This is a genomic window from Mucilaginibacter sp. HD30 (assembly GCF_054061755.1).
The window spans coordinates 3,742,346-3,800,016 of the sequence record NZ_JBSSEO010000001.1 but is presented as its reverse complement, the minus strand read 5'-3'; the positions used below and the strand labels follow the sequence as shown (position 1 = coordinate 3,800,016).

Here is a 57,671-nt window from a genome sequence, read left to right as displayed (position 1 = left end):
ATAGATACCGCCGGTCGTTTGTCTATAGACGAGGCGCTGATGGTGGAGATAGAACAGGTTAAAGCCGCTGTAAACCCGCAGGAAATACTGTTTGTGGTTGACTCCATGACCGGTCAGGATGCTGTGAATACCGCTAAGGTATTTAACGACAGACTTGATTTTACCGGCGTTGTACTTACCAAATTAGATGGCGATACCCGCGGAGGAGCTGCCCTGTCGATTAAATCGGTTGTAAATAAACCCATTAAGTTTATTGGTACCGGCGAGAAGATGGATGCGATTGACGTTTTCCACCCGGACAGGATGGCTTCGCGTATTTTGGGCATGGGCGACGTTGTATCGTTAGTAGAACGCGCACAGCAGCAATTTGACGAGAAGGAAGCTGCCGAACTACAGAAGAAGATCCGCAAAAACAAATTTGACTTTAACGATTTTTACAGCCAGATACAGCAGATCAAAAAAATGGGTAACATGAAAGATCTGATGGGCATGATACCCGGCGTAGGCAAAATGATGAAGGATGTGGAGATTGGCGATGATGCCTTTAAAAACGTAGAGGCCATCATTCAATCAATGACCCCGCAAGAAAAAGCTAACCCCGATACCATTAACCAAAGCCGCCGTAACCGCATAGCAAACGGTTCTGGAACCAAGCTTGAAGAGGTTAACCGCCTGATAAAGCAATTTGAAGATATGCGCAAGGTTATGAAGCAAATGAGCAATCCTGCTGCTATGGCCAGCATGATGAAAAGGATGCCGAAGATGTAATTATCAGATAATTATAAGTTCCAGGTCTGGTATAGTTTTGAAACCTTTATCAGAAGTAATTAATGGTATTTGAAGGTATTTTGATGTTGCTGCGATTATAGCATCGGGCGTTTTAATTTTTATACTTTGTCTGAGCTCTATCGCAATCTTACGAACTTCCGTTGTAAGATCAAAAAGAATGCAGTCATCAAGTAACGCCCGTAGTTCATCTTTTTCTGACGACGAAATCGAGTGCCATCCAAGCAACTCCACTTCAGAAATTACGGAAATTATAACAGTACTAAAAAAGGCTCTACTTTATCGTGCCCCTCATGAACAGCTATTAAAAAATTAGTATCAGCAACAAATCTAAGCCCACTCATCCCTTACCTGTTTTTGGTATCCTAACCCGTCTAAACCCCGTTTTAATTTCCCAAAATGTTTTCTAAGCGTTTTTTTATTGCCTTCTTTTGAAAGCTGCTCAACAGCCTGCTGCACTTTTTCTTTTGTTACCGGATCTTTTATTTCGATCGTCATAATAACAAATATAACAAATTACTTTTGCCATAAAGGCAAGGCATTCGGGAAAGTTTGTATCTTGATGTTTCAATAACTCGGCGTAAATTAAATGGGAAAAAGCACCTTAAATCTCGTTTTATTATTAATAATTATTTACAACACAGCATCTGCCCAAGTCCCCGGCTCTGCCATTGATGTGCAACACTACACCTTCAACATCAACCTTAACGACAACGATAATAACATCAACTGCAAGGCAGATGTAACGCTTAAGTTCACAAAAAACGCCACCTCTTTTAACCTCGATCTGGTAAGAAAGAACAACACCGGCAAGGGCATGCTGGTAAGCTCGGTAACAGAAAACGGAAAAGCTTTAAGCTTTACCCAAAGCGCGGATAAGCTCACTATCAATTCAACAAGCGCAGCAGGCAGCACACATACTTACAGTATTACCTACAGCGGTGTTCCTGCTGATGGGTTAATCATATCTACCAATAAATATGGTAAGCGTACTTTTTTTGGCGATAACTGGCCAAACAGGGCGCATAACTGGCTGGTTAGTGTGGATCACCCGGCAGACAAGGCATCGGTTGATTTTGTGGTATTGGCGCCGGCCCATTATAATGTTATTGCCAATGGCTTGAAGGTAAGCGAAACCACTCTCCCTCAAAACAAAAAACAAACGCACTGGCGCGAAACGGCGCAGCTTTCCACCAAAATTATGGTAATAGGTGCGGCGGATTTTGCTATTCAGCATGTTGCGGATGTAAGTGGTATACCCGTTTACAGTTACCTTTTTCCGCAGGATTCTGTCAGGGGATTTAAAAGCTATGCTTACGCCAAGGAGATCCTGTCATTTTTTATCAATAGAATTGGTCCATTTGCTTACAAAAAGCTGGCTAATGTGCAATCAAAAACCATATTTGGCGGCATGGAAAACGCCGGGGCGATTTTCTATTTTGAGAATTCGCCAGGTGATAAGGGGATAGAATCATTAATGGCGCACGAAATTGCCCACCAGTGGTTTGGCGACGCTGCCAGCGAGAAAAACTTTTATAACCTATGGCTAAGCGAGGGCTTCGCTACGTATTTAACCCACTACTACCTGGAAAATAAATACGGTGTCGACACATTAAAAAAGCGCCTTATTGCCGACCGTACCAAGGTCATCTCGTTTGAAAAAAGCCGGTTAACCCCGGTTGTAGATTCGTCGGTAAAAGAGAACTACATGCCACTGCTTAACGCCAACAGTTACGAAAAAAGCAGTTGGGTGCTCCACATGCTGCGTCGCAAGCTGGGCGATGATGTTTTCTGGAAAGGCATTCGCCAATATTTTACAAAATACAACGGCAGCAATGCCAATACGGACGATTTCCGCAAGGTAATGGAACTGGTCAGTAGGAAAGATCTTAGCGTGTTTTTTAAGCAATGGTTGAAAATGGCAGGGCATCCGGTACTGAAAGTGTCTTTTGATACATCAACCGAGAAAGGAAAAATAGTGGTTAAGGTTGAGCAGCAGCAGGCGTTTTTATATGACATGCCCTTAGAATATGTGGTAAACAAACAGGCCTTTACCGTTAATTTAAAAGGCAGGCTTACCACTTTTAAAGTGCAGCTACCCATTAACGATATAGTATTTGATCCGAATATAAACAGCCTGGCAGAAATTAACATAACAGACACGGCCTATCGCCAAAAGAAATAGAGCTTAGCTTGATGTTATAATTGGTTCACTAAAATGTCTATCTTTCGCTGTAAATAAACTTTATTACACGTGTTAGTTAAAACCTTTGGCAGCGCCGTTTACGGCATCGAAGCCATCACCATAACAGTTGAGGTAAATATTGCAGCGGGCACCAAATACTTTATAGTTGGCCTGCCGGATATTGCCGTTAAAGAAAGCTACTTCCGCATAGAATCAGCGTTAAAAAACTGCGGGTTCCGCATGCCACGGCAGCAGGTGGTGGTCAACATGGCCCCGGCCGATATTAAAAAGGAGGGTTCATCATACGATCTTACCATTGCTACGGCCGTGCTTGCTGCTTCTGGCCAGGTAGAGGCGGAAGAACTGGATAAGTACCTTATAATGGGCGAGCTATCCTTAGACGGCGGTCTTCAACCCATTAAAGGCGCATTGCCTATCGCCATACAGGCCCGCAAAGATGGCTTTAAAGGATTTATCCTGCCCAAACAAAACGCCCGCGAGGCAGCAATAGTCAGTAACCTCGAAGTATATGGCGTTGAAAGCATCCGCGAAGTAGCAGGCTTTTTTAACGGCGAGGTGCAGTTAACGCCAGAAGTAGTAAACACCCGCGAGGAATTCTATAACAGCCTTTGCAATTACGACAGCGACTTTAGCGAAGTTAAAGGCCAGGAAAACATTAAACGCGCTTTAGAAATTGCCGCTGCAGGCGGCCACAATGTGATATTGATCGGTCCGCCGGGGGCTGGTAAAACTATGCTGGCCCGCCGGCTGCCATCTATACTGCCGCCTTTAAGTTTGCACGAAGCCCTGGAGACCACCAAGATCCATTCTGTAGCAGGCAAACTGGCCGCGGCAGATGCATTGGTGACCATAAGGCCATTTCGGTCGCCACACCATACCATAAGCGATGTTGCCCTTGTTGGCGGTGGCGGCAACCCCCAGCCCGGCGAGATCTCGCTGGCGCATAACGGCGTTTTGTTTTTAGATGAGCTGCCGGAATTTAAGCGGTCGGCATTGGAAGTAATGCGCCAGCCACTGGAAGAACGGAGGGTAACTATATCCCGTGCTAAGTTTACGGTTGATTACCCCAGCAGCTTTATGTTGGTGGCAAGTATGAACCCATGTGGTGGCGTGAAATATCCTTCGCATTTAAGGAATTGATTGGCGCGTACGCAAGCGTGATGGTTATGTCTTCCCTGTTGATTTCTATCCGCTTGGTGATGGTTTCTACCGTCAGTCGCTGCTGGTCGAACGGCATGTCGGCCCACCGATCATATAGTGCCTTGGTTTCCTGAATCACGGTGTCGGTGGAATACAGCTGAACGGAAAGGAAGTCGATTTCCGCTTCAAGCTCTGGCATGCTTCCATCCAGTTGCGTTATTCGCTCTTCCAGCGGCCTGTACTGCTCCGCGAACTGCGCCTTGTTAAGCTCGCCGTCGGTGCGCATGGCAACGAGTTCGGTAATGCGCTTTGCCAGCTTTTGCCGGTCCTTCTGAAGCGTCGCGAGCAGCGCGGTCTTTTCCTGCAACTGCTCGTTAAACCTAGCAATGTACTGGGCGCTGTCAAACGAGTTGAGGTACTCCTTGAGGTATTCCTGGTAGATGCCGTCCATGTCCTCTACTGAGATCCTGACGTTGCAGGCCTTGCATGCGTATTTCTTGGAATGGTGGTGGATCAGCATCTTATTACCGCAGGAGCAGTGAACGAAACCGGTAAGTAGATAAACGGCCTTTGGGCCTGTATTGGTGCGCTTTTTCGTTTGAGTGTCCAGAATCTGGTTGCAGCTGGTCCACACCTCTTCCGACACGACGGCTTTACAGGGCATGGTTATCCATTCCTCCTGCGGCTTTACCTGCCATTGGCCGTTCTTGCTTACGCTCTTGGTGTAGTTGGCTATGCGCACGCCCTTGGCGGTTGTGTCGCGCAGCAGGCGCAGGACGGTGGTCGCGGTGAACTTGGAGCCGTTGCGCGTGCGAAGCCCCCGGTTGTTCAGTTCCTGCGCGACGCGATGCTGGCGCTGGTGCTCGAGAAACAGCTCGTATATGAGCCTTCGGATCGTGCCTTCCTTCTCGTCTATGACGAAATCGTGCCCGACCCACTTGTATCCGTATACGGACTGCCCGCCCAGGGACTTGCCGAGCTTTGCCCTGATTGGAACGGAGGCGGAAACGCGTTCCGCTATCTCCTGGCGTTCCCAATCTGCCATCGCGGCGATCATGGTATAGAACAGGCGGCCCGCCGAACTGCTGGTGTCGATGCTTTCTGAAAGCGATATCAGGTCCGCGTTGCTCGCCCTGAACAACTCGGAGAACTCCAGCAGCTCGCGGGTGTTACGGGCAAGCCTTGCAAGCTTCGAGAACACCAGGGCGGTTATGTGCCCGCGCTTTATGTCCGCAAGCATCCTTTTGGTTTCGGGGTGCGCCATGACCGTCTTTCCGCTTACCGCCTCGAGGCGGTACACTTCGGCGACGTCCCACTCCTTGTGTTCGGCGTACAGGCGCGCCCGCTTTTCGTGGTGCTCGGGACTCTCTTCCCGAACCTGCATATCGGTACTTACGCGTATCCATATGCCGACTTGCTTTTTCTCTGGCATTGGTTCAAGTTTTTTGTTGTGAAAGGAATAGTTTACCATAAAGATACCGAATGTTTGGCAATCGCGACACCCGTGCAAAACGGTCCCGAAGGACTATTTTTGCGAATGTATGTATGCTACCGCCACGGCCTCGAACAGCCTCACGTAGTAGCCCTTCTTGCTGGCAAGCTCCGTTGTATGCTCGTGGCAGAGTTCGGGAAACCGCTCCGCGACGAATGCCATTAGGTCCGGCTTGTTGGAGACTGACGGGATGTGCCTCTTGATATGCTCCATGTCCTTGTATTCGACCATGCAGCCGTGGTAGCGGAGCGCGTCCTTCAGGTGGGAGAGAACTGCGCCCAGCGTCTTCGTGATATGAGTAGAGGGCGGCATCTTAATCACCACGGTGACAACCCCGAACTGCCTGACATAATGCAGAACGGACTTTGCCTGGCTGTCTGGCCTGGACGCATTGAGCGTTCCGTATTCCGCCAGCTCGCCGCCCACGATTACGGCTATGCCGCTGCTGCGGCTGCCGACGCTAATACCGAGAACCGCCACTTCTCCGGTAGTTCTTCATCCTGTTAACGAAAATGGCCGCGCGGGACCTGTACACCTCGCTGTCCGGAACCGAGCAGGCAACCTCCAGCGAGTGGCGTAGCACGTCGTGCGAGAACTCCTTCGTGAAGTTGAGGAACTGCGTGAGCGCTCCAGGGTCCTGGAGCCTGTCCGCGATCTCGTGGGCAAGCTGGATTTCTTCCTGGGTATACGCGTTTTGGGAGTAGTCTCCGATGTGTTTCATGTTTGTTTTTGTTGACCGTTCGGTCGGTCGATTTTTTTTATAATGTTCGATTGAACGTTCGGTATTTATACCGATAGTGCAAGCAAGTCCCGTCCTATGGGACACCGCAAAAACGCCATGTCCTTTACGGGCACTACTCTCCGGCAAACAGGCGAAGCTCAAGCGCTTTGAGCTCGTCGCGGTATTGCGTGAAAAGTTCGGGGTACAGCTCGTTGGCGTAGGTCCGGTATATGACGCAGAGCCTGATAAGGTTTGCTGCGCCCGGCATCGCCAATCCCTTTTCCCATTCGTATATCGGGCGGGTATCGTAGAGCCCAAGCAGGGTCGCCACCTGGCGCTGCCTGTACCGCATCCGCTTGCGGTGCACTTTCAATCTATTTGGAATGGGCCGAAATCCTTGTTCCACAATCATACGATAGCGTTAACGCCAGTATATCGTAAGGGTGTTAAAAAGGTTTTAAAGGACTAACTAGCAGCAAAATCTAAAATTTTTTCAACAAGAAAGTCTTATGGACGGCACTACGCTAAACGTCAAGTTTATAAGCTATATTGCAAGATAACCAAACCCAAAGCAAAATTATGTTTGATGAAATCAAAGATTTCTTTAAAGGCGTTATAGAACGTTTTTCCAGCCCCCTCTTAGGGTCATTTGTGGTTGCCTGGCTTTTAATAAATTACGAGATTCCTGTAACGTTAATTTTTTACAAGCAAGAAGACCTTCTTCGGTATGGTTACCTTTCTTATATAGATGTAATTTGGAGTCACAGCTCTTGGTATAATTTTTTTTGGAAGCCTTTGCTGCCAACGTCTATTTACGTTTTCGTATTTCCATGGATTAAAGCTGGCATTGCAATTTTTGACGCTTGGACTAAAAAATATCAAAGCATTTGGGTGCAAAATGTTGCTCAGGGCCAAGTAGTAGAAATATCTAAATTTATGGAGTTGCGTGATGAGTGGAAAAAGGAAAGGGAGCGATTGGAAAAATTGTATAAGGAAGAAACCGCTAACATGAATGAAATTGCGAGATTAAATGGTGATCTTGATGAAGAAAGGACTAAAAATCAGACACTTATATCTTACCAAGAAAGATTACTTAAGCCTTTTAGCGACACCTTTTTTAATGGCTCTTGGGTGCTTTCATTCACAACAGGTGACGACGGCTTTTTATGCGATGTGGTAATTATGTCTAATACATGGTCTATCACTCGTCGCGAAGTTGAAAATTCGACTGTAAAACTGAGAGTAATAAGTAGATCGATATCTCTATTGCCTGAACAAAGGATAATTCTCTTTTTTGATGGTAACCAGGCAATTAGAGGCAGTAACTCTACCGTGCTTTCTAAATTCATCTCGTTCAATACGTCTGATTTTCAAGCAAACCTCGAATTTAATGGAAGTACAGACGGAGCCGTAGTTACATTAAGCAGGTAAAAGCCAATCAGATGACGGCATCTTTTAACCTAGTGGATTGCAATATTTCTTAGTTACTTGCTTCGTAACTTTATCGGGTTTGCTATTCTCCTAAATCTACTTCACTATCCGAAACCGCCGATTTAGGGCGTGATATTTCGTGGAGCTTGAGCAAATCGCCGCGCACAAGGCTCCAAAACTCCCTTGTTTTCAAGGGCGAAACGCCGGAGGGTGGCAAATTAGTCCCCGAGGCGGTGTTTTTTCCTCGTTCCTCTAAGTCCGCCTTAGTTCCGAAGGACGTTTTTGTGGGGCTATGCAGGAAAAACGTTGCAAATTATAACTCGTTTGGAAAAATCAACTTCCTGTTTGCAGGAAGTCGGGTTCTCGCTTTTAATCCGTTTTCGAACCCTTTTGGAAAAAGTACGCGCCCAGTATCATTTTTGCCAGCGCGTCGATTAGTTCCGCCTACGTCATCTCTTCCTGCTCCTTCCCGAAGCGGCGAAAGAACTCGCTTGTTTCGGCCTCGATATCCCGCTTCGGCGCGGACTGCTTCCTCGGCTTCCTCCGATATCCGTTGACCGGCTTTTCCAGCGGCACCCGGTAGAGCTTGGACAAGGTAAGCAGATGTTTGGAAGAGGGAACGGCCTGCCCGTTTTCCCACGCGGAAAGCCTGCTCGGGCTCGAGTGCCGGAGCGCGTCCAGCACTTCCTGCTGGGTGAGTTTTCTCTTAACGCGGTACTTGCGGAGGCTGTTGTCATTTTTCATATGCTGCTTATTTAATTAAATTAATAAGCAGCATGTTACCCCAAAAGACAGGCATGCTTTGTCAGCAGTCCTCCCGAATGTCCGAAACGGCCGGCTTGGGGCGGGATATCTCGCGGAGCTTGAGCAGGTCGCCGCGCACGAGGCTCCAAAACTCTTTGTTTTCAATGGCGAAATGCCGCAGGGTGGCGAACCGGTCCCGCAGACGGTGTTTTTCCTCGTTTCACTAAGTCCGCTTTAGAATTATTTTAGCTTTTTTAATTTCCGTACTACTGGGCTCCGCCACCAGCGGAAGGCAAGGTGCCGCTCCGTACAGGCTTTCGGGAAATAACCGAGCCCTGCGTCGGTATGGCAGGAACAGAAAACGAAATGGTATCATAGATTGGCTGCTTGCCGCTAACAGTAATTGTATAAGTACCGCCGCCGGACCACCCCTTGCCTTGATAGTTATATAATACCCAATAACTACCCTTCTTAAGCCCCTCAAAAAAGCACCGTCCTCGGCTGTCAGTCCTGTCAAAAACCCGCAGGCTGCTATCCGACCTGTTCTGAACTGTAACCTCTGCATCGCCACTAGCTGGTTTATTGTTAACGTAGAAGTGAAGATAGAGGTCCTGGGTCTGGCTGGACTGGAAGTGTTCGTAGGCTCCCCAGAGAGTTATTATCGGAAGTAGTATGCCGCATGCGATGAGATATATTCCCTCGAGCTTCTTCATTGCATTTTTTTATCTAATATAAAATAAAAAGCCCCAAAAGGGACTTTTTCTTACTTTTTCATTCGGTAGTATATCGCGGCATTCAAAAGGAACATGAGTGCGCATCCCGCGTGTACGATCCTTAGAGCCGTGTCGCACCCTTCACAGAATGCAGCGGCTGAAATGTTATAGGCGAAGCAGGCGAGATTGACTGCTAACAGCATATTTAGCCAAGGCGATTTTTTTGTGGAACTCATTTTACGTTGATTGGTTAGCCGGACACTCCAGGGATGCCTCGGGTTCCCGGCTAACCAATCAACGTTTTGTACATAATACACCTTTTATAGTATTTGTCAATAGTCATCTTCATTCAACAGCTATGTTCCAGTTCGAGCAGCAGGCTCAATAACGTCAAGGGGTGCGTGTTCGCGCTGCACGAGGGCACCAACACCATAGGCAATTCTAAAGATCGCTCCGTCACCACGAGGACGGCCTCAAGTGGATGCGGGACCACATCGGCCGGCACGTGTCGGCGCTGGCAGAGGAGACGGGCATCGAAACTGCGATGCGCGACAACACATTCCTTACGACAGAGGAGGCGGTGGCCTTCGGGCTGACGGGTGCCGTAGTTAAGTCGCTTCCTGTAGAAATGGTTTTCCGCGACTAGGCCTCTTCGGGACCCTCGCCTTTGGAGGCGTTGCGATTTCTCCTGGAAATTGAGCTCAATCTTACCAGATCAAATAACCTCTATCAGTCTCGAGGAACTCGGCAACCTAGTAGAGGGAATGCACGAGACTATCCTGTCTCTGGCAAGGTCAAACCAAATCGCGGCCAGGAGGGAGCTGTTTTTTATATATTATCCGGTTTAAATTTACCAAATCTTCGCGCACAAGGCCCCAAAACTCCTTTGTTTCCAACGGCGAAATACCGGAGGGTGGCGAATCGGTTCCGAAGGCGGTGTTTTTTCCTCGTTCCTCTAAGTCCGCTTTAGGGAACTTGTTCTCGTCAATTAGCTGTTTTAGCTTGAAAAGACTACATACTTTAGCGGTTCGAAATTTATGTCCGTCAAAAACAACACCCATAGGAAAATCGAACACCTGCACCTGCTTCTGAACTTGTATAGGGCTCTTTTGCCACAGCAGGTCAGGACTTTTTAGCAGCTTGGCAGCAAGTCTCAAAAGCTCTGGAAGATTTGCCTTCTCCTCCGTTGAGGTCCTTGCTAGCCGCTTCAAGTCGTCCAATTCGGCCTCTAAAGGCTGCACCCTTTCCGTAAAGACGGCCAGACCAATGCGTTCCTGCGAGTGGAGCCTAATAAGGAGATCGATTTGGCGGTTCACCTCTTCAATCCGGTTTTGAACCTTTTCTTTAATACCCCCTTGACAGGCAGAATGCACGTCAAAGTGCCTTGAAAGGGAGGCCTTCATTATGTTTAGATGTTGCGTGTCAAACGCATATTGTCCAAGGAAGTCCATAAACTTTTGCTCCAGAACCTCCTTTCGGATTGTCGTCCCGGGCGCGGAAAACGAATAAAAGGGGTATTTTTTACGCCTGCCCTTCGCCCAGTAACCAGTGAGCTGTTTGCCGTGCTCGTCCGTGACGAAGCGCCGAAGCGGAAAGTCAGGATTGTCCCTGACGTAGTGCTTAACCTTGTTCATCCTGCCACTCAGGGCTAGCTGTACGTCGTCGAACAAATCTTCCGGCACAATCGGGTCAAACTTGCCTTTTACCGTCTGCCTGAACTTCTTTATCGTGCCCTTGTATACCGGATTGCGAATGAGCCTGAAAAAGTTGCTCTTGGTGACCGGCTTGCCATAGTTTGTCACGAGTCCTTTCTGGAGTATCTTAAGGCGAATAGCTTCCGTCGAGTGCGTGCGCTGTGATATCAGCTCGAACACCTCCCTTACCAGCGGCGCCCGTTCATTCTGGACTATCGTCGATTGCCCGTTCACTTTCGCGTTGCTGTATCCTGTCGGCGCGCGCCACACGTAACGTCCCTCCAGCATCGCCTCCTCCATCCCGCCTACGCAGCGCTCAGCGCGCACGTCGTTGTCGAACTGACCGACGTTCGCGATGATGTTTTCCATGAATCTCCCAGCGGGAGTGTCCTCGAAGAACTCGGTGACGGACTTTATCTCCACGCCGCATTTCTTCAGCCGCACCTTAATGGTGTTGTAGTCGATGAGGTTGCGGCTGATGCGGTCAACCTTGTATGCTATCATCGCGTGGACTCCCCCCTTGTCTTTCGAACAAAAGTCCATTAGCCGTTGCAGTTCTTTTCTTTTCGCCGTTTTTGCGCTCTTGCCGCTCTCGACGTATACCTCGGCAATCTCGTAGCCTTCTTTTGCGGCATATTCGCGGCACAGCCGCTCCTGCGACACAAGGCTGTTGCCCTCGTCTGCCTGCTCCCGACTTGAAACTCGGCAATAGATGACCGCTCTCCTCTGCGACCTATTAGGTATTTCGTTTTCCATGAAAATATATCTTGACTATTAATTCTGCCAATTGATCAATGAGCACCCCTACAGGAGGCTCCTTGATATCTATAAAGCCCGAAGCGGAGCAATCACCAACATCTATGTTGCTACACAATAGACTGGATTGCTCCGCTTCGGGGACGTTGATTTGTCTATTGTGTAGCGGTTCCATCATATCATAAATTTTAGGCGGGTATATACAAAGTATTACAAGTACAAGCAGAGGAGTGCAGATGGGCAAAACAGGTGTGGACAACAGGTAAGCCAACCTGCCAAGCATTCGCATTCAGAGATACCATAAGAGAGCACATGACTTCTTACGACCGATCAAAACCGTTCACCCCCATTGGCATCACAAACTGGCGCAATGCCAACAAGGCGTTTGGCATAAAGGCGACGGACCGGCTACAGCACTTATACTGCATTGGAAAGACGGGGGTAGGAAAAAGCTCCTTGCTATACAACATGGCAATTGACGATATCCAGAAAGGAAGTGGAATAGCAGTACTTGATCCGCACGGCGACGTCGCAGAGCGCCTTAAAGCATCTATGCCGGAATTTCGAAAGGAAGACCTAATTTATTTCGATGCTCCTAACCCCGCCCTCCGCACGGGCTTTAACCCGCTGCAAGGCGTGCCAAGGGAACAGCGCCACCTTGTCGCATCGGAAGTGCTGCTAATGTTCAAAAAGATCTGGGGAGACATCGGCTGGGGGGCGCGCATGGAATACATACTGCGATACTGTATCTTGACCCTGCTGGAATACCCTACTGCAACCCTGCTCGATATACAGCCGCTTCTTCTCGACAATGTTTTTAGAAACCTGGTGCTCCATTATACAGACGAGGCCGCCATCCTTTCATTTTGGCACAACGAGTTCACGAATTACACCTCAAGCATGAGGGCGGAAGCAATCTCACCGATTTTGAACAAGGCGGGGGTATTCAACGCTAACCCAACCTTGCGCCGCATTGTTGGCGTACAGGAAGGCATCAATATGGATGCGGTCATCAATACAGGGAAGATTCTTGTTTGCAACCTTTCCAAGGGGCTTATAGGAGAGGACATCTCGCAGATACTCGGCAGCCTTATAGCCACCAGCCTGCAAATGGCTGCAATGCGACGTGCCTCGCTCCCGCTGCACGAGCGCACCCATTTTTATATTTTCATTGACGAAATGCACTCCTTCGTGTCCGGTTCCTTCGTCAGCATGCTTTCAGAAGTACGAAAATACGGCGTAGGACTGTTTTTGGCGCACCAATACATGGAACAGCTGCCCGAGCCGCTCCAGAAGGCCGTTTTGGGCAATATAGGCACTATTGTAGCGTTCCGCCTGAGCGCCCGGGACGCGAAAGTCATGGCGGAGGAGTTTTATCCCGTATTCACCCAGGGCGACTTCGTCAGCCTGCCGAGATTCCACTTTTACATCCGACTCTTAATTGACGGCATGGCTGGCAAGGCCTTCAGCGCCCAGCTTCATTAGAAACGGTTCTTTGGAACCGTTTTGCCATACTGTTATGCATGTAAGCTGAAAAGTACAATTGAGGAAACAAACAAATTCCTTAAACAACTTAACAGCAACCATCATGACAGCGACAGCAGAACCAAAGCAGGCGGCGGACGTGTACGGCATCGTAACGGACCGCATCATCGAGCAACTCGAGAGAAACGTAATCCCGTGGAGGAAGCCCTGGGCGCACGACCCGCCGCGCAACTTCCTGACCATGGCCGCGTACCGGGGCATCAACCTCCTGCTTCTTGCGGGGCAGGACTACTCAACGAACTACTATCTTACTTTCGACCAACTCAAGGCGGCGGGCGGAAGCGTGCTGAAGGACGAGAAGGCGCACCTTGTGGTGTTCTACAAGCGCACTGAGAAGGAGAAGGAAAACCCAGATGACAAGCAGGAGTACCTTTCGGTACTCCGCTACTACCGCGTCTTCAACGTGGCGCAGTGCAGGGACATACCGGAGCGACTTTTCCCCTCGGATTCGAGACACAGGATTCCCGCATTGTCGGCATGCGAGGAGATCGTGGAAAGGATGCCCAACTGCCCGCAGATACGGCACGGCAGGCAGGGGGCCTGGTACGATCCGCAAAAAGACTGCGTCACCATGCCCAAGCAGGGCAGCTTCGCGTCTCCCGAAGGCTACTACCATACCCTTTTCCATGAGCTTATTCACAGCACCGGCCACCAGAGCCGCCTGAGCCGCAAGGAGGTGACGGACAACGTCAAGTACGGCTCGGAGCCGTATTCAATTGAGGAATTGACGGCGGAAGTGGGGGCGTGCTTTCTCGGATCCGTTTCGGGCGTTGGGATAGCAGACCTGGAAAACAGCGCGGCCTACATCGGCGGCTGGCTCGAGAAGTTGCGCGGCGACGGGAAACTAATCCTCTATGCCGCAAGCAGGGCGCAGAAGGCCGTAGACTTTATTCTAAGCGCCCCGGCCGTTCCGGAATAATCCTACAAGACCCGCAAGGGTCTTTTTCTTATTTGCATGATTCATTGCGGGGGGCTTTAAAAAATGCGTATTCAAGCAAAACAACGTTGTTGATCTGCCGTGTTGACTTTTATAAAAGATTAATCAACTAAATAGTGGAGTGCGGTGAGACTGTCTGCTTCTAAAAAATTAAGTATTCAAAAACTTCCTCAGACCAAATATTTTTTTTTGAAAAAATGAATCTCGTTAATTCAGCTATAAATGAATCCGATGTTACTTTCAACTCAGCATAATGTGGGTTTTTATATCTATCGTCATACTCGACCTGAAGTTGCTTCCGTATTTCGCTACTGTTAAGCTTACTTAAAAAAATGTCGTAGGCGGCTATCAAGCGCCTAAAATTAAAGTCGTTGTTGTCAAGATAAACACTCACAATCTTTTCAAACGGAGTAAGCTTTATATGGTTTTTGATATAATCAAACTTGTTATCCCGTAATTTGCTCGCATTGAGAATGAGAAGCAGAGTCCCAGCATACATCAAAATGCGGCTGTGCCTTAACTTTACGTTTCGAATCGTCCATTTTTCGTTATTCTTCCAAAAATTATATTGATAGTTTACGGCGATACTCCTAAAATATCGAATCAAATCATTCATCAAAAAAGTAGCTTCTTTCGTGGGTTCTTTTATGACGTATTCCAGATATTTTGATAGAATCTCTTCGATTATATTATCAAAGAGCTCCTCATTATAAATTGGCTTTGACTCCATGATTATTAAGAGCCTTTGAGCCAATTTGTTAAGGTCGTCATCTTCATTGCCGATTTTTTCAATTAAATCGGATTTACTATATGATTTTGCGAATACGCCTGTTTCGTTTGGTAAAGGAATTTCCAGACTTTGAGCTATCTGTCTCACCCGTTTAACGATATCTTCAATAGGGATATCTGTTGTTTCATTGTTTAATATAACATAGTCCAAATCAGACTGGTCAGATGCCTCCATTCGCCCATAGGATCCGGCTGTTACAATGCTAAATGTTTTATTTTCACCGAATTCAGCAATACATCCTTCGTTTAGGCGGGTTAACTTATCGTAAGAATAATCCCAATTACTTTTAAAATTTACATACTTATCAAATCTATTTGTAAAGTTGGGTTGTTTGGGATATTCGATTTTCATGGATTTAGGATTTTAACAATGAAGTTCTGATTTTTTCCCTTAAAATCCAAACCTCTTTTTCATCTAAACTTTTAGAATTATTTGGCCAAGGCGCTTCTCCCCATCTTTCGTCGCTTTTATATCTAGGTATCAGGTGCCAGTGCACATGTTTTACTTTATTGGCCAACATTGCGTAGTTCACTAGTTCTGCCTTCATTTCGTCCTGAAGAACGGAACCAAGAATTCTCAATTCAATACAGTATTCCACATATTGGTCAACGGGAATCTCCTGTATCGTAGAATAATGATTAAAAGGCACATAAAGAAGCCTGCCATAAAAGCTTTGGTTATAGTTCAGAAATATCGAACCATATTCCATATCCGTGACCCACGTCTCATTTGATTCATTTTTCACAATCGTACAAAAAGCACACCTCGTATCAACTACAGGATACAATAATTCTTTGGGTTTTGATGCTGAAGCTCGTTGGTTAGACATAATGATATATACTTTACTGAAAATTATCAATAATATTATAAAGCGTAAATTTTATTTATTAACACTTCAACATATAGTATTTAAGCAAATTTCGGCCCAAATGGGAAATAAGGTATTCACTCGGCCTTACCCGCACACATATACCGCCAAAGTTTCATCAATGGTGCAATAAGCTTTTCAAGCACATTGCGCCATTGATCTGCTGTTTCTGCTCCCGCAGGCAGACTTTGTCATTATTTGTGTGGCGGGAGCAGCCTCGTTCATTAAAGCTTTCCCTGTCTTTTATAGACCCTCCCGGTTGCTCGGGACAATAAAAGCCAGCCGCTTATGTCGTTTGGCTCGCCTGCGCCATCGCAACGGCTTCACAAAGAAATCGCATTTGCTATTCCATACAGTGCCCATTTCTCCTATAACAAATCCTGAATTCTTTGTTCGTGTAAGACATTCTATGCAGCCGCTTTGCTCCCTCTGCATAGACCGTTGCTCAACTCGCGACCACCTGCGTTGCTCTCCGGTGGTCCGAACGGCTCGCTAGACTTAAATGAAGCCGATAGAACTACCTGGTAAGGGGTTTTTCAATACTCGACGGTGTGAGCGGCGCACAGAGCTTAATAAGCGTTAAGGGCTATTAAGGAATTTAAAATTTACATAAACGGGCCCAAACCCGCATGGTTGCTTTATTTCTACTCCTGCTCTTAGTCAATTCTATATAAAGACTCTTAAACTTTAATTTATTATTTCTTTATTCGAATAGCATAAATGGACGTTACTGGCTCGTTCGCATCATTAAGGGCCGAAACCTTTACATATAATGGTAAAGTCTTGTCTATATCACCAGTATCGGCGTTAACGTTAAAACTTATCTTGCCCGTTGTGTCTACCACACCCTTGCCAATTAAATCGCTCACCCGTCCTACGCTGGTAGATTTTCCGCTGATATCTAGCTGGTATAGCTCAACTTTAGCTGTTACCCCTTTAGAGACATACCCGCGTTTCTTAAGCAGATAAATATTAAATACATTAGGGGTCGTAACATCAATAGTGCTGGCGGCTGATTCTATCACAATATTATCAGGGTTTGACGGTTTAATTATAAAAGGTTCGGTTTGCGTGAAAGTTTGAGTACCCTTGGTTATACTAACAGTTACATAATTCGTGCCCGATACCATTCCCATCAATAATAGTGCATTAGCCGCACCCGTACTGTCGATCCGTAACTTAGAATTCGCTAAATTCTGGTAGGTACCAAGTGATGTACCTGAAAACGTCACGGTTCTAAACTCTTCCGTTATATTTGCGGGCAAAACAACTTTTACGCGCGTAAGCGATAATCCGTCTGCCCTTAGGGTATCGTTACCCGGGATTTTCACGTCGATAACCACGGCATCAATACGACTGTCTGCTTTTTGACAGGCCGTATTAAAGCAAAGTACCGCGACCAACAATAATATCAAGTATTTCATAACTGTACGGGTTAAATTGCCTTGAACGCAAACGTAGTGTAATACGGGCTCATAAGACTTCCGTGTTCCTTAGTCACGAAGTTAAAGTGCACGACGTTTGGAGCACCGTGCATCGCCTTGCTTATCTGAAAGGGTATTCTGTAGGACTGGTCGGGGTCAAGGGTATAAATTTCCCGTTCGGTTGAAAACTTGTAAGCCCAGGGGTCAAGATTGGCAATATGCAGGTCTACCTTCTGCATTCCAGATGGAATGGTGTGAAAATAAGGAATGAGATAATAAGTTCCGCTTTGGCCATGAGCGTCAAGAGCGATTGCGGAGACATTATTGCCATGGGCATCTTGAAGACCCACATTGATTGTTTGTACAAGTGACATATGCTGAGGTTTTAAGTTACAACGGTTAATTTATTCCAAGCAGGGTCGCTACCTTGCCAAAGCCCTTTGCCACATTAACATCAATAGTTGTTGAAATTGTTAGCGAGTGCTTCAGCTCTTTGGTGTCTATTAAAGGATTGCTATTCTTTAAAAAATAAAACTGGTCGCCTATATTGATCCGTATGGCCCGGTTAAGACGCAGGCCCGCGCCGAGCAGCAAATTGTTCGACCCGCCGAGCGAAGTGACGTACCGTGTGGTGTTTATGTCACCAAAAAAGTTCTTAGTTATGCCGACATACAAACTCAGGCGCTTCAGCAAGATGTCCCAACCCTTGTATTTCCTAAGCGGCGTATCTTTGTTTATCGGTTTTAGATAAACGTTCGCGCCATAATACAAAAAGAAATTGCTTAAGGCCCAGCTATAGCCCACGCCTACGTCGGCACCTATGTAAGGGCTATTTTCAGTCTCCATTGATACTTCTGTGGTTTCGTGCACTAAATAAGTTTGCGCTATCACCCATTGCAATATAATTGGAGTAAAGCGTGCGGCGAATTCTTGCTGCAACTTGGGCGCGTCAACCATCAGGGATATTAGGTCCTTTTCAAAAGAACTTACAAAAGGTTCCGCGCCGCTGAAACATTTTTGAATAAATTCACTTTCTGCCACAGTAGGCCCATTCTGGCTATGCTTCGCAAAAAAATCAAGGAAAGCTATTGTCACTTTTACCGTCTTATCATCCGCAAGTGTATCTGGGCTATAAACAAAGTCACTGCCTTGAAATTTCACAGAACCGGCAAATATTTTGTCAAACGCATCCGCGTCAATTAATTTGGAAAAAGCTGTCAAAGCTGTTTTTACACTTATGTTTTCCTGAGAACCGTAAGCATCAATACTGCTATCTAAGAAAGTTGCCGGCGCGTGCAGTAAAATATATTTCAGAGTCGTTACAATGCGCGTCTTGTTTCTTGTAATCTTTTCGTCAATATTTTCCAAATAAACCTGTTTGTTTTTCCCCAGGTCCGCTTGTTTATACGCAAGTTGCCAAAAGGCATCGCGAACAGTCGCGAACGGCTCATCGTTTGAATCGATTGTAACTTCCTTACCATCTTTATTTAAGATACTATCTTTTACGTTTGGCTTTTGTTGTAACAGCATATTATTTAAGCTGGCTTGCAATCCAAGGTATGATTCGCCGGTAATTGTAGGGTGCTGCGCAAAGAAGCTCTGAATGGCATTGAAGACATCATCGGAAAGCTTTTTAGCAGTGGCGGGCGTTGCGCCGAATTTCGATTTAACGATAAATTTATAAACGTATGGAACGTTGGGGTGTATTTCGCCACTTCCAACCAGAAAGCTTTTTTGAGCGCTGTTGCTACGGCTCCATGGCTGTGGCGGGTTTTTCAGATACTGGGTTCCCGGGTCAATTGCCGCAAAGCTGGGAAAATAATAACCATCATTCCTTGTTCGGGTTTTATCAATTTTATAGTTAAACCCTACTTCAAAAACGTCATCGCCTATCGCGCCGGTAATATTAAATGGAACATCAAAGGGAGGCACCTCCTGAAATGTTGATTTTAAGTCAACCGTAACAACTGGAACCTTTTTGATGTCAGATTGAGCTTGCGCTCTTAATGCGGTAATTGTCAATAACAATAAAAGCGACGACAAAAGTGATAAGTTTCGCATGTGGTAATAGTTAAGGTTTTGCTAACTTACTAGTAATAAGGCAATAATCCAAGACAAATCGTAAAAAAAATCAAATAATTCCACGCACTTTTTACAATGTCATTTGCTAACCTATAAAGATCTTGAGAACGAGATGTACGGGTGATTTTACAAAGGCTTTATTTATAAACATGGCTGACGCTGCGACGACCAACTTGAGGCCAATTGGGGATGTTATTCATTAACTGACTCTTTTTTTACGATAAGCAAAAAAGACCCATTTTATTGGGTCTCATAAGCAATAGGTTGCGCTACAGCGTCTGTATCGGGTTGATGCTTTTGATTTAGGATATTATCAACCACTTTTGGGACATATGAGCGTGCATACAGAATCATCCGGAGTATCATCCAACCGTTGATACGACAAGCCGTTGTTGAAGACAGTAGTTTCAATCCCTGTTGTTGAGGCACGATAATCTGCCCCAGTTTCTGCACCTACTCCTCAAGGATAGACCTCTGATCTAAAGTTTGAATTATATGCCGCCGCCTTACGATTGAGCCTGTTTTGGCATCCTATGAAAGCGCTGTCTACGCCTTGGGGTCCTGCCCGTAATCGCGTATCATCTCCCATTCGATGCTGTCCTTGATGATCTGGGAGATAGGCGCCTCGTCGACGCCCTGCCTCTTGGCCATCAGCTCAAGGAGCTTGATCTGCGCCCTTTGGTAGCGAAGGAAGCGAGGAATGCTGAAGATCAGGCGGGTTACTACGATGCCGGCGATGAAGGCAATAAACATGTAAAGTGCGAGTGAGGAAAAATAGCTTTGCTCGTTCATGATATGTTGGTTTAGTTGCACTAAGATAAAGGAATTTTCAAAAAAGCAAAAATATTTGTCTAATAGACAGGGGCTTAGCATTAGATCGCAGCCGGTCGCTCAGCATTGAAATGATTTTCCGCGTTTCATTCCTTCCATGACTTGGCCGCACGCCTTATTTATACGGCGGTGTCATTGGCGCCAATGAATTTCTGCGCTGTTGTGGGATAATTCCTTCCGACCGTGTTCCTCCTCGTTGCCGCCGCGCCCCGCAAATGTATGCCCCCCGGCCGCGCAAGGCCGTGCAAGTTGCCCGGACAAAAATCTCCACTTCTGCAAGTAGTATTTTTGTCCGGCAAGCCTTGCCGCCGCCTTCGCGCGCATTGTTGTTGCTTAACGCGGCAGCAATAGCTTGGTGCGCGCCAGCAATACCGCCATTTGGATTATTCAGGAAAGGTCATTAGCTTTACGTAACCGCTTGCCAGCAAGCGGAATGCGAACCTTTTAACCTTGTCATCATGAACATCGAGAAACACCGTCACCACTATTTTGACGACCTCCAGATCTCCTCCCAGGCCTTCTACCAGCATGTCCAGGACACCATCGCCGGCCGCAGGTATCCCGAAGTGAAGTGCTCGCGCAGGAACATGTCCGAGGACGGCATCTTTTCGGACCGGAGGGAGTACCTGGTCGTGAGCCGCAAGCGCCACCAGTACCTCATCTGCGCCGCGCCCTTCGGCACGAGCTTCTTCATATCCTACTGGCTGAGGGAAACCGAAAGCATCGGCGCGCAGGTCGCCGCCAGGCTTCCCCTTGTCGGCAGCGCGATAGCGAAGAGGGCGGAAACGAAGACGCTGTTCCAGTGGGACACCGAGATCCTGTTCAAGGAAAGCATAACCAACGTGATTGAGGACACCGTAAAACAGCTGGCAGGCACCAGGGCATACCGCCAAATGCAGGATGCCGCTGGAAACTGACATGTCCCTGACGCCGGCGCAGAAGCGCACCGCGGAGTTTTACGCCTGGGAACAGCGCGGCAGGGGGTGGTTCCTGGCTCCCGAACCGGTGGAGCTCGAGCCGCCCTTCGTGCCGTTCTACGCCTACCAGACGCCAACTGTGCATGTTGACGACGGGAAGAAAACGACCTGGCTAAGCAGCATAGCCGCCGCCTTCAGGGAGCCGCGAGAACAGGCATTGCCAGAATACGACCATACTGCCTTCGAACCCATTCCGTTTGCCGAGGAGGGCGAGCTCTGCATAATTCGCGTTCACGTACCCCGCCAGTCCAGAAGCACCACGGATGCCATGGAGCGGGCGCTTTCGTTATTGGCGGCCTGCCTGCCTCCCATGAGCGTGGAAGTCGTGGCAGACAGCGGACGGATCGTTATGCAGCTTGCCGTCAGGGATCAGGTATCGGCCTTTGTCCGCAGGCAGCTCTCCGCGCACCTGCCGGAGTGCGTCTTCGAAGAAACGGCGGAGGACGCCCTGTTTGAGCTCATTCGGTCTGAGCAGTCGCTGTATGTAACCGACTTTGGTCTCGCGGAAGAATGCATGCGGCCGCTTGCTACACATAGGGGCGGAGGCGAGCCGCTGCTGAGCCTGTACGCCGTGCTTGAGCACCTTGCCGGGGAACAGCAGGCGGCTGTACAGATACTGTTTTCGGGAACGGTCAACCAATGGAAGGAAACGCTGGTCGAAAGCGTAAGCGACAACGGCGGCTCCTTCTTCTGGGATGCCCCGGGAATGCCCAGGCTTGCGGCGGAAAAGGCGGCCAGGCCCCTTTTTGCAGCTACCGTCCGCCTGATAGCGCAGGATGGGCTTTTGGAAGAAGCTGAAGTCTTGTTCCGTCAGCTGGCGGTACCGCTCATGCACGCTGCCGAATCGCCGTTCAACTCGCTCATCTCGCTTCCTGACGAGACCTACACGGTGCCGCAGCGTCTGTACGACATGCTGATGCGCACCTCCCGCCGCCTGGGAATGCTGCTCAACAGCGCTGAGCTGGCTACGCTAGCGCACGTCCCGAGCGGTTCAGTTTCGAGAAAGCTCTCGGGCGGCTTTTCAAAGACCGCGCCCGTGCCTGCTTCACTGTTGGGACATGCGTATCACTTGGGCACCAACACGCATTTCGGCAGCCAAAATGTTGCAACCCTTGACGCGGCGCAACGCAGCCGTCACATGCACGTTTTGGGCAGCAGCGGGACCGGCAAGTCGACGCTGCTTCACTCGCTCCTCATGCAGGATATCAATAACGGAGAGGGCTGCATGCTGCTGGATCCTCATGGGGACTTATACGAGGCCGTATTGCACGATATTTCCGAGGAACATATACACCGTGTCGTTTTGATAGACCCGAGCGACGGCGAATTTCCCATCGGCTTCAACATCCTGGCCGCGCACAGCGACCTGGAAAAGGAACTGCTGGCTTCCGACCTTGTCGCGCTGTTCAGGCGCTTCAGCACCTCTTGGGGCGACCAAATGAACAGCGTGTTTGCCAACGCCATATGCGCCTTCGTGTATAACAGGAAGGCAGGCACCATAGCCGACCTGCGCAAATTCCTTATCGAGCCGCTGTATCGCACTGAAGTGTTAAAAACCTGCACCGACCCGGACATCGCATACTATTGGCACAAGGAATACCCCTTGCTTAAAAGCACGTCAATTGGGCCAATCTTGACGAGACTTGATAGTTTCCTTCGGCCGAGGGTCATCCGCAATATGGTCGGCCAAACAAAGGGTTTGGACTTTCGGGAATTGATGGACGGCCGGAAGGTGGTACTGGTCAAGCTCTCTCAAGGGCTGTTGGGCGCGGAAAACAGCTATCTTTTGGGAGCCTTGCTGGTTTCAAAGCTGCAACAGACTGCCATGGCACGACAGATACAGGAAGCGGCAGAGCGCGTTCCGTTCTATTGCTACATAGATGAATTCCACCACTTCGTAAGCCCTACTCTAAATGAGCTTTTAGCGGGCAGTAGAAAATACGCTCTATCCCTTATCCTCGCCCACCAGCAGCTCGCGCAAATCTCCGACCACGACATCGCCGCAAGCCTCATGGCCAACGCGGGCACCCGAATCGTCTTCAAGGCGAGCGACGCCGACGCCAAAAGGCTGCAGGACTCCCTTGCCCACTTCGCCGCGGAGGACCTGCTGAACCTTGGCACCGGAGAGGCGATTGCGCGCGTCAATACCAATGAAGGGAGCTTCAACATTGCCGTTGACCGTTACCTAGGCGAAAATTCAAGAAGTTTTAAAGAAGAAATAACGGAACGTTCAAGGCGGCGGTACGGCATGCCGCCAAAGGATCAAGCTCTGCCTTACGCGGAGCCGGCAACGCAGGAGCCGCCAGTGTCGCCAAAGCCGCCTCCCGCTCCTGTGCAGCAAGAGGGGGAAGATACCGCTGCGGCTGCGAAGAGGCACGAGCAGCGCGAGCACGTGGCGCATCCAGCACGGCATCAGGAAGCTTGCGCAGGAATACGGCTATCGCGCCCAGGTGGAAGCCACAACGCCAGACGGAACAGGGCTGGTCGACGTGCTGCTTGAAAAGGGCAGTACGCGCCTGGCTATAGAAGTGTCGGTATCCACCGGCGCCGAGTGGGAGCTGCACAACGTCAGAAAATGCATGGCTGCCGGATACAATCAAGTTATAGTCTGCTGTCCGGCGAGTACCCGCATAGCGGCCATGAAGCACAAAGGATGGCCAACCATTCCCCGTATACGATGAGACCGCTCGCATGTTCCATAACCATGTTCGAACTACATGGGTTTTAAGATGAATTCTAACCGCTCCGCGCAGGTTGTTTGACCGGCTTTAAAAGGGCACTTGGACTATGTTTTTCACAAAATGCGTGCTTTTATTCGGAAAACATCATTGTTCAAAGCGGGCATTTGAGGGGAGTTTTTTTTGGTGACCTAAAACTATGAACCGCCGGCAAAGACAAAGAAGTTTGCTTTATCTGAAGCGTTTATCATCGCTTAAGAACGACAGAAGGGAAACTATTTGCCGACGTCTATGCGGAGATATTGGAATATTAGTTTGATTATTGTATTCAAGCGAAAAACACTATATTCTTTTTGGTGAGCGCCTACAACAACGTACGATTGACGCGAACAGAAAGGAAGGGCTTCAGCGCGGTGACCGTGAAGGGTTTCGGTAAATGTTGACATTGCGCACTTAAAACATTTTGCATTGTCAAAAAATGTTTTTACATTAGTTCATCTCTATTGCTAGAGCCATTGCCTTATCACGATAGCCGAGACCGAGTCTTTGCTGCCAATCCTCGCGTCCTGATAGGAAAGCTACCTGCGAGTAAGAAATCGCCCGCAGCACGTTGTTTGATAACGAACTTGATCATATCACAATGAAAAAAACCGCCCTAATTCTGATTGCGATTTTCGTCGCGCTTCAATTTTCCTATGCCCAAACCAATACGTTTCCTTCAAGTGGCAACGTAGGTATTGGTACGACAGCGCCGTCATCCAAACTTTCAGTCGGAACTTCAGTTGCCAACCCAACCACAGCCGCCTTACTTCTTTCGACCAACGGAGGGCAGTTCATTATGGAAAACACTGCTGCGGCTACCGACACAAAGCTCTGGGACTGGGTTAATACAGGATCAAACTTTTCTGGACGTGTCGTAAATGACATTAACGGCAGCGCGAACGCGTGGATCAACGTAAACCGAACTTCAATGGCAGTCAATAGCGTATCGTTTCCGAACGGTATCGTTGGTATTGGCACCTCCAGCCCTACCCACACCCTTACTCTAGGCTCTACTTCAACTGGTCTTGCCGCCTACAACACCGCAGACCAGACCACCAACTATGAACGCGTCAGACAGTACTGGAACAGCAACGTGTTCACTATCGCTTCCGAAGCTGGGGGAACCGGAACAAGAAGGTCAGTAGCCATCCTTCAGGGAGTCGCACAGAACAGGGGAATTACCATTTCGGGAGGAGGTACCACAGGCTCGACGACCGTTGACGACAACAACATAACCGGCGGCTCCGCACTCGGAACAATCGGGACGTTCAAAAATACATCAGGTTTTTCCAACGGGATTGCAATCATTCCAACGGTCAACGAAACGAGCACTGCGGGGTATCGCGGACTGTGGATTTCTCCATACGAGCAGGCTACCGGTTCCGGCAGCAAGTACCTGATCGACGCGGGGATCGGTAGCGCTGCTGGAGGACTGGGCGGGCATACGTCGAAGTTCACCGTAACCAACACGGGAATAGGCTACTTTGCGGGCAATGTTGGCGTCGGAACAGCATCCCCCGCAGCATCTTTAGATATAAACTCTACGAACGCGCAGATAAGACTTCAGGGTACCGGCGCGTCGTGGCAGGGTGCAGACATCTCGATTACCAGAACGAACTCTGGGGATCAATTAGGGAGAAGCCCCACCATTGGCTTGGGCGATGCCGCAACCGGCACAACGTCTTACATCCAGTCCTACCAAGGTAACCTTCAGTTTTGGCCTGCGGGCAATAAGACCGTAACCATGACTTCAGATGGTCTAGTTGGCGTCAATACCGCCACCCCTTTTTCTACTTTTCAGGTAAACACCAACGGCACGAAACTGAGCATAGGAAGCGCTAATTCGACGACGCTGCAGGGGACCAGTTACCTCGGCTTCAACGCGGCCCGCATGACAGACGACACATGGCGGTTTGACGGCAATCTTAACGGCAGTGCTGTTGGCGACGGCGGAGCGGTTATGTATAGTGACATTCAGGGAAACCTTAACTTTGCAGCAGTCCCGACCCTTAACCAGGCGGCATATTTTACACTAAACGATACGCAGTTAAAATCATACATCTCTTTACAACTCACTTCGGCGGGAGTCTTAAGGGCTAAGCGGGTAAAGGTGGAAACCGGCGGTTGGCCGGACTTCGTGTTTACCAGGAGCTACAAGTTGCCGTCCCTTGCGTCCGTCAGAGCCTTTATCCAAAAGAACCATCGCTTGCCGGACATGCCTGCGGCAAAGGAGGTTCGAGCCGACGGCCAGGACCTTGGAGAAATGAACAGGCTGCTGCTGAAGAAGGTGGAGGAGCTGACGCTTTATTTAATGGATGAGCATAATAAAAACTCCAAGCAGGAAAGCCGTATCAAGGCTTTGGAAACAGCCTTGAAAACCAAAAACGACAAGGCTTTATAAGCAAATCTATCACAATGAAAAAAACCTATTCAACCGTTATTGCGCTTTTTGCAGCATTGCATTTTCCTATTCCCAATGGGTCAACGGAACTTGCCAAATACCCCAAGTTCGCAAATGCCGACGATCAGCATCAAAGGTTATACTTCTGTACCTGTGACATAATCGATCTTATGCTCGTTTATTATATCTAATAACTTTTTAAAACGCATTAATTTTTATGCAAAATATGAAACAATATGTAAATCTAGTTGCACTTACAATAGCAAGTTTATTCGTCGTTAGCGACGGAAACGCACAATTCACGCAAGGACCGCAATTTCCTTCTCCCAATGCTGCGGCCTTCACTACTTATGATAAATACCCTCAGTCAAATAACACAGGCTCTCCCGCTATACAAATACCGCTTTATAATATATCCGTACAGGGATTCAATCTACCAATAGATTTGACCTATAGTACAAACAGTGTGAAGCCAAACACGTATGCCAGTTGGGTAGGACTAGGCTGGAACCTAAATGCGGGTGGATCTATTGTTCGTAAAATTAACGAAAAGCCAGACGATATGAATTATTCCATAGATGGAGTAGAGGCTATCACAGGCGATGCAGCACAAGGCTATTTTTATAGCCATAATTATTTGGCGGACACGAACTGGATTTCTGCTGCTCGGATTGAAGCTGCCGTGACGGACGTTAATAGTTACTCATTTAATAGGAACGACTATCAGCTATACGTTACAATAAAGGATTACGCTCCGGACGAATTCAGCTTTAATGTGGGTAACATTTCCGGTTCATTTTATATGGATCACCACGGGCAATGGAAGGTAAGAAGTGATAACAAAGTACAGGTAGTGATCGGCCCTACTGATTTTATTGATATACCTGTTGCTAATTGGAAGTTATTCCCGGACATGCCGGGCTGGCCCCCCTCTCCAGGCCCTGGTATCACCATGCCAAATAAAAAAAAACTCGTTCGTATTACACTAATCGACAACAAAGGCATAAAATATATCTTCGGCGGATCAACAAACTCTTATGAAATGTCATATATGGGCGTAAAGAGTTGGAATTTATCGCAAATCCTTCTGCCAAATGGTAAGTCAATCGACTTCACGTACGAAACCGGAAACAAGGTTGTTATATCAAAGCTCCAAGGGCGGTTTGGCTCTTCTTATTGGGGATCATATGACCAGCAAACGGACATTCGTTATCTTTCATCTATTAAGACTGACCAATTAGACATCCAGTTTTTTAGGTCTTCGAACTCAGGCGAGCTTTCTAAGTTAGACGCTATCGTTGTCAACGACCTCGAAAGCTCAAACCAAATTAAAAAGTATGTTTTTGGTTATCAAAACACTCCCATGGACCGTTTAAAACTTCAACAGATAACCGAAGTTGACTTGCATGGCTCAGAAATTTCAAAACATATGATGGGCTACAATGCACTCTCATTTTCCGGAAAGCCATCGTCAACGAAGTCACTTTACAAAACCGACCACTGGGAGTATTTCAGTGCTATACCGTATGGCACAACCGCTGCTGCGTTCTACGCGTCCAGAGATGCTGACACTACTAATTGCAGGGCAGAATTGCTTGACAAAATAGTCTATCCAACAGGCGGTTATGTTCAATATACATGGGAGCCACACGACTATTCAAAACAGGTACTTTCCAATCGCGCCAGTTTGTCTGCTTACACTACGAATCGATACGCAGGGGGCGTGAGGATAAAGCAGATAAACAGTTATGATAAAAACAACGTCCGTGTCGGATTTAAGCGTTATTCGTATGCGGGTAACTATCCATCAAGTGGTGGAACGGCATCGCTTTCGTCCGGTGTTCTGTCATATCAACCGAGTGAACGGTTCGAAAGTGAGTATTACTTTTGGTTGTATGATTTGAGGGAGTCTGAATTAGATCAAATTGATGGGCCTCATATAAGTTACAGTGAGGTCACTGAAATTGACGCGGATGGCGCTTACATAAATACAGTTTTTTCCAACTTCGATAACGGACAAAGCGGGGAATACATGGACCAGTCACCAGCTGGTTCGGCATCGTTTGGCTGGTCCCCAGTCCCCGGTTTTTGTTACAATGCGCACGAGAGAGGGAAACCGCTTGTGCAGACGACCTTTACCAGTAGTTCGCAAATCGTCAAGCAGACTAGCATCGCGTATGAAAGGGTTAACAAGAGCAACGATTATGTGAGGGCATATAAAACGTTCAAGGACTTGGACTATCCCAAATACGATATTTACGGTAACTATGTCCCAATTGCCCAATTTTGGTACGGATTCGCCTATAAAATATATACTAACGCTTATTTGGCGTCTACAGTAACAGAAAAGACTTTTATAGACTATGATCTTCAGAAATATATAACAACGAATACATCGTACACATACGACCCCACTACGCTGAATGTTTTAAATGTAACAACCACGAACAGTAAGGGAGAGACGATTGTTATCGAGAACCATTATCCTAAAAACATGGTTGCTTTGCTGCTTGATCCAAGTGGTGTTTATAGCGCAATGGTTGCCAAGAATAATGTATCGACGCTTATCGAAACTATAACCAGCAAAGGGGCAACACAAATCGCAAAGCAAGGTGCCAACTATATCGAATCCTTTACAGGACAATTCAAACCCAGTTTAGAAACGGTGCAATACGGAACAGGCCCGGTTAGAAACATTAACCAGTTTAACGCATATGACAACGCGGGTAATTTACTAAGCATGAATAAAGAAGCGGGTCCTAAAAGCTCTTACATTTATGATTCAAATAAGAGTAATGGAATTGCACAAGTGACAAACGCGAGTCATTTAGAAAGTTACTTTGAAGGGTTCGAAGACGCTGGGGCCTATGGATACGCTCATACAGGTACCAGATATAACGAGGGGCCTTATTACTGTGGATTTTCTCTTCCAAATGGGCGCCTTTATAATATAAGCTATTGGTATAGGACTAGTCCTACAGGGCTATGGGTGTTTGCCACAGAACCGTATACCGGCCCTAAAACCCTACGCTCCGGAACAAGTGACGATGTGGACGACGTAAGGATAATACCGGTTGACGCGCAGATGACAACCTATACATATGATCGTGACCAAGTTTCAAGTGTAACGGACCAGAGAAACCAGACCATTTATTATGAATACGATAATGCGGGGCGCTTGAGGTATGTGAAAGACAATGAGGGTAATATCACTAAAAGCATATGTTATAACTATGCCGGTCAGGCAACAGGCTGTGCACTCAACACGACTGTGTACATCAGCGCCGCTCAAACGAAGAGGTTTAAGAAATTAACATGCGGGCCAGGATACATTGTGCCAACGCTGGTGTATTCCGTTCCTGCTGGCAAATATCAATCCACCATTTCACAAGAAGATGCCGATCGGAAAGCCCTGTCCGATTTACGAATAACTGGCCAAGTGAAGGCTAACGCGTTAGCAACATGTACGCCAGGGGCAATATATGCTCGTGTGGAGATGGACAATTTTCGAACAGACGTATATCCGGACTTTGTACATGCTGACTTGTATCTGAAGTTTTATTCCGATATAAATTGCAGCATTCCGTTGGCAGTACCTTATGAGATGGATGTCAACGTTATCATGCATTACCGGCAATTAGCCGGTAATAGTGAGGCTGACTGGCCTGCTCACTATGTCGTGGATGCGAACGTTTCCGCAGTGCCAATGGGACAGATGGCTGTAAGACAATTGATAAACGAGCAATTTCGATTTGAATTTTCAGTAGCTACAGATCCGCTGCAACTTTACACAGCCGCGCCTACTTATGGCTCGTATTATCTTTACTAAAAACCATTAACATATTTGAACGATGTATATAATAAAACTTAAATTGGCAATGGTAGCGGTAATGGTTTTGCTCTTACCTAAACTTAGCCACGCGCAAACGCGAGACACCAGCAACAGACAACGGCGAATCAATCTCGCATTCGCCAAAATGCGTCAGCAATCAAAATTTGTTACTAATGACAGCATTATACTTACGGAAGCCCCAATACGAAGGAAAACTGACAGCTTAATTCAGCTTAACCTGTACCGTTTAGCGCATCCGGTACGGGGAGCAAGATTAAAGGCCGCTGACACTCTTTTTAAGCGTCGAGTACAACAATGATGCCACGGGGCCTAAATCACAAAAAGCCATCACCCTAACCTTTATAAACGTGATAAGAAAAATAAAATACATTGGCAAGACAAGCAAAGTACTGCTTGTAGGGCTGTTAGTCATATTCGCCGCGTTCAGGTCATACGCTCAAACCTATGTCAGTGGTCCTGTAACAGGTAGCTATACGAACGGCAGGTACTATCATTCCTCTGAAATAACCATTTCGCCAAACACCGATATTATACCGGGCATAGGTCAAAGTGTGGAATTCTATATAGGGACGGAATGCCAACCGCTTAGTACGGGCTTCACCAATAGCCAGAATTACGTGCTGACCACGATTCCGAGGATAGCCAATTACATTCCGGGGCAAGCCAATGGGACTGGGGCTTCGGGTGCCTATACCAATTGCGACGTAATGCAGTCCATTCAGTATTACGACGGCCTCGGCCGACCTTCGCAAAGCATTCAGTCAAAAGCAAGTCCCTTCGGAAACGATATTGTGCAGCCCTTTGAGTACGATGAAAATGGACGGGAAGTAAAAAAATACCTGCCTTACGTGCTGACAACAAATAATGGTAATGGCAGTTATAGGCCATCCGCAATAACCGAGCAAAGCAGTTTCTATGCGGCGCCGCCCGTAGGAATCGCGCCAATTCCCGGTTTCGCATTCTCCAAAACCGTATTCGAGATATCACCGTTGAATAGGATATTGGAGCAAGGAGCGCCCGGGGGCACATGGCAACCATCGGCTAGCAGAACAAATAGCGCTGGAAGAACAGTAGTAGTAAATTATTCAGCTAACAACAGTATCGATTGGGGCACCGATAATACAATCAGCAGGAAAGTAGTTTTATATAACGCAACAGTAAATGCTAACTTCAGCAGAACGTTGGCTACGTACGGCACATACGGCGATTATCAGTTGTCTGTATCGGTAACAAAGGATGAAAACTGGACGCCGGACCTCGGCCGCGCGGGGACTACCGAGGAATATAAGGATAAAGACGGTAGGGTTGTGTTAAAAAGGGCCTATTTAACGGTAGATGGGCAACTCGTTAAACAAAGCACTTATTACGTATACGATGACTACGGTAATCTTGTTTTTGTATTACCCCCGAAAGCCAACCCGGATAATGGGTTAACTACAACTTCAAATCAGACTGTTCTTGATAATTTATGTTATCAATACCAGTACGATGAGTATAACCGTTTAATTAATAAACGAGTTCCTGGTAATGGGTGGGAAGAAACCATATACAATAAGTTAGATCAAGTTGTCTTTACCCAAGACGCCGTGCAGCGGGCAAACCAAGAACGCAGTTTTATAAAATACGATGCGTTAGGAAGAGTAATAATGACCGGTATTGAAATTGGTCATAATCAAACAAGAGCGTTTATACAAAACATAGTTAACGGCGCTTCTGATTTATGGGAAACGCGAACAAGCGCTCTTGGTCACTGGAATAGCTATACAGCAAAGGCGCAACCAGGCAACACGCCCAACATGAAAGCACTTGTGGTTAATTACTATGATAATCTTAACGGTATAATTGGTATTCCTGCTTATTCAGCTCCTGCTGGCATAAGCACCGCTACAACAGGATTGCAGACTGCTACTGTTACAGCAATAGTAAAAGACGACAACACATACATTTATCCCGCATACGACCAAAATTATACCAGCATACCGGTACTGTGGAAGACGTTATATTATGACCAAAAAAGTCGAAACGTTGCTACGTATGCTCAACACTACCAGGGAGGGTCGCAAAATTTAAATAAGTTTGACCTGGTAAAAGCCGACTATAATGATTTTACTAGCGAAGTAAAAAAAGTGGCACGTGAGCACTACAATGGCTCTACTTCAACACCATTACATACTATTGGCAACAGGTATGTGTATGACCATATGGGACGAAAAAAAGAAACATGGCTTGCACTTGCCAATAACACAACAACGCTACCCGGCAGTTACCCGCTGATGCTAAACCAGGTGGTTTATAACGAATTGGGGCAACGGCAGGCCAGGCGTCAGCATAGTACAGACAATGGCTCAAGCTTTTTGCAAAGTACAAGCTATACCTATAACGAACGCGGCTGGTTGTCAAAACTCAATTCCGCTTTGTTTGAAGAACAGTTGCAATACAACGATTTAAGCGCAGTAGCAGGCATCACACCAACGCCTCAGTTCAGCGGCAACATAGCAAGTCAAAGCTGGGGAACGCAAGCGGCACCTAATGCAAAGAGCTACGTTTATACTTATGATTTGCTTAACAGGCTAACAAGTGGCTACTCAACAAGCAACTTTAACAATAATGAGCGAGCGATAAGTTACGACATGACCGGTAATATCACTGCGTTGAAACGCGACATTAACAATGTACTCGCAGATAACCTTACATACAGTTATGCAAGCGGCGGGAATGAGACCAATCAGTTGCAAAGCGTTACTGATGCAAGCGGAGACACTAACCCCAAAGGATACAAATCGGGCACCTATGCCTATAACTATGACGCTAATGGCAACGTTTTAAGCGATGCAAGTAAGACACTTACAATTGCGTATAATGTATTTAATTTGCCAAGAACCAATACGCTTACTTCGCCATCCGCAACAATAAAATACACCTATGATGGTGCGGGTAATAAGCTTAGAAGGTCAGTGGTTAACGGAACGACGGTAAATACTGACTATATTGTCGGCATCCAGTACACCGGCAATACGGTCGACTTTATTCAAATCGAGGATGGGCGAATTCTTACCCCGGCAACCACGGCAAATTATGAGTACACGCTAAAAGATCACTTAGGCAATACCCGCGTAACTTTTGCAAGCAGCAGCGGTGGTAACACAGCAACACAAGTTGATGACTACATGCCTTTCGGTTTGGATCTTGCTGTTGTAGCTAACAGCCCGAAAAATCAATACCTTTATAACGGAAAAGAATGGCAGGACGGGATAAGCCTATACGATTATGGTGCGCGGTTTTATGACCCGGTGATTGGAAGATGGACAAGTGTGGATCCAAGTGCGGAAGAAGGCGATCAGGAAAGCTTAACACCATATCAATATGGCTTAAACAATCCTATAAGGTATGACGATCCAGATGGAAGATGCCCTACGTGCGTAGTTGGATTTTTTATAGGTGCTGGCGTAGATTATGGATTTCAGGTGGCAGGTAATTTTATGTCTGGGAAGCGAGGGATGGATGCATTTACCGATGTAAATAAAACGAGTATCCTTGTATCTGGTTTAGCTGGTGCTGCAACTAGTGGTGTTTCGGCACTTGGTGCTAAAGGAGCATTTGCAGCAGCAGGTAGGTTAAGTAAATATGCACCCGAGGCCGCCTCGACTGCAATAGATGTCGCTGAATCGGTTACTAAGCAATTAACATCTACTGACGGCAGTAAGGTTACTTTAGCGCAAACAGCTTCTGATGTTATTTCTAATAAAATAGGGGGAGCCGTAGCTAATAAGTTAGATGGCGTCTTAAATATAAAAACCGCAGAAAGGCAGTTAGACCGGGCACAAAGGGTTGCTGGAAATCCACCTCTCACTTCGGGCCGAGCAAACAATGTCAGCCAAGCACAAGCAAAATTGAACGGGAAAAATTACATTAAACAAGCAGTCGGAGGTACAACTGGAAATTTAACTCAAAATGCTTCTAACGGATTACGTGCTGAAGGTGGAAAGTCTGGTGTACCTTTCATGCCTAATCAACAAGATAATACAAAATATAAACCATTGGTTTTGCGTAATTAAATGAAAAAAACATATTTATTTTTAGGCTGTCTCCTTTTAATTGGTTCCGCCTTTTTTATAAAAGACGAACTAGTTAATCTAAAGATCCTCAAAAGTGGCCGCTTAGTTGATATGAGAATAATCGACATTCCTAATTCTTGTGTGGGCACTAAAGCCAAATGGTTTATGAAAATACAATATGGTTCAAAAGTATTTTCAAAGCAGATACCTTCAGGATTTTGCGAGAAATATAACAAAGGGGATCTAATTAAGTTAAGATATTTAGAAGAAGAAACTCGAGTGTTATTACCAAATGAAAATTTGACTTTAGAATTTGTATCTATTAGTGTGTTTTTCATATTAGGTATATTACTTGTTATATCAGGTTTAAGAAAAACATAATCTCTAACGCATACCTAACTATACCTATTATTTTCATTAAGCTGTAGGCCTAAATGGAAGTATAGGTCTTTAATATTTGTTCATTTAATCCATTGAAGAAATGAGAAGAATTGTTTTGTTTTTAATGCTTAGCCCATTGATGTGCTTAGCTCAATCATTTGAAGGAAAGATTACGTATTCTAATAGCTACAAAAGCAAGTCCCCTCAATTGAAAGATGCGCAATTGGCGACCATGATGGGTACTACCCAAGACTACTATATTAAAGGAGCTGATTACAAATCAGTCTTTAATGGGGCGTATATCAAAATGCAGTTGTACAACAGTAAAGAAAACAGGAGCTACACTCTTACAGCTAAATCCGACTCGCTTTATTGGGAGGATTATAGCAAAAATAATGATGTAGCGACGAAGTTTGAAGTTCAAAAAGGGAAAGAGACTATTATGGGGGTGCTTTGTGATGTATTAATTGTTTATACACCAAAAAGTAAAACGGCTTATTATTATAACAGTAAGTATAGTGTAAATCCAGCCCTTTTTAAGCAACACACCTACGGCAATTGGTATTATGTTATATCAAAGACAAAGGCATTACCATTAAAAACGATCTCAGAAAATGAGCAGTTTACGTTAATTAGTAATGCAGTAAATATCACTCCAATGAAGTTAGAAGGAAAGTTATTTGAAGTCCCAGATAAGAATAAAATTGTACCTGCAATATGGTAATAAGAAAGCCCCGAATGGGGCTTTCTTATTAATGAGCGTAAGCCTTTTGTGCTTTGGTATCTCGTAGAATTGTATCAATCAGAAAAAATAGCTTTTCCTTAACAGCGGGGCTTAAATCTTCAATATCCTGTAATCGTTGTACAGTCTTTTTATCAAAGTGGGCGTTAATCCCCTCTCCGGCCAAATAATCCAGTGATACTTCAAATGTTTGGGCAATCTTTTTGGCTACTTCAATAGATGGTACGGCTTCCTCGCGTTCGTACTTGCCGATCATCACCCTCGAAATGCCGCTTTTGGCGGCCAAATCACTTTGCGACCAACCCTTTGTGCCCCTTAATTCTGCAATGATCTTGCCTACATTCATCTCTTAAAAGATACTTTTATGCTTGTTTTTAGCCTGTATATACAAAAATAAGCATAAAACAGGTAAATAAAAGGGATATTAAATGCTGAAAGTTACTTGCAAATAAACCCTGATATGTATCTGATAATTACAAAACCTTTCGTAGCAGATGCAAAAACCTGTAGGCCTTATCACAGACAACCCGGAGTTACTCTTATACTTAGATGGCAAATTGCACATCACGGTGCTTGGCGGCATCAAGCTGACCGGGTTTGACCGTTTAAAAGTAACGCTTAAACTGGTGAATACAGATGACAAGTTCAACGTCTTTCGCCACAACCTTGACCTGTACAACAGCATCCAAACCGAGCAGTTGATCGAGAAATCAGCCGATGCGCTGGACACCGGCACCCGTGAGATCAGCACGGCCATAACCGGGCTGACCACTTCTTTAGAACAATACCGTTCGGAACGTTTGGAGGCCATGAAACCCAAACAGCCGGAAAAGAAACAGCTTACCGAGGCCGAACGCAAAGCCGCCATAGCTTACTTAAAAAACCCTGACCTGTTGGGCAGAACAAAGCAGGCCATCGGCCAAAGCGGTATCGTAGGCGAAGAAACCAACGCGCTGATCGCTTACCTCATTTATACCTCACGAACCCGTGAAACCCCGTTACACCTGTTATGCCTGGGTGCCAGCGGCACCGGCAAGACCTGGTTGCAGGAAAAAGTAGGCGAGCTGATACCCGAAGAAGATAAACTGGAAATCACCACGCTAAGCGTGAACGCTTTTTATTACTTCGGCAAAGATGAACTGAAATATAAACTGCTGTTGCTTGAAGATATGGACGGTGCGGAAGATGTGCTGTACCCGATCAGGGAACTGCAAAGCAAGCGCAAAATATCCAAACAGTACCCCTTAAAGACAGCAAGGGCAACACCAAAACCATTACCCTGTACGTAGAGGGGCCGGTTTGTATCAGCGGCTGCACCACGAGAGAGCAAATGTATGAAGACAATGCTAACCGCTGCATCCTGCTTTATATGGATAACAGCCCGGAGCAGGATATGAAGATCATGGACTATCAGCGTAAAATGAGTGCAGGGCTGATCGATCAGTATGCAGAAAAGAAAGTACGGGAGCAGCTTAAAAACGTACAACGCCTGTTAAAACCTGTCAGCGTTAAAAACCCTTACGCCCCTTACCTGCAATTGCCGGAAGCTGTTTTTAAGCCACGCCGCACCATGCTTTTATTGCTGTTATTCATCGAAACCATTACCTACTATCACCAGTATCAAAGAGAGTTGAAAACGGACGAGGACACCGGGGAGCAGTATATTGAAACCACCATCGAAGACATACAGGCCGCTTTTAGCTTACTGGAAACCACCTTGCTGAAAAAAAGCGACGAGTTAAACGATGCCTGCCGCTCATTCTTTGAAAAGCTGAAGACCTACCTGAAAGAAAAGGATACCGACACCTTTTATAGCAAGGAAGTACGGGCCGCATTCCGGCTAACCCCAAGCAGCATAGGCCGCTACCTGTATGAACTGGAACGCATGGGTTATATCAAAATAGCAAAAGGCAGCCGTTACAAAGGCTTTGAGTATAAAATACAGAGTTGGAACGACCTGGAGAACTTAGCGAACGATGCGCAAAGTATGGTGAAATCCATTCTTGAAAACATCCAGTTAGTAACCCGTATCCCACCGGTAACCCAAAGCCTTAATGGGTTACATAAAATGCAGAAAATCAGTGGGGAACGGCCAGTAACCCACGACTAAAGGAAAATGCAAGGGACACTTTATAATCCGCTCTATATCCGCCTCCAGGCAGGCTTTACGGGGTGGCTACGCATCCTCAACTTTGAACCCACCAGCCCGCGGGATATGCCCAAAATCCTGACCGAGTTCCTGATCTACCTGCAAGATAATAACTGCCATCGCCCGCACGACATACAACAGGAGCATTTGAAAAAATACATGGAACACCTGCACGAGCGGCCAAGCAAAACCGCAGCCGGTGCGATCAGCCTTAACTATATCCGTAAGCATTTACAGGTGATCCGCAAGTTCAGTCGTTACCTGACGGAGAGCGGACAGGAAAGCTTTACCGTAAAGCTGCGCATCAAGGGCAAAAGCACCAATGTGAAATGTATCCTTAGTCTTGCAGAGATCAGCAGCTTATACGAAACGGTCAAAGATGACACGTTAGGCTTGCGCGATAAAGCCATATTAGCCCTTTATTATGGCTGCGGATTGCGTAAAAACGAGGGGGCTAATATCAACACTCAGGATATTCTACTGGATAAAGAACTGGTTTACGTGCGCAAAGGCAAAGGCTACAAAGAGCGTTACGTGCCGCTGGCCGGAACGGCCAAATCCGATCTGGAAAACTATATGCTGTATGGCCGCCCGCTTTTGGCGACTGATAAAAAGGAGAATGCCTTGTTATTGAACGTAAACGGCACACGTTTAAGCGGCCATATGGCCTATGAACGGCTGCAAAAGCTAAAAGCCATAGCAAGAATAAAAAAGCCCGCAGGCTTGCATACGCTGCGCCACAGCATTGCCAGTCACTTGCTGCATTCAGGTATGGCTTTAGAACAGATCCAACGCTTTTTAGGGCATAGCAGCATGGAAAGCACACAGATCTATACCCACCTGAAGCATGAGCAACAAATATAAGTTTGCCCCGCCTATACAGGCCGCTTTGGACAGTTACCAAACCTATTTACAGCAGGAACATTACGCCAAAAACTATATCCTGCAAAACAGCAACTATGCGGGTATCTTCCTGGAATGGGTGGAAGAAGCAAGCCTTGCCGCTATACAGGTAACTCATGCGGATGTATTGGAGTTTGCCGACCAACTTAAACAGGATGGCTATACGATCCGGCTCATTAACCGGGTGATGGTGGCCGTAAGGTATTACTTTACATGGCTGCAATATACAGGGCAGGCCACACATAATCCTGCTGCCGGTATCATCCTGAAAGGTACGATCAGGCACGTTCCCCACGACCTGCTTGCCCAAACCGAACTGGAAGCACTTTACGAAAGTTACCCGATAACAGACGAACGTACCCACCGCAATAAGGTGATTGTCGGTTTAATGGTTTACCAGGCATTAACAAGGGACGAACTTCAAACGCTACGTTCCGAACATCTGAAACTAAGAGAAGGTAAAATCCATATCCCGCAAACGGGCAAGCTGAACAGCCGTATACTTAGCCTTGAACCGCATCAGATCTTAGACTTACAGGAATATGTACTCATCGTTCGCCCTAAAATATTGGCGGAACGCATGGCCGGACGTTACGGCAGGAAGCCGGATCAGTACAAGGCTGTAGAAGATATACACCGTCTTTTCATCAGTATGAACAGCGTAGACGATATGAAAAACAGCCTTTTGCACCTCAACTATGCTTTACGAAAGATCAATCCGAAGTATAAACACGTTACGCAGATCAGGCAAAGCGTGATAACGGAATGGCTGAAAGAAAAGAATCTGCGGACCGTGCAATATATGGCAGGCCACCGCTATATCAGCAGTACGGAACGTTACCAGACCAGCAATCTTGAAGACCTGAAAGACGCGCTTAACAAGCATCATCCGTTAAACCTTTCTTAAACATCAGGGGTTCAGGTTATCTTCTGTTAAGCAACCAAAAGCGGGAGAAGGCGGGGCTGTCAAGGGAACGTGGAATAAATGGCCTTGTGGGTGAATGCCTTGCGGGTTTATGCCGCGAAAGTCCCTTTACTGACCTGGCTTCGGAGGCTATCTTCGCTGTAACAGATGATCAACCAACCATAGCCACCCCTGCAAAAACCACCAACAAACGCCACCTTGCAAATGAAAAACTAACGCTTATCTTTACCCTAACGAACGTTCTTTATGGCACCGAAAAGGTGCAAAACGGAAAACAGCAACAAACTTGAAAACTTTGTGCTAACCAATACGATTATGGCGCAAGGTTTTATGATCCGGTCATTGGCAGGTGGACAAGTGTAGATCCTTCATCTGAAGAGGGTGATCAGGAAAGCCTTACACCGTATCAATATGGCTTAAATAATCCTGTAAGGTATGATGATCCGGATGGCAGATGCCCTACTTGTATAACCGGAGCTATTGGAGCACTTGGGGGGGGATTAATTGGAGGATTGATTGAAGGAGGCTCACAGCTATACCATAGTGGTAAAATCACAAGTTGGAAGGCTGTGGGAGGCGCAGCACTTCAAGGAGGTGCGGTAGGAGGAGCTATAGGGTTGACCGGTGGAGCTAGCTTGCTGGTTACGGCGAGTGCTACGGCCGGAGCAAACGTTGCAGGTGGTATTGCGAATAGAGCCATACAAGGTCAGAAAACATCTGTTAAGGACGTTGCTATTGATGCAGCTGTTGGGGCTGTTGCAGGTGTGGGGGCTAAACTGATTCCGAAAGCAATAGCTGCTGCTAAATCTAAGGTTCAATCAGCTGTTGGAGAAGCTGTAAAGGATGGTACCAATATAATTGGTCCAAGTTCAGAATATTTAGACGTTACCGGCAAGAACAGTATACCAAACTTCCAAACTAATGTTAATCCGGGTGAGTTTGGCAGTAATTTAGAACAATCAGGGTTCTCTAAAACTGTGAGTGGTGACGGCAAAGCAAGTGTTTTTGCCAAAGGCCAAATTAAATATTCCGTTCGGCAGAGTCCACAAAGGGCTGCTAGCGGCACCCCTGGTCCATCTGCGAGTTACAGTAATGGCTCAGAAAAGGAAATATTAAAAATTAGACTGAGGAAGTAACTGATGATAGCCTTTATTGATTCAGAACATGAGTATGTTCAAGCAACCATTTCATTAAGCAAGATTCTTAATAAAGAAATCGATATGGTTGACAACCCGTTTAATAAGGAGTTTACTATATATAAAGCCTTTGAGTTTGACAGAATATATGGTTCAAGGTTCTTTGATGGATTGAGTAAATTTCTAATGAAGATAAACAGTGCAGGGTTTACCTTTTATACTGTAATACCTAATCCCGCGGAGTACTTTTTTTCATGTTTCTTAAAATACAGTATAGGCAAGATACCGATAACCTCTTCGTTTAACGACTATTGGGACTTTCTAAATGCCAATCCAGGTAATCCAGCGGATGCGTTAATGGACAACTCTGAAACAATTGCCATGTACTCTAATGAACCGATGTGGGGCATCATAGGCTCTAAAGATCTTGAGATAGGAATCGTTGGATTCAGAAATAATGCTGCGAGTGATGAGTTTCTCAAATGTTTCGAAGATTATATGTTCGTCGATATAAAGTCAAGACTAGAAGAGTTAGATAATATGCTATCCTTACAACCTGACACAAAGCTTGTATACGAGCAAATATTAAAGAACTACACATAGGTTATAAGGCCAGTCATCGTACCGAGCTTTTCTATTTCTTAGGGTGTCTGATTAGAGCATCTACAACCTTTAATACATGCTCTTTATCGATGTCTGACAATGAAGTGATCTCCCGAATACGGTCAGTACTAGGATCGAGTTCAACATCACCTAAACCTGTAAGATAATCTCCGCCCTTGTTGATGTTAGGGGTGTTGGCCGTTGTTGTGTCTCATGACCAATAACGTGCGCATTGGGAAAACGGATTTATGATATGCCGGGGCGAATAGATGGCGAACGAGCATCCAATTAAAATTTTCAATCAGCTCATATCAATATATTGACAGATAGGCTGTCCCACATAGGTTCATGGGATAGCGTTAGTGGCACAAGTTTTAGTATGCATACGATGTTAACAGGAAAGCTACTATGGCTGGTAGCAGCGGCCGTAAGCTGGCTTATAATAAGTTAATTTGCCCTCTACAGTAAAGAACAATATCTTTATCAAACGGATAGTATCCGAGAAAGACACTGATTGCAGGGTAAATATGTATCTGCGGGGAACTCCGGCCGTTTTCCCATCCAGTTACGCACTCTTCGGTTACGCCGACTATTTCGGCAACGTCCTTTTGCAGCAGGCGCAGTTGCAGCCGCCTGCGCAAAATATGCTCGCCTAGCGTCCGCGGATTTTCAGCGATGTGCCTTTTGTACGGCATTTTCGCTACCTTGGTGAATGCAAGCGTATTTCGCACCACCATGCAACAGCAAACGAGCTGGTAGCATGAGTTTTAATGTATTCAGCCTGGTTTTCAAATACTGCTCTTCTTAGTAAACGTCGATTATTCTTATGATAAGCTAACATTTGTAGTTACAGCAAGGCAATTTGATTGAAAGTTGATCTATCACTCTTTCGATCTAGTTGTCCATAGTTATTGCCTTGGTGATTTTCGCACCTTTTTTAAATCACTCAATTAGCAATAAAGTTTTGAAGGAGGTAGATAATTTCACAAAATAAATTGCATATTCGAGTGCCAAAACTTATTGCAATGTCCTCAAAAGCCGTAAGAAACGAAATAAGTCAGGAAATGTGCAGGAAAAATTTAATGATGGCAAAATCATATATAGTGAAATAACAGGTTCACCTACTGTAATTAATAATCAACAAATATTACTTTATCACATGAAAAAAATCGTTCTAAGCGCCCTTGCGCTGACCCTAGCCTTTCCGTCCTTCGCACAATGGAGTACCGGAACAGGAAAAATCTACACTACGACTTCTACTGACAAGGTGGGCATAGGCACTTCCAGCCCCGATCATCCTCTCACTGTTGTAGGGCTTATAAAAAGCGACAATTTATATTCTAACGGCTCTACGACTTTTCTAGGTACTGCTGGTAACACAACCATGACGGGAGGAGCCAATACACTAGTTGGCACTGGAGCGGGAAGCTACCTCACTACGGGTGGTCTCAATACTGTGATCGGCTGGGGTGGGGGTAGAATGACAACCGGGAACCACAACATCGTTTTGGGCACTGTGAATACGAGTAACAGCAATCGATTCCCGGGCCAAGGACTTACAAGCGGCGAACATAATATCTTTATAGGCAACGGCAGCGGCTCTTGGCTTTCAACAGGCCAAGGCAATATTGCTGTCGGTAGTGGATCCATGACCGGCGGCAATGGTAGTTATAACACCATATTGGGCCACAACGCGGGAATAAACGGGGTTTCAGGTAATAACAACGTTTATATTGGTCAGTATGCGGGCTCTACCGGATCCAGCACGAGCAATAACGTTTTCATTGGCGGTGAGGCAGGAGCGTTCAATTCTACGGGCAACAGTCTTACCTATTTGGGTTATCGCGCAGGTTACTCGAGCACTGACGGACTGACCAATGCAACGGCGATCGGCTACAATGCGCAGACAACCGCATCAAACACTGTTATCCTTGGTAACGGTGCCAATGTGGGAATTGGGACGACAGCTCCAACCGTTAAATTGACCATACAAGGAACAGCAAGCGCAAGCACACCGGCGGCCGTTTGGACCGATGCAAGCATTGGACAGGCCACTTTTGGCGATGGCGAAGGCAAGTCCATTATGAATGCTATTGCATCATCCGATGCATCGGTAAGGCCGGTGATGTTCGGAAGGCGTTCCAGGGGAACACTTGCGGCTCCCACTGCTGTCCAAACTGGTGACCACATAGCGTCTTTGCTCTCTTCTTCTTATGACGGCACCGGGTTCCAAAACGCAGGAGCTGTTACTTTCGTTGCCGAAAGCACTCCGTCGTCGGGGGCTGCACCAACCCGAATAGATTTGATAACAGGCTCCAATGCTGGTAACAGAACAGCAAGGCTCACCGTTGGTTCTACCGGCCTTGTCGGTATTGGAACAATAAATCCTATTTCACCATTAAGTATTGCAAGCACGAACTCTTCCTTCGGCATGATTCGATTAACCCAAAACAACACAAATGGCGAAGCATCTATAGGATTTCGAGATGGATCTGACAGTGACGCCCAAAGTTGGGTAATTGGTAAAAATGTGAATTCGTCCACATCCGACGACTTTAGATGGTTTTATGGCGGCACAAAAATGATGCTGACAACTTCAGGCGATTTAGGAATAGGTACAACCACAATTCCAACCGGATACAAATTTGCGGTTAACGGCGCCGCCATAGCCACATCCGTGAAAGTGCAATTATATACCAGTTGGCCAGACTTTGTATTTAAAAAAGATTATCAATTGCCAACGCTTGCAGAGGTAAAAACCTACATCGACAAGAACCAACATTTGCCTGACATGCCATCGGCTGATGAAGTGCATAACAATGGTCTTGATCTGGGCGAAACAAACAGATTACTAACCAAGAAAGTTGAAGAACTTACCTTGTATTTAATACAACAAGAAGGGCGTATTAAAGCACTAGAAATGAAGATTGATAAAACAACTGCTGCTAAAAAGCACAAGAACAATGTTCTATAATGCCTTGTATACAGTGTAAGTAGATGTGGATAATAAGCTAAATTGCGTATTCGACACGAACAGCTTTGCTGATGAAAGCAAATTGGTTTACAATCAGGCTATCCCTGGGCTGCAGTTCACGTATACATTTCCTAAAGATCAAACGTTTCAATGGCGGGTACGGGCCGAGAATGACACGACTAAAGCAGACTGGTCGGCGATTAATGCCATGCTGTATTACCATACGCCTCCGGGACCGGTAAGTATTACAGCGCCCACTAACAACCAACAGGTAAGTACGCCGGCTTCTTTGAAATGGGGCACTACTGCTACGGCAGCAAAATACAAACTATACGTTTTTAAAAGCGACTCCTCCACAGTTTACAACAATACCTTTCCGACGGTTACCACATCAACCACCTATAGTTTTAATGCCGGCACGTTGGGCGAGCGTATTGTTTGGAAAGTAGCGGCTGTTGACGCGGCCGGTAATGCGGGACAGGCAACTGCCTTACGAAGTTTTGTTTTAAGATAAGTGCGACATGAGGAACAGAAGTTTACTTACGTTTCAGCTACAACTATTACAACCATTTAGGCCAACTTATGGCCAGTATCGCCCCCAACGGCGTAAAACTGCTGATTGATTATCCCAATAATTATAGTTCAGGAAACGCCATTCCCTTCGCAACCACATTTGAGTACGATCTTCAGGGCCGAGTGATAGCATCGACATCCACCGACGGAGGCCGGTCAGAATTCATTTACCGCAGGGACGGCAGCCTTAGGTTTTCGCAGAATGCGGCGCAGCAATCCGGCCAATGCAGGTGCAGGAAAGGTGGAGAAATTTTCCTACACCAATTACGACGCAATAGGAAGACTAATAGAGTCGGGTGAGTATGCTGTCAGCACTGCCGTGTTTATCATCAAGCGCGTCGTTTTAGTAACTTAGGGGAAACCTAAGCGCTGAACCAAAGTGCCGTGTATCAATAAAATTGTTTCCCCTAACTGCGCGGATTTTCGTAGAGATCCTGTCAAATACGGCAAGATTGCCGATAGGCGGTGATATCGGTGCAAGAACCGCAAACGGATGTTCATGGGACGAAGTATTTTGAAAATGTTTTGCATTATCAGAAAATGTTTTTAGATTAGGTCATCTGTATAATTAGGGCTAATACCATATCGCGATAGAGAAGACCGTGTCTTTGCTGCCAATCCGCGCAGCATGATAGGGAGGCTACTGCCGTTTAGAAATCGCCCCTTAGTTACTGTTTGCTGATTAACTTTATCATATCACAATGAAAAAAACTGCCCTTAGCCTGATAGCGCTTTTTGCCGCGCTGCAACTTTCCTACGCCCAATGGTCGCCCTCGGGAAGCAATATTTATTTTAATTCAGGTAACGTCGGTATCGGTACGACAACTCCGGCATATAAATTAGACGTTTCTGGCTCTATTTCCGGAGCATCTCTTAATATTACGGGTACAACTTATCCGATAATATCAGTCACTCATTCTAATGACAACGCGGTCTTCCTTAACAGAACAGCAGCTGTCTTTAATGGGTTTGGATTTCAAAACAGCGGTTCTGAGAAATGGTTTATCGGGCAAAAAGGCAGCTCGGAAAGCTTAGTTTTCAGAAACAATTCCTTGAACGAGGTTCTTACCTTGGAAAATTCAGCGCCGGCAAACTCGCTGTATGTTAACAGCGCCGGCAATATCGGTATCGGCACTACCGCTCCGGACTTCCCCCTCACTGTGGTCGGCAGCATTAAAAGCAGGAACCTTATTTCAAACGGCAACACCACCCGGGTGGGAGAGGCGGCGGGCAATAACACCATGACCGGAGGTGGCAACACCCTTTTAGGTAACGGTCCGGGAAGCGCGCTCACCACAGGCGCCGTAAACACCGTTATTGGCTGGTATGCTGCAGGCGCAATGACCACCGGCCATAGCAACATCATTCTGGGAACGGTCAATGTTAATAACTCTAACAGGTTTACCGCCCAGGCGCTAACCAGCGGATCCAACAATTTATTTATGGGAATGGGTGCAGGCAGTTATGTGTCAACAGGAGAGTATAATATTGCCATTGGTAACGGCGCTATGACTTTAGGCAACGGAAGTTTTAATACGATTGTTGGTATTAATGCGGGTTTTAGTAATGCTACAGGAGCTAATAACGCTTATTTCGGAAAGGAGGCGGGGTCGGTGAATACCACGGGATACGAGAATACCATGATAGGCAACATGTCGGGGATGAGCAACACCTCCGGCCATGGACTGACCTTTGTTGGCTATAACGCGGGCTCTTCGAGCGCCGATGGCCTGACTAACGCCACGGCCATAGGCCATAACGCACAGGTCACTACCTCCAACACCCTTATCCTGGGCAACGGGGCCAACGTTGGCATCGGCACCTCCAGCCCAGACGAGAAGCTAACCGTTAACGGAACAATCCATTCCAGGGCAGTAAGGGTAGATTTGAGCATTCCCGCCCCAGACTACGTTTTCGAACCCGGCTATAAATTAATCTCCCTAGAGAACCTTAAAGCGTACCTGGACAAAAACCACCACCTGCCGGAGATTCCGGCGGCTGCTCAGCTGGAAAAGGAAGGGATCGATCTGAGCGACATGAATATGAGGCTGCTGAAAAAGGTGGAGGAACTTACGCTGTACTTGATAGACCAGAAAGCGACTAACGACAAGCAACAAAAAGAGCTTGAATCATTAAAGAAACAGATACAAAGGAAAAAAGGCAAATAAGCACTTCCTATTATCGCAATAAAACGACACGCATCGATGTTGAAGCTGCAACTGGCTAGCCAATCAACTGTAACAAACGCCAGTAACTGCAGGGCGTAAGCCCTACCGCTAGATTACGCCGCCTCGGCTGCGGCGCTAACCTATCTAACCGGTTTGATAAACTACAAACACGTTGTTCGCGTATAATACTTTTGATGTAAGAACCACACAGTTAAAAAAAATGGGCGAAGGGATAAATTAAATTTAGCAAATAACGAAATAATGGCCCAACAAAGATATGAAGCGACTTTCAAGAAACACTTGCCAGCAAAATTTATTAACTAAAAAGTAATATGCTTTTAAGGATATGCCGATTTTCAGGGCAGCTTATGTAAGACATTTTAGCCAACCTGGTGATGAAAGAGTATTTCGCACAATCATCCAATGGCAGCAGAAAATTAGCATAAAACGCAAGGTGTCAATTTCAGGAGTAAGTAATCTGCATATGCTCTTGCGCATTCCAACCAAAACGCTAAATTAGCGTGAATGAAAATCAAACCGTCGTCTTATTCAATATACCTCGCTCTGTGCATCACACTGCTTTTTTCAGCCTGCAAGGCCATCATAGAGCCGTCGATCAGCGACCGCAAGGTTGTTCCGCTGGCGCCGGGTTATTTGACCAAGAGCGCGAGCTATGCGGTAACCTTTTGGTGGGAGCCTGTCGAGGACGCGCTAAGCTATAACTTGCATGTGGTAGGGCCTTCTTTTAGCAGTATAGGGACACTTGTCGCGGATACGGTTGTCACATCGAACAAGTTTACACTGAATTTGAAGCCGGGCGATTATCAGTGGAGGGTGAGCGCTATGAACGGAAGTTCACAAACAGCGTTTAGCCGCCCATGGAGTTTCACGGTACTGCTGTCATCCATTAAGGGGCAATCGGTGCAGCTGAAGTCACCGCCCAATAATTATCTTACCAACCAGAACACTGTCAACTTGGAGTGGAGCAGCTTGTCGGGGGCCACCAAATACACATTGCAAATTGACACTAACAGCTTTGCCGACGAGAGCAAGCTGGTATACAACCAGGCCATTCCCGCGCAGCAGTTCACCTTCACTTTCCCGAAGGACCAAGCTTACCAATGGCGGGTAAGGGCGGAAAACGACACTGCCAAGGCGGACTGGTCGGCCATAAACGTGATGCTCCATGACCATGCCCCCCCTGCTCCTGTGAATATTGTGGCTCCCACCAACAACCAAGTGGTTAGTTCGCCGGTTTCATTGCAATGGAGCGCGGTTGCCGCGGCGGCGAAATACAAACTCTATGCTTTTAAGAGCGATTCTGCTACGGTCTATAACAATACTTTCCCGGCAGAGTTGAACGGTACCAATTACAATTTTAGCGTAGGAACAATAGGAGAACGCGTCATCTGGAAAGTAGCGGCGGTTGACGCTGCCGGAAATGAAGGCCAGGCGACTGCGGTACGGAGCTTTGTTTTAAGATAAGTGCTGCATGAAAAATAAAAAGTTTACTTACCTTCTGGGTTTGCTGGTTCTATTCGTTTGGGGCATTATTATTTACCGGATTTTTGACACGGTTGCCGGCGGTGAAGGTGATTTTACACCCGTTCAACACGTGGGGGAACAGAAGAATTCTAACGATTACAGCGTACCGGCCGACACAACCCGTTTGTTATTAAACTATAAAGACCCCTTCAAGCTGACAAAGCAGCCCGATACCGCAGTTAAGCGTATTACGCAAACTGTGGAGGTCAAGCCATCAATTCCAAAGCCGCCCTTTAGCTGGAATTTTGTAAGGTACTCGGGATACACGCGCAGCAGCGGCTCGAAGAAGCTGCTCGCGGTAATGAGCATAAACGGACAGCCCGCGATTCTACAGGAAGGCGAAATGGTGGCCGACATCAAACTGATCAAGAACTATCAGGACTCGGTAAAGGTGACTTTCAAAGGAAGAACGGGTTACATAAGGATGCAACAGTGAAATTATGAGAAAACTACTGACGTTGTTATTTCTGTTTGCTTTCGGGACAGCGAACGCTCAAAAAATTCCGGACTATGGGTTCAATAAAATAAGAATCGCAATGGCCGACAAAGTCGTACAGGCCGACCTTATGCCCCTGAAATCTGATCCGGCGGTAAAAACCGACAAACTGTATTATTGGAGCGGCGGCAATGACATACACGCCACCCAGGGCGGATTCAGCGGCAAGGTGCTTAATGGCAATTATACCGAGTATTACCTGAATAAGAATTTAAAAGTGCAGGGCCAGTTTATGGGAGGTTTGAAGGATGGCATTTGGAAAGCATGGAATGAAAATGGGATGCTTACGGAACTTTACAGTTGGGACGACGGCGAACGGTCCGGAAAGTTTGAGATGTTTGGCAACGACGGGAAATTAAAACAGGCCGGATACTACAAAGACGATTTATTGCACGGTGACTTCACAACGTATGCCGCCGACGGCAAAGCGGAAACCGTTTATTACAGCAATGGTAAGGTAACGAAGAAGCCATCATTTTTGGGCAAGATCAACGTTTTAAAGCGGCTGGGAAAAGACAGTATAGGCGCAGTCCAACCAACGCAACCTAAGCAATAGTTGGTATGGTAAGATCGTCTGCATTATATCTCGTTATTGTGATCACCCTCGTAATTGGCATTATCTGTTCCTCGCTGATCGTCGTGGCGTACTTCTACCGCGAGCAATATGAGCGGGCATTTAGTTATGATGCGCTGCAAAACAACCTGAACTCGGGCATCAATATACTGATAGCCGACCGGGAAAACACCTACGAAGGAGGCAAAAAGATCAGCCTGTTTGGCGAAGACGTGGACTCGGTTGAACTTAGTACTACGGCATGGGGCATTTATGATATCGGCATGGTGCGGGCGTTTGCCCATCGCGACACGCTGTCGAAAGTTTTCAGTATGGCGCATACTATTGACTCCGCGAAGTGGGCAGCATTGTATTTGCCTGACGAGGATCGCCCGGTATCGGTAAGCGGAAAAACAATGATAAAAGGAAACGTATTTCTGCCTAAGTCAGGCGTGCGGCAGGCCTATGTGGACAGCAAGGCATATGAGGGAGACAAGCGCCTGGTCGTCGGTAAGACATTTGACAGCCAAAAAAGCCTGCCCCTTCTAAACCCGGACAGAATAAGCATACTCGACCAATCCTTTAGAGTGGCCGGTCCAATGAATGGTTTCATTTCAGGTGATTCTTTATTCCGGTCTTTTTTTGAACCCGTCAAAATCGTTTCAATGGGCAAAAAGACACTGTCGCTCGACAGGATTAATCTGCGCGGAAACATCTTAATTGTGTCGGACACAAGCATAACCATAGAAAGCAATGCGCAACTTGAGCAGGTAATGATCTTTGCCCCCAATATAAAGGTAAAAAAGGGCTTTGAGGGAGCTTGTCAGCTATTTGCGACCGATTCCATCATCGTGGAACCGGACTGCACATTTAATTACCCCTCGGCTTTAGGCATATTAAGGTTCAAGACTACGCAAAATTCAGCGCCGGCAATTATAACTATTGGAGCAAACGTGAGCTTCTCGGGCTGTATTTTCGCGTACGAAAAAAGTACCGAAAGAAGTAAGCAGCCGCTGATCAATCTTGGAAAGCAAGCGAATATTTCGGGGCAAATATATAGCCCGGGCCTGTTGGGACTGAACGATGGGGTAGTTGTCAACGGCAGCATATTCACAGGGCGATTTTTATACAAAAGTGGGTTTACGACTTTTGAGAACTATATTATCAACACTACTGTTAATGCGGAAGGGTTGTCGCCCTATTATTTAAGCAGTGAAATAATGCCCGTAGCCGGGCGCAAAAGAAAGGTATTGCAATGGCTGGAATCCAGGTAATCATAAAGCTCCGCTTACGCGCGTCAAGCCTGTTGGAAGTAATTGTCTCCATGGTGATCATCGTGGTGGTATTTGGCCTCGCTATGATGATGATCGTTAATATTACACGAGGATCGCTGTCCACAAAAAAAATACGCGCCCACGCTATATTAAAAAGTATGTTCATGAATGGAGATGGTCAAAAAGAATGGATCAGCAAAACGGCAATCATTGATAGTGTTACAGTTGAACAGGATGTAAAGCCTTATAATACCGGTTTGCTGGAGGTCCATTTAACGGCGTATGATACGAACAACGAAAAAATGGCCGAATTGCGTAAAATAGTAATTGATAACAATGAATAAACGTGTGCAAGCCTTTACGATTATGGAAGTGACTGTAGCCATGCTATTGGCGGCTATCGTCATCGCTATAACCTATACAGTCTACACTATTATTATACGATCCTACACCTCATACAATGTGAAAAACAGCAACATGGCGGTTTTGATAAGCCTTGATGAGTTGCTTCGGAAGGATTTTGAAAAAGCGGAAAATATAAATAAAACAGAAAGGGGATTGTCCTGCACCAACAAAGATAAAGTTACAACTTACGAATTCAACCCCAACGCAGTCATCAGAACTTCGGGAACAACTGATACTTTTAAAGTGAAAGTGCAGGCCATAAGCATTTTGTTTGAACATGCACCCGTTAGCGAATCGGCAACAAATGACGAGGGCACCCGCGTAGATGAAATGCAGGCGGATCTATTTTTCGACGGAACGAAGATCACTAACGGTTACCACAAACAGTACAGTTCCCAAAACCTCATACAAAGGAAGAGCTATGCCATCAATTGATCTGAACAGTTACCCGAAACGAAAAAAGCCGGCTGCGGTTTCCGGCAAAACGGAAAGCAAGCAAGATATTTCGTCGTTTTTGAACCGGGAGATCAGTTTCGGCAGCAAGGAGCTTCCGGACAAAAAGAAAGAATACCTGTATATGGAGCTGAGCTCGCTGCTTCAGGCGGGCATCAATTTGAAAAGCAGCCTGGAACTGGTTGCAGCCGATCAACAAAAACCGCAGGACAAGGATCTGTTCAGGCAGATACAGGAGGCTGTTTTAAAGGGAACGGCCCTATCAAACGCTTTGCAACAGACGGGCAAGTTTTCCCTTTATGAGGTGTACAGTCTTCAGATCGGGGAAGAAACCGGAAAGATTATCGAAGTGCTGGCCGATCTGGCCAAATACTATCAAAGCAAGATCAGGCAGCGGCGTAAGATCGTTTCAGCACTAACTTACCCCTGCATCGTCATGGCTACTTCTTTAGGTGCGGTCTTTTTCATGTTGAAGTTCGTGGTGCCGATGTTCGGAGACGTATTCAAGCGGTTTGGGGGCGAACTGCCCTGGATTACCGCGAAAATTCTCGACATGTCGCAGGCGCTGGAAAACAGCTTTTCATACATTGTCTTAATTTTTGGAGCGATTACGGTATTTATTGCTGAGTCCCGGAACAAGCAATGGTTCAGGTGCCGCGCTTCGGCAGTCATCCTGAAAGTACCGATTGTCGGTTCGCTGGTACAGAAAATATACCTTGCCCGGTTTGCCAATGTTATGCGCTTGCTGATCAATGCCAGGCTGCCTTTGCTTCGCGCCATTGCCTTGATCCGGCAAATGATCTCCTATTACCCCGTTGAGGCATCCCTACTCAAAATAGAGCAGGAGATCATGAACGGAAAATCACTGCACCAGAGCATGCAGCAGTTCGACATTTATCCCTCCAAGATGATCCAGCTGATAAAGGTGGGGGAGGAAACCAACCAGTTGGATCACTTCTTCGGCAAGATATCAGAGCAGTACGTGGAAGAAGTTGAGTTTAAGACAGCGGCTCTTAGCAGCCTCATGGAGCCCCTGATCATAGTTTTCCTGGGTCTTATGGTGGGCGTTATACTTGTCGCGATGTACTTGCCGCTTTTCCAGATGAGCAATTCGTTTCAATAAGCAATAGTTAAAAAAATTAACAGAAAACGCTTTGTATTGCCTTTATAAATTGATAGTTTAGTACCATCACATTGTAAACATGAGAACCAAAACCTTGCTAACAAAACGCCTCCCAGGATACACGCTAACCGAAATATTGGTTGTACTCGTTATCATCGGGATACTGACGCTGCTGGCGCTGCCCGTCTTATTGCCGTTGATTACCAAAGCAAAGAGCACGGAAGCAAAGATCCAGCTCCAGCACCTGCAAACGCTGGAGAAAAGCTATTTTTATGAGCACTCCAAGTATACAGACAATCTCTCTGACATAGGGTTCGTTCAGGAAAAACTGAGCAGCGCAAACAAGGAAGGGCGGGCCAATTACCAGATAACGATTGTAAACGCAAGCAGCAACACCTTTATGGCACGTGCTACAGCTGTTGTTGATTTCAACGGCAATGGCACGTTCAACGTTTGGGAGATTGATCAGGACAATAATTTGAAAGAAGTAACGCCAGATTGACGTGTTGTTAAAAGTAGCCATCCTTGTCTTATTAATAATGATTTTTGCTCAGGACATGAAGTCGCGGGCCGTATATTGGTTTTTATTCCCGCTGTTAGCGATATGTCTCCTTTTATATAAGGTGGATGAACAGGGAATCTCGAATACATTGCCGTCTATCATAGTCAACATCAGTTTCCTCGCTATCCAATATGTTTTGGTTTGCGCATGGTTTTCAGTGCGCAACAAGAAATGGACTAATATCACAGCAGGGCTATTGGGCTGGGGTGATGTTTTGTTCCTGTTAAGTTCGGCATTTGGCCTGTCCGTATTCAGCCTTCTGTCTTTTTACATTGCAAGCCTGACCGTTGTCTGCCTTTACTGGATAGTAATAAAAGCGCACGGCAAAGATAATAAATATGTGCCGCTGGCGGGCTTGCAGGCACTTTTGCTAGCTTTGGTTTTCTTGGGCGACTGGTGGTTTTTCCATATTGATCTTACAGGCGACAACTGGGTATTTGAAGCGATCGGGCAATGAGCGCAACAGATGAAATAGCCCTATTGACTGAGCATATTCATTTGCTTACCAAAGACCAGGCCTGGCATTATAAGGTGCTGCCGAAGGCCGCGGAAGGCGACAGCTTGCATCTATATTGTGTCAATTCTGGCAATCAGGACAATCTTTTGGCCGAACTGGAAATCCTCTTAGGCAAAAGGGTGCAACTTTTTCCGATAGATGAAAGTTCAGTGGCAAAGCTGTTATCCAAATATTTTATAAAGGATAACGAGTTGCACGGGTCTGCACGAGTAGCAAGCCCTGGCAATGCCAACGACTTCCTGGTGAACCTGATACAGGAAGCCAAATCATTGAAAAGCAGCGATATTCACATCGAAAGCTACGAGAACAAGTGCCGTGTTCGTATTCGCATAGATGGCATGATGGTGGAAAGATACCTGCTCAAACGCGAGGATTACCCGGCCCTGATCAACAAGGTAAAGATCATGGCCAATTTGGACATTGCCGAAAAACGCCTGCCACAGGATGGACGCATCAATTTCAGGCACCAGGACCAGCAGTTCGATATCAGGGCTTCCGTTCTGCCTACTCTGCACGGTGAAAAGGTAGTGCTCAGACTCCTAAGCAATGATGCCGCCAATATCGACCTTAACAACCTCGGCTTTTCAAAGGAAGACCTGGAAAACTATTTGCAGGGAGCCAGGCAACCCAACGGAATTATGCTGATCAGCGGCCCGACAGGTTCCGGAAAGACAACGACCCTGTACGCCACCTTAAAGCTGCTGAACAAAGAAACAAGGAACATATTAACCATAGAGGACCCGGTTGAGTATACCCTCGAAGGGATCAATCAGGTGCAACTGAAGGAATCAATCGGACTGACCTTCGCGGCGGCGCTGCGCACCTTTTTGAGGCAGGACCCGGACGTGATCATGGTGGGGGAGATCCGTGACACCGAGACGGCGAATATGGCGATTAGGGCAGCTTTGACGGGACACCTGGTATTGTCCACGATACATACCAATTCGGCATGGGGAACGGTGTCCAGGCTGATCGACATGGGCATTCCCCCCTTTCTGGTAGCCAGTACCATCAATACGACCGTGGCGCAGCGCCTGATCCGCCTGCTTTGCCCAAACTGCAAGGCGATGCATGCCTTTGACGAAGCTTTATACCCAAAGCAGTTTAAGCCATATTCGGAGGTAACGCATCATTTTACGGCCCAGGGCTGCGAGCAATGTTACTACACCGGCTATAAGGGCAGGAAGGCCGTATACGAGGTAATTCCCATAGATCACGAACTTGCCGTTGAAATAAAGAACGGGAATATGTATATTCAGAAACTTTTAGCGGACAGGGGAATAAAAACATTGGCGGAAAACGCTTTTAACTTATTTTCCAATGGTTTAACTTCGGTGGAAGAGATATATCCGCTTCTTTTTAATTACTAAACCTTATGCGTATAACTATTTGGCATCTGTTTGTGTTCGTTGTGCTGCTGTGGCCCGGCAAGTTGCTTGCGCAAAGGCAGGATCGAATTGATATCATTCAGCAAAAGCTGGATGCCCTCTCCGCAACCGTCCCAGGTCTGGCAGAACAGGTGCAGCTCAATTTGACCGGAGTAACCATCCGCGACTATGTCAACGTTTTAAACAAAGCTAACAAACTGAGCATCAGCATCGACCCTCAGCTTAATTTTGTCGTTTCCGAATCGGTCAACAACGTTCCGGCCTCCAACATCATTGCGTTCCTGGCCAAAAAGTACAACCTGGACGTCAACGTGACGGGCTCCATTATTTACCTGACGCCCTACACGGTTCCGGTAGTATTGACCCCCATTAGCGTCAAAGACATTAATGTAAAATACAGCCAGCTGGAAAACGCGCTATCGCTCGACCTGAGCAACGACAGCCTGACAGCGGTGGCGCGGAAAATAACTTCGATATCCGGGAGGAATGTGCAGGTGCCAATTTCCATGCAGGGCAAGCGGGTCAGCGGCTTTATCGCCAATGCCCCATTTGACGCGGCGATTGAAAAGCTGGCTTTCTTGAACGAGATCAAGTCAGTCAAAACCAGCGATAATTTTTACGTTTTCCAGCCATTGGAAAGCAATGAGGAAACCTATATCAACGGAGACAGGAACGTATCTACCCGCAAGGTATTCAAACCGGTAGCGCCCGCGAATCCAGCTCCTTCCGGTTTGTTGGTCAGAACGGTGAACGGTCAAAAGGTGATCTCGGCAGATGTCACCAACGTTCCGATTGCCGACCTTATCAAGCAAGCCTCGCGCGAACTCGGCAAACAGACAATCACGTATTCCGAAATAAAAGGAAATATCAGCCTGAATGTGGACGATGTGGGCCTTGACGCCTTCTTGACGATGCTTTTTAAAGGAACTGACTACACCTATCACACAGAGAACGGCGTATACATGATAGGCGACAGCAAGCTGGAAGGGCTCCGCGTTTCAAAAACCATTCAGCTACAGCACCGGACGATCGACACGGTTGTCGCTATGATTCCCCTCGAATGGAAAAAGGGCGTTCAGATAACTGAGTTCAGGGAGCAGAACAGCCTGATCATTTCCGGCGCCAGTTCGCGGATCGCGGAAATGGAAACTTTCATCCGGCAGCTGGATGTATTGGTGCCTGTCGTATTGATCGAAGTGACCCTGATCGACGTCCACAAAACCCGCACGGTTGCTACGGGGTTGTCAGCCGGGGTAGCTGACAGCGTCAAGACAGGCGGGAGTTTATTGTCAGGAATGGACTTTACATTTAGCGCGGGTTCGGTCAACGGCTTTTTGGACAAGGTCGGAAGCCTGACATCGACCAATCTGGGTCATGTCGTGCCTAATTTCTATGTCAATATAAAAGCACTGGAGGCCAACAACAATGTCGACGTAAGATCGGTTCCCAAAATGACGGCGCTAAACGGACACACGGCAACCCTGAGCATCGGCAACAAGGTGTATTACAAAAACACAACACAGAACGTTATACCTTCTTCGGCCAACGTCATTAACAATATCACCAACCAGTTTGTACCCGCCGAGGCCAACCTGACCATCGGATTCCGGCCCATCATTTCCGGAGATGACCAGGTCACGCTCGGTATTAGCATAGACATTTCCGATTTTACATCTATCCCGGCCGACGGATCACCACCACCAACCTCTTCAAGCAAGTTCCAGAGCAGTATCCGGGTGAACAATGAGGACATGATCGTATTGGGTGGCATAGAACGCACGGAAAGAAGCGACAGCGCGTCCGGTATTCCGTTGCTGTCCAGGATACCCATTTTGAAATGGATATTCAGCAGCAAGAAGAAGACCAACGGGAAGATTGTGACGCTGGTGTTCATCAAGCCCACCATTATGCGTTAGAATAGTGGATATGCTCAGCGAACATTACAGGATCGGTCAGGCAGATGGAATAAACATAATCCTCCATGCCAGCGGGGAAGTGGCAGTCCACGCCTGCAGCATTATTGTAAAAGACAACAAGCTCGACATTGACAAAAAATTCATCGATCTCGATAACATTGATGAGCTAAAAAAGCATTTTCCGCAAAAGACGCTGGTTTCCCTCAACCTTTCCGGGAAAGGGATACTGCAGAAGCAGGTGGACAGACTGGAGGAGATCAGTTCCAACACTTTTGCACAGATTCTACCCAACGGCAATCCCGAGGATTTTTATATCCAGCATTTTGTATCAGGAGAGCGTTCCTTTGTTTCCGTTGTCAGGAAAACGGAAGCGGACAAATGGATCGATGCCGTCAGAAATTTAGGTTTTACCCCACTGTTATTGAGTTTGGGCCCTTTCCCTGTTCAGCACGTTATTGGGCAGCTTAATTTTTACGACGAAGACGTCGCATTCGATGGTCACATTGTCAAGCGAAACGCTGTAAAGGAATGGATAGGTTATAGCTATGCAGCCGGATCGACCGCCGGCTTTCCTTTAAAAATAAGCACGGAAGCGATTGACGAGAAATTGATTCTTCCTTACGCCGCCGCTTTTCAATTGGCGCTGTCACCGGACATCGAAGTCATTGCGGCTAACGTAAGCAGTTTGCAAGCGTCGTTGGAAAACGAACTAAGCAACA

53 protein-coding genes and 2 pseudogenes (2 of these 55 running past the window's edge) are annotated in these 57,671 nt (G+C 46.6%); 38 read left to right on the top strand and 17 right to left on the bottom strand.

Annotated features, from left to right (window positions below; translation table 11 throughout):
• Positions 1 to 768, top strand: partial view of a signal recognition particle protein gene (gene ffh, locus ACVW2L_RS17975; RefSeq protein WP_457129334.1) — the 3' portion only. It extends 561 nt beyond the left edge of the window; the window shows 768 of its 1,329 coding nt (coding positions 562-1,329); the start codon falls outside the window, past its left edge; its stop codon occupies positions 766 to 768.
• Between the two features lie 3 nt (positions 769 to 771).
• Here the strand turns inward: ffh and ACVW2L_RS17970 are convergent, their stop codons facing one another.
• Complete coding sequence (locus tag ACVW2L_RS17970; RefSeq protein ID WP_457130213.1) at positions 772 to 1,038, bottom strand: PIN domain-containing protein; 267 nt, start codon at positions 1,036 to 1,038, stop codon at positions 772 to 774.
• A gap of 78 nt (positions 1,039 to 1,116) precedes the next feature.
• Positions 1,117 to 1,284: a hypothetical protein gene (locus ACVW2L_RS17965; protein WP_457129333.1), complete on the bottom strand. Its 168-nt coding sequence runs from the start codon at positions 1,282 to 1,284 to the stop codon at positions 1,117 to 1,119.
• Positions 1,285 to 1,375: 91 nt separating this feature from the next.
• Between ACVW2L_RS17965 and ACVW2L_RS17960 the strand changes: the two genes are divergently transcribed.
• Both ACVW2L_RS17960 and ACVW2L_RS17955 read left to right on the top strand, forming a co-directional pair.
• Positions 1,376 to 2,971, top strand: coding sequence for a M1 family metallopeptidase (locus ACVW2L_RS17960; protein WP_457129332.1), 1,596 nt, complete (start codon positions 1,376 to 1,378; stop codon positions 2,969 to 2,971).
• A gap of 69 nt (positions 2,972 to 3,040) precedes the next feature.
• Positions 3,041 to 4,096 (top strand): annotated as a pseudogene (locus ACVW2L_RS17955) (YifB family Mg chelatase-like AAA ATPase); the annotation flags it as partial.
• On the opposite strand, the gene ACVW2L_RS17950 reads toward ACVW2L_RS17955, so the two are convergent.
• The 4 genes from ACVW2L_RS17950 to ACVW2L_RS17935 form a co-directional block, all read right to left on the bottom strand.
• On the bottom strand, positions 4,068 to 5,564 hold the full coding sequence (locus tag ACVW2L_RS17950; protein ID WP_457129331.1) for a recombinase family protein: 1,497 nt from the start codon (positions 5,562 to 5,564) through the stop codon (positions 4,068 to 4,070). The pseudogene ACVW2L_RS17955 and the gene ACVW2L_RS17950 sit on opposite strands and share 29 nt — an antisense overlap.
• A gap of 93 nt (positions 5,565 to 5,657) precedes the next feature.
• Entirely contained in the window at positions 5,658 to 6,104 is a 447-nt protein-coding gene (locus tag ACVW2L_RS17945; RefSeq protein WP_457129330.1) for a hypothetical protein, read from the bottom strand.
• Positions 6,085 to 6,345, bottom strand: a complete 261-nt coding sequence (locus tag ACVW2L_RS17940; protein WP_457129329.1) for a hypothetical protein — start codon at positions 6,343 to 6,345, stop codon at positions 6,085 to 6,087. The genes ACVW2L_RS17945 and ACVW2L_RS17940 overlap by 20 nt, the downstream gene beginning before the upstream one ends.
• Positions 6,346 to 6,478: 133 nt before the next feature.
• Positions 6,479 to 6,751, bottom strand: coding sequence for a helix-turn-helix domain-containing protein (locus ACVW2L_RS17935; protein WP_457129328.1), 273 nt, complete (start codon positions 6,749 to 6,751; stop codon positions 6,479 to 6,481).
• 173 nt (positions 6,752 to 6,924) lie between these two features.
• Between ACVW2L_RS17935 and ACVW2L_RS17930 the strand changes: the two genes are divergently transcribed.
• Entirely contained in the window at positions 6,925 to 7,776 is an 852-nt protein-coding gene (locus ACVW2L_RS17930) for a hypothetical protein (RefSeq protein ID WP_457129327.1), read from the top strand.
• Positions 7,777 to 8,220: 444 nt separating this feature from the next.
• On the opposite strand, the gene ACVW2L_RS17925 is transcribed toward ACVW2L_RS17930, so the two are convergent.
• The 3 genes from ACVW2L_RS17925 to ACVW2L_RS17915 form a co-directional block, all read right to left on the bottom strand.
• A complete protein-coding gene (locus ACVW2L_RS17925; protein WP_457129326.1) occupies positions 8,221 to 8,520 on the bottom strand; it encodes a helix-turn-helix domain-containing protein in 300 nt (99 codons plus the stop codon).
• Positions 8,521 to 8,786: 266 nt separating this feature from the next.
• The gene (locus ACVW2L_RS17920; RefSeq protein ID WP_457129325.1) at positions 8,787 to 9,233 is read right to left on the bottom strand and encodes a hypothetical protein; all 447 of its coding nucleotides are present in this window, start codon (positions 9,231 to 9,233) and stop codon (positions 8,787 to 8,789) included.
• Between the two features lie 794 nt (positions 9,234 to 10,027).
• Entirely contained in the window at positions 10,028 to 11,683 is a 1,656-nt protein-coding gene (locus ACVW2L_RS17915) for a recombinase family protein (RefSeq protein WP_457129324.1), read from the bottom strand.
• A gap of 312 nt (positions 11,684 to 11,995) precedes the next feature.
• Between ACVW2L_RS17915 and ACVW2L_RS17910 the strand changes: the two genes are divergently transcribed.
• Both ACVW2L_RS17910 and ACVW2L_RS17905 read left to right on the top strand, forming a co-directional pair.
• Positions 11,996 to 13,168, top strand: a complete 1,173-nt coding sequence (locus tag ACVW2L_RS17910; protein ID WP_457129323.1) for a type IV secretory system conjugative DNA transfer family protein — start codon at positions 11,996 to 11,998, stop codon at positions 13,166 to 13,168.
• Positions 13,169 to 13,271: 103 nt separating this feature from the next.
• Positions 13,272 to 14,147 carry an ArdC family protein gene (locus ACVW2L_RS17905; protein ID WP_457129322.1) on the top strand — a complete coding sequence of 292 codons (876 nt, stop codon included), beginning with the start codon at positions 13,272 to 13,274 and terminating at the stop codon, positions 14,145 to 14,147.
• A gap of 160 nt (positions 14,148 to 14,307) precedes the next feature.
• Here ACVW2L_RS17905 and ACVW2L_RS17900 read toward each other — a convergent pair whose 3' ends face one another.
• The 6 genes from ACVW2L_RS17900 to ACVW2L_RS17875 all read right to left on the bottom strand — a co-directional run bounded on the left by ACVW2L_RS17900 (position 14,308) and on the right by ACVW2L_RS17875 (position 20,121).
• Positions 14,308 to 15,306 (bottom strand): hypothetical protein, encoded by a 999-nt coding sequence (locus ACVW2L_RS17900; RefSeq protein ID WP_457129321.1) that lies wholly within the window; start codon positions 15,304 to 15,306, stop codon positions 14,308 to 14,310.
• Positions 15,307 to 15,310: 4 nt separating this feature from the next.
• Positions 15,311 to 15,784: an HIT family protein gene (locus ACVW2L_RS17895; RefSeq protein ID WP_457129320.1), complete on the bottom strand. Its 474-nt coding sequence runs from the start codon at positions 15,782 to 15,784 to the stop codon at positions 15,311 to 15,313.
• 734 nt (positions 15,785 to 16,518) lie between these two features.
• Complete coding sequence (locus ACVW2L_RS17890; protein WP_457129319.1) at positions 16,519 to 17,247, bottom strand: hypothetical protein; 729 nt, start codon at positions 17,245 to 17,247, stop codon at positions 16,519 to 16,521.
• 11 nt (positions 17,248 to 17,258) lie between these two features.
• The gene (locus tag ACVW2L_RS17885; RefSeq protein ID WP_457129318.1) at positions 17,259 to 17,621 is read right to left on the bottom strand and encodes a hypothetical protein; all 363 of its coding nucleotides are present in this window, start codon (positions 17,619 to 17,621) and stop codon (positions 17,259 to 17,261) included.
• A gap of 25 nt (positions 17,622 to 17,646) precedes the next feature.
• A complete protein-coding gene (locus tag ACVW2L_RS17880) occupies positions 17,647 to 19,308 on the bottom strand; it encodes a hypothetical protein (RefSeq protein WP_457129317.1) in 1,662 nt (553 codons plus the stop codon).
• Positions 19,309 to 19,875: 567 nt separating this feature from the next.
• Positions 19,876 to 20,121, bottom strand: a complete 246-nt coding sequence (locus ACVW2L_RS17875) for a hypothetical protein (RefSeq protein ID WP_457129316.1) — start codon at positions 20,119 to 20,121, stop codon at positions 19,876 to 19,878.
• 497 nt (positions 20,122 to 20,618) lie between these two features.
• Here ACVW2L_RS17875 and ACVW2L_RS17870 point away from each other — a divergent pair, with 497 nt between their 5' ends.
• The 8 genes from ACVW2L_RS17870 (at position 20,619) to ACVW2L_RS17835 (ending at position 35,271) form a co-directional block, all read left to right on the top strand.
• On the top strand, positions 20,619 to 21,077 hold the full coding sequence (locus tag ACVW2L_RS17870) for a hypothetical protein (RefSeq protein WP_457129315.1): 459 nt from the start codon (positions 20,619 to 20,621) through the stop codon (positions 21,075 to 21,077).
• A complete protein-coding gene (locus ACVW2L_RS17865) occupies positions 21,061 to 23,637 on the top strand; it encodes a type IV secretory system conjugative DNA transfer family protein (protein ID WP_457129314.1) in 2,577 nt (858 codons plus the stop codon). The genes ACVW2L_RS17870 and ACVW2L_RS17865 overlap by 17 nt, the downstream gene beginning before the upstream one ends.
• An 818-nt stretch (positions 23,638 to 24,455) precedes the next feature.
• Positions 24,456 to 26,258: a hypothetical protein gene (locus tag ACVW2L_RS17860; RefSeq protein ID WP_457129313.1), complete on the top strand. Its 1,803-nt coding sequence runs from the start codon at positions 24,456 to 24,458 to the stop codon at positions 26,256 to 26,258.
• 14 nt (positions 26,259 to 26,272) lie between these two features.
• The gene (locus ACVW2L_RS17855) at positions 26,273 to 26,449 is read left to right on the top strand and encodes a hypothetical protein (RefSeq protein ID WP_457129312.1); all 177 of its coding nucleotides are present in this window, start codon (positions 26,273 to 26,275) and stop codon (positions 26,447 to 26,449) included.
• 26 nt (positions 26,450 to 26,475) lie between these two features.
• Positions 26,476 to 30,087, top strand: coding sequence for a DUF5977 domain-containing protein (locus tag ACVW2L_RS17850; RefSeq protein WP_457129311.1), 3,612 nt, complete (start codon positions 26,476 to 26,478; stop codon positions 30,085 to 30,087).
• Between the two features lie 371 nt (positions 30,088 to 30,458).
• Positions 30,459 to 34,166, top strand: coding sequence for a DUF6443 domain-containing protein (locus tag ACVW2L_RS17845; protein ID WP_457129310.1), 3,708 nt, complete (start codon positions 30,459 to 30,461; stop codon positions 34,164 to 34,166).
• Positions 34,167 to 34,547: a hypothetical protein gene (locus tag ACVW2L_RS17840; RefSeq protein ID WP_457129309.1), complete on the top strand. Its 381-nt coding sequence runs from the start codon at positions 34,167 to 34,169 to the stop codon at positions 34,545 to 34,547.
• 100 nt (positions 34,548 to 34,647) lie between these two features.
• A complete protein-coding gene (locus tag ACVW2L_RS17835) occupies positions 34,648 to 35,271 on the top strand; it encodes a hypothetical protein (protein WP_457129308.1) in 624 nt (207 codons plus the stop codon).
• A gap of 28 nt (positions 35,272 to 35,299) precedes the next feature.
• Here ACVW2L_RS17835 and ACVW2L_RS17830 read toward each other — a convergent pair whose 3' ends face one another.
• A complete protein-coding gene (locus ACVW2L_RS17830; RefSeq protein WP_457129307.1) occupies positions 35,300 to 35,635 on the bottom strand; it encodes a helix-turn-helix domain-containing protein in 336 nt (111 codons plus the stop codon).
• Positions 35,636 to 35,783: 148 nt separating this feature from the next.
• Between ACVW2L_RS17830 and ACVW2L_RS17825 the strand changes: the two genes are divergently transcribed.
• The 8 genes and pseudogenes from ACVW2L_RS17825 to ACVW2L_RS17790 all read left to right on the top strand — a co-directional run bounded on the left by ACVW2L_RS17825 (position 35,784) and on the right by ACVW2L_RS17790 (position 41,005).
• Positions 35,784 to 36,578, top strand: coding sequence for a hypothetical protein (locus ACVW2L_RS17825; RefSeq protein WP_457129306.1), 795 nt, complete (start codon positions 35,784 to 35,786; stop codon positions 36,576 to 36,578).
• Positions 36,579 to 36,619: 41 nt separating this feature from the next.
• Positions 36,620 to 37,399 carry a hypothetical protein gene (locus ACVW2L_RS17820; RefSeq protein ID WP_457129305.1) on the top strand — a complete coding sequence of 260 codons (780 nt, stop codon included), beginning with the start codon at positions 36,620 to 36,622 and terminating at the stop codon, positions 37,397 to 37,399.
• Between the two features lie 6 nt (positions 37,400 to 37,405).
• Positions 37,406 to 38,302, top strand: coding sequence for a tyrosine-type recombinase/integrase (locus ACVW2L_RS17815; protein WP_457129304.1), 897 nt, complete (start codon positions 37,406 to 37,408; stop codon positions 38,300 to 38,302).
• Complete coding sequence (locus tag ACVW2L_RS17810; protein WP_457129303.1) at positions 38,286 to 39,248, top strand: tyrosine-type recombinase/integrase; 963 nt, start codon at positions 38,286 to 38,288, stop codon at positions 39,246 to 39,248. The genes ACVW2L_RS17815 and ACVW2L_RS17810 overlap by 17 nt, the downstream gene beginning before the upstream one ends.
• A gap of 86 nt (positions 39,249 to 39,334) precedes the next feature.
• Positions 39,335 to 39,556, top strand: coding sequence for a hypothetical protein (locus ACVW2L_RS17805; protein WP_457129302.1), 222 nt, complete (start codon positions 39,335 to 39,337; stop codon positions 39,554 to 39,556).
• Positions 39,557 to 39,583: 27 nt separating this feature from the next.
• Positions 39,584 to 39,706, top strand: a pseudogene (locus tag ACVW2L_RS17800) (RHS repeat-associated core domain-containing protein); the annotation flags it as partial.
• A 129-nt stretch (positions 39,707 to 39,835) separates the two neighbouring features.
• The gene (locus tag ACVW2L_RS17795) at positions 39,836 to 40,402 is read left to right on the top strand and encodes a hypothetical protein (RefSeq protein WP_457129301.1); all 567 of its coding nucleotides are present in this window, start codon (positions 39,836 to 39,838) and stop codon (positions 40,400 to 40,402) included.
• Positions 40,403 to 40,405: 3 nt separating this feature from the next.
• Positions 40,406 to 41,005 carry a hypothetical protein gene (locus ACVW2L_RS17790; protein ID WP_457129300.1) on the top strand — a complete coding sequence of 200 codons (600 nt, stop codon included), beginning with the start codon at positions 40,406 to 40,408 and terminating at the stop codon, positions 41,003 to 41,005.
• Between the two features lie 437 nt (positions 41,006 to 41,442).
• Here the strand turns inward: ACVW2L_RS17790 and ACVW2L_RS17785 are convergent, their stop codons facing one another.
• Positions 41,443 to 41,700 (bottom strand): helix-turn-helix domain-containing protein, encoded by a 258-nt coding sequence (locus tag ACVW2L_RS17785; protein WP_457129299.1) that lies wholly within the window; start codon positions 41,698 to 41,700, stop codon positions 41,443 to 41,445.
• A 464-nt stretch (positions 41,701 to 42,164) separates the two neighbouring features.
• Between ACVW2L_RS17785 and ACVW2L_RS17780 the strand changes: the two genes are divergently transcribed.
• The 16 genes from ACVW2L_RS17780 to ACVW2L_RS17705 form a co-directional block, all read left to right on the top strand.
• Complete coding sequence (locus tag ACVW2L_RS17780) at positions 42,165 to 43,979, top strand: hypothetical protein (protein ID WP_457129298.1); 1,815 nt, start codon at positions 42,165 to 42,167, stop codon at positions 43,977 to 43,979.
• A 25-nt stretch (positions 43,980 to 44,004) separates the two neighbouring features.
• Entirely contained in the window at positions 44,005 to 44,493 is a 489-nt protein-coding gene (locus tag ACVW2L_RS17775) for a hypothetical protein (protein WP_457129297.1), read from the top strand.
• A gap of 68 nt (positions 44,494 to 44,561) precedes the next feature.
• Positions 44,562 to 44,852, top strand: coding sequence for a hypothetical protein (locus ACVW2L_RS17770; protein WP_457129296.1), 291 nt, complete (start codon positions 44,562 to 44,564; stop codon positions 44,850 to 44,852).
• Between the two features lie 401 nt (positions 44,853 to 45,253).
• Positions 45,254 to 46,720: a hypothetical protein gene (locus ACVW2L_RS17765; protein WP_457129295.1), complete on the top strand. Its 1,467-nt coding sequence runs from the start codon at positions 45,254 to 45,256 to the stop codon at positions 46,718 to 46,720.
• Positions 46,721 to 47,245: 525 nt separating this feature from the next.
• Complete coding sequence (locus tag ACVW2L_RS17760) at positions 47,246 to 48,205, top strand: hypothetical protein (protein WP_457129294.1); 960 nt, start codon at positions 47,246 to 47,248, stop codon at positions 48,203 to 48,205.
• 7 nt (positions 48,206 to 48,212) lie between these two features.
• Positions 48,213 to 48,701, top strand: a complete 489-nt coding sequence (locus tag ACVW2L_RS17755; protein ID WP_457129293.1) for a hypothetical protein — start codon at positions 48,213 to 48,215, stop codon at positions 48,699 to 48,701.
• A gap of 100 nt (positions 48,702 to 48,801) precedes the next feature.
• Positions 48,802 to 49,317, top strand: a complete 516-nt coding sequence (locus tag ACVW2L_RS17750) for a toxin-antitoxin system YwqK family antitoxin (protein ID WP_457129292.1) — start codon at positions 48,802 to 48,804, stop codon at positions 49,315 to 49,317.
• A 5-nt stretch (positions 49,318 to 49,322) separates the two neighbouring features.
• Positions 49,323 to 50,588, top strand: a complete 1,266-nt coding sequence (locus ACVW2L_RS17745) for a hypothetical protein (protein WP_457129291.1) — start codon at positions 49,323 to 49,325, stop codon at positions 50,586 to 50,588.
• Positions 50,570 to 50,932 (top strand): hypothetical protein, encoded by a 363-nt coding sequence (locus tag ACVW2L_RS17740; protein ID WP_457129290.1) that lies wholly within the window; start codon positions 50,570 to 50,572, stop codon positions 50,930 to 50,932. The genes ACVW2L_RS17745 and ACVW2L_RS17740 overlap by 19 nt, the downstream gene beginning before the upstream one ends.
• On the top strand, positions 50,925 to 51,428 hold the full coding sequence (locus ACVW2L_RS17735; protein ID WP_457129289.1) for a PulJ/GspJ family protein: 504 nt from the start codon (positions 50,925 to 50,927) through the stop codon (positions 51,426 to 51,428). Before ACVW2L_RS17740 ends, ACVW2L_RS17735 begins: the two co-directional genes overlap by 8 nt.
• Positions 51,415 to 52,569 (top strand): type II secretion system F family protein, encoded by a 1,155-nt coding sequence (locus tag ACVW2L_RS17730; RefSeq protein ID WP_457129288.1) that lies wholly within the window; start codon positions 51,415 to 51,417, stop codon positions 52,567 to 52,569. The genes ACVW2L_RS17735 and ACVW2L_RS17730 overlap by 14 nt, the downstream gene beginning before the upstream one ends.
• Before the next feature lie 79 nt (positions 52,570 to 52,648).
• Positions 52,649 to 53,071, top strand: a complete 423-nt coding sequence (locus ACVW2L_RS17725) for a type IV pilin protein (protein ID WP_457129287.1) — start codon at positions 52,649 to 52,651, stop codon at positions 53,069 to 53,071.
• A gap of 1 nt (position 53,072) precedes the next feature.
• A complete protein-coding gene (locus tag ACVW2L_RS17720) occupies positions 53,073 to 53,588 on the top strand; it encodes a hypothetical protein (protein ID WP_457129286.1) in 516 nt (171 codons plus the stop codon).
• Positions 53,585 to 55,018 carry a GspE/PulE family protein gene (locus ACVW2L_RS17715; RefSeq protein ID WP_457129285.1) on the top strand — a complete coding sequence of 478 codons (1,434 nt, stop codon included), beginning with the start codon at positions 53,585 to 53,587 and terminating at the stop codon, positions 55,016 to 55,018. The genes ACVW2L_RS17720 and ACVW2L_RS17715 overlap by 4 nt, the downstream gene beginning before the upstream one ends.
• Positions 55,019 to 55,023: 5 nt before the next feature.
• Positions 55,024 to 56,952 (top strand): type II secretion system protein GspD, encoded by a 1,929-nt coding sequence (locus tag ACVW2L_RS17710; protein WP_457129284.1) that lies wholly within the window; start codon positions 55,024 to 55,026, stop codon positions 56,950 to 56,952.
• A gap of 10 nt (positions 56,953 to 56,962) precedes the next feature.
• Positions 56,963 to 57,671, top strand: partial view of a hypothetical protein gene (locus tag ACVW2L_RS17705; protein ID WP_457129283.1) — the 5' portion only. Its footprint extends 503 nt past the window's final position; the window shows 709 of its 1,212 coding nt (coding positions 1-709); it begins with the start codon at positions 56,963 to 56,965; its stop codon lies beyond the right edge, outside the window.

Bases quoted from the DNA above. Each gene is read 5' to 3' on its own strand.
- ACVW2L_RS17965 (WP_457129333.1), bottom strand. From the start codon at position 1,284: ATGACGATCGAAATAAAAGATCCGGTAACAAAAGAAAAAGTGCAGCAG.
- ACVW2L_RS17960 (WP_457129332.1), top strand. From the start codon at position 1,376: ATGGGAAAAAGCACCTTAAATCTCGTTTTATTATTAATAATTATTTAC.
- ACVW2L_RS17950 (WP_457129331.1), bottom strand. From the start codon at position 5,564: ATGCCAGAGAAAAAGCAAGTCGGCATATGGATACGCGTAAGTACCGAT.
- ACVW2L_RS17940 (WP_457129329.1), bottom strand. From the start codon at position 6,345: ATGAAACACATCGGAGACTACTCCCAAAACGCGTATACCCAGGAAGAA.
- ACVW2L_RS17930 (WP_457129327.1), top strand. From the start codon at position 6,925: ATGTTTGATGAAATCAAAGATTTCTTTAAAGGCGTTATAGAACGTTTT.
- ACVW2L_RS17925 (WP_457129326.1), bottom strand. From the start codon at position 8,520: ATGAAAAATGACAACAGCCTCCGCAAGTACCGCGTTAAGAGAAAACTC.
- ACVW2L_RS17920 (WP_457129325.1), bottom strand. From the start codon at position 9,233: ATGAAGAAGCTCGAGGGAATATATCTCATCGCATGCGGCATACTACTT.
- ACVW2L_RS17915 (WP_457129324.1), bottom strand. From the start codon at position 11,683: ATGGAAAACGAAATACCTAATAGGTCGCAGAGGAGAGCGGTCATCTAT.
- ACVW2L_RS17910 (WP_457129323.1), top strand. From the start codon at position 11,996: ATGACTTCTTACGACCGATCAAAACCGTTCACCCCCATTGGCATCACA.
- ACVW2L_RS17905 (WP_457129322.1), top strand. From the start codon at position 13,272: ATGACAGCGACAGCAGAACCAAAGCAGGCGGCGGACGTGTACGGCATC.
- ACVW2L_RS17900 (WP_457129321.1), bottom strand. From the start codon at position 15,306: ATGAAAATCGAATATCCCAAACAACCCAACTTTACAAATAGATTTGAT.
- ACVW2L_RS17895 (WP_457129320.1), bottom strand. From the start codon at position 15,784: ATGTCTAACCAACGAGCTTCAGCATCAAAACCCAAAGAATTATTGTAT.
- ACVW2L_RS17890 (WP_457129319.1), bottom strand. From the start codon at position 17,247: ATGAAATACTTGATATTATTGTTGGTCGCGGTACTTTGCTTTAATACG.
- ACVW2L_RS17885 (WP_457129318.1), bottom strand. From the start codon at position 17,621: ATGTCACTTGTACAAACAATCAATGTGGGTCTTCAAGATGCCCATGGC.
- ACVW2L_RS17880 (WP_457129317.1), bottom strand. From the start codon at position 19,308: ATGCGAAACTTATCACTTTTGTCGTCGCTTTTATTGTTATTGACAATT.
- ACVW2L_RS17875 (WP_457129316.1), bottom strand. From the start codon at position 20,121: ATGAACGAGCAAAGCTATTTTTCCTCACTCGCACTTTACATGTTTATT.
- ACVW2L_RS17870 (WP_457129315.1), top strand. From the start codon at position 20,619: ATGAACATCGAGAAACACCGTCACCACTATTTTGACGACCTCCAGATC.
- ACVW2L_RS17865 (WP_457129314.1), top strand. From the start codon at position 21,061: ATGCCGCTGGAAACTGACATGTCCCTGACGCCGGCGCAGAAGCGCACC.
- ACVW2L_RS17860 (WP_457129313.1), top strand. From the start codon at position 24,456: ATGAAAAAAACCGCCCTAATTCTGATTGCGATTTTCGTCGCGCTTCAA.
- ACVW2L_RS17855 (WP_457129312.1), top strand. From the start codon at position 26,273: ATGAAAAAAACCTATTCAACCGTTATTGCGCTTTTTGCAGCATTGCAT.
- ACVW2L_RS17850 (WP_457129311.1), top strand. From the start codon at position 26,476: ATGCAAAATATGAAACAATATGTAAATCTAGTTGCACTTACAATAGCA.
- ACVW2L_RS17840 (WP_457129309.1), top strand. From the start codon at position 34,167: ATGAAAAAAACATATTTATTTTTAGGCTGTCTCCTTTTAATTGGTTCC.
- ACVW2L_RS17835 (WP_457129308.1), top strand. From the start codon at position 34,648: ATGAGAAGAATTGTTTTGTTTTTAATGCTTAGCCCATTGATGTGCTTA.
- ACVW2L_RS17830 (WP_457129307.1), bottom strand. From the start codon at position 35,635: ATGAATGTAGGCAAGATCATTGCAGAATTAAGGGGCACAAAGGGTTGG.
- ACVW2L_RS17825 (WP_457129306.1), top strand. From the start codon at position 35,784: ATGCAAAAACCTGTAGGCCTTATCACAGACAACCCGGAGTTACTCTTA.
- ACVW2L_RS17820 (WP_457129305.1), top strand. From the start codon at position 36,620: ATGTATGAAGACAATGCTAACCGCTGCATCCTGCTTTATATGGATAAC.
- ACVW2L_RS17815 (WP_457129304.1), top strand. From the start codon at position 37,406: ATGCAAGGGACACTTTATAATCCGCTCTATATCCGCCTCCAGGCAGGC.
- ACVW2L_RS17810 (WP_457129303.1), top strand. From the start codon at position 38,286: ATGAGCAACAAATATAAGTTTGCCCCGCCTATACAGGCCGCTTTGGAC.
- ACVW2L_RS17790 (WP_457129300.1), top strand. From the start codon at position 40,406: ATGATAGCCTTTATTGATTCAGAACATGAGTATGTTCAAGCAACCATT.
- ACVW2L_RS17785 (WP_457129299.1), bottom strand. From the start codon at position 41,700: ATGCCGTACAAAAGGCACATCGCTGAAAATCCGCGGACGCTAGGCGAG.
- ACVW2L_RS17780 (WP_457129298.1), top strand. From the start codon at position 42,165: ATGAAAAAAATCGTTCTAAGCGCCCTTGCGCTGACCCTAGCCTTTCCG.
- ACVW2L_RS17770 (WP_457129296.1), top strand. From the start codon at position 44,562: ATGGCCAGTATCGCCCCCAACGGCGTAAAACTGCTGATTGATTATCCC.
- ACVW2L_RS17765 (WP_457129295.1), top strand. From the start codon at position 45,254: ATGAAAAAAACTGCCCTTAGCCTGATAGCGCTTTTTGCCGCGCTGCAA.
- ACVW2L_RS17760 (WP_457129294.1), top strand. From the start codon at position 47,246: ATGAAAATCAAACCGTCGTCTTATTCAATATACCTCGCTCTGTGCATC.
- ACVW2L_RS17755 (WP_457129293.1), top strand. From the start codon at position 48,213: ATGAAAAATAAAAAGTTTACTTACCTTCTGGGTTTGCTGGTTCTATTC.
- ACVW2L_RS17750 (WP_457129292.1), top strand. From the start codon at position 48,802: ATGGCCGACAAAGTCGTACAGGCCGACCTTATGCCCCTGAAATCTGAT.
- ACVW2L_RS17745 (WP_457129291.1), top strand. From the start codon at position 49,323: ATGGTAAGATCGTCTGCATTATATCTCGTTATTGTGATCACCCTCGTA.
- ACVW2L_RS17740 (WP_457129290.1), top strand. From the start codon at position 50,570: ATGGCTGGAATCCAGGTAATCATAAAGCTCCGCTTACGCGCGTCAAGC.
- ACVW2L_RS17735 (WP_457129289.1), top strand. From the start codon at position 50,925: ATGAATAAACGTGTGCAAGCCTTTACGATTATGGAAGTGACTGTAGCC.
- ACVW2L_RS17730 (WP_457129288.1), top strand. From the start codon at position 51,415: ATGCCATCAATTGATCTGAACAGTTACCCGAAACGAAAAAAGCCGGCT.
- ACVW2L_RS17725 (WP_457129287.1), top strand. From the start codon at position 52,649: ATGAGAACCAAAACCTTGCTAACAAAACGCCTCCCAGGATACACGCTA.
- ACVW2L_RS17715 (WP_457129285.1), top strand. From the start codon at position 53,585: ATGAGCGCAACAGATGAAATAGCCCTATTGACTGAGCATATTCATTTG.
- ACVW2L_RS17710 (WP_457129284.1), top strand. From the start codon at position 55,024: ATGCGTATAACTATTTGGCATCTGTTTGTGTTCGTTGTGCTGCTGTGG.